We start from the raw sequence: 57,671 nt of genomic DNA on the forward strand, positions 1-57,671 counted from the left end.
TGGGGGCGTCGGGGCAACAGGATGTTGGTCACGAAGGCGTTATCACAGGACGTGATGCTTTTAGCCTTCGTTCCCCTCCCGCTTCACTCGCGTTGGCTCGCTCCAGGGTCTCGGGCCAACACGATGTTGGTCACGAAGGCTTTATCACAGGATGTGATGGTTTTAGCCTTCGTTCCTCTATCGCTGATCCCCAAGGAGTCACCCAGCCGAAACGAAGATCAACTTATACACATGACATATGTTTTAGCAAAATGTCACCTCAGATTTCGGTGATAAGCCACAAAATGCAATTTACTTCATCTTTATAAGAAAAGCTCTAGTACAATTATTTGCACTAGAGCTTTTTGTTATAGATAAAAACATTTACTAAAGAAATTAAAGAACACTTGCATGCCCTTTGTAAATAACTCCCGTTTCAGCATCCATTGTAATTTCTTGATCGTGGCGAATCAAAGTAGTGGCTTCTTTTACTCCGACGATAACAGGGATACCAAGGCTTAGTCCTACAACTGCTGCATGACTTGTAAGCCCGCCCTCTTCTGTAATAAGACCAATACAATTTTCAAGTGCTGGCATCATATCACGATCTGAACCAACCGTTACTATAATACATCCTTCTGTATCATAAGCCAGTGCCTCTGCTGCATTTTTAGCAACAACTGTTTTACCTACTACCGAAGCTTTACCGATACCTTGACCACGAGCTAATAAATCTCCGATGATGTGTACCTTCATTAAGTTAGTAGTACCCGCTTCTCCTACTGGTACACCTGCTGTAATGACAACTGCATCACCATGCGTTACAAAGCCATGTTTCAAGCTTTCATCAACAGCTAGCTCTAAAATTTCATCTGTTGTCGTAACACGTTGACAAACAACTGGGAATACACCCCAAACTAGTGTTAATGCGTGAGCTGTATTGGCCGAACCCGTTACAGCGACAATTTGTACACCAGGGCGATATTTCGCAATCATTCTAGCTGTATTACCACTTTCTGTTGGCGCAAGTACTGCCTTTACACCTAAGTTAATCGAAGTGTATGCTACTGCCTGAGAAATCGCCTCCGTCATATTTGCCTCTTTTTCACGACTACGTGTAGAGACGATGGCCTTATAGTCTAATGAATTTTCTGTACGCTGTGCGATTTTATTCATTGTTTGTACGGACTCTACTGGATAAAGCCCTGCTGCAGTTTCACCAGAAAGCATAATTGCATCTGTACCATCGATAATTGCGTTTGCTACGTCACTAGCCTCTGCTCGTGTCGGACGTGGATTACGCTGCATCGAATCTAGCATTTGTGTAGCTGTAATAACCGGTTTACCTACTTGATTACATTTTAAAATTAATTTCTTTTGTACAAGTGGTACTTCTTCCGCTGGGATTTCTACACCAAGGTCACCACGTGCTACCATTAATCCATCTGAAACTAAGATGATTTCATCGATATTATCGACACCCTCTTGATTCTCGATTTTCGGGATAATTTGAATGTGGTTACCACCATTTTGTTCAAGTAATTCTCGAATTTCGAGTACATCCTTTGCTCGACGAACGAACGAGGCTGCAATAAAATCAACACCTTGCTTAATACCGAATAAAATATCCTGCGCATCTTTTTCTGTAATTCCAGGAAGTTGTACAGAAACGCCCGGCACGTTAACACCCTTTTTATTTTTTAAAACCCCTGTATTTTCAACAATCGTATGAATAAGACCTTTTTCCATATCTTTTGCTAATACACGTAGTTGAATAAGTCCATCATCTAATAAAATAATGGAGTTTTGCTCAACATCCTCGATTAAACGATCATACGTTACAGAGAAGCTAGTTTCTGTTCCTTCAACTTCTGTCATTGAAATATCAATGACTTGCCCTGCTGCTAAATGCAATTCTCCGTTTTTCATATTGTGTGTACGAATTTCAGGACCTTTTGTGTCCAGCAAAATCCCAACTGGTTTACCTAATTTCTGTGCTACTTCGCGAATTAAGTTAATACGTACTTCATGCTCCTCATGGGAACCATGCGAAAAGTTTAAGCGGGCAACATTCATACCTGCTTCAATTAGTTTTTCTAAAATTTCTGGTGTCTCACTTGCTGGACCAATTGTACATACGATTTTTGTTTTTCTCATTTTCTGCCCACTCCGTTTTTATTCCAATTTATATTGATAGTTCTTTCATTAAAGTATATAAGCTTACATCTGCCTCATGATTTTTTTCGAAAGCCTCAGGCATATCATAGTCAATCACTTGATGATTACGGATACCTACCGCCCTGCCAGACTTTCCTTCCATTAGTAATTCAACTGCATGTGCACCGAATTGACTTGCTAGAACACGATCACGCGCAGTAGGTGAACCACCGCGTTGGATATGTCCAAGAACAGAAACACGCGTCTCTTTTCCTGTTTTTTCATATAATAGTTTTGCCAATTCATTACCAGACATGACACCTTCAGCGACAATAATAATGCTATGTTTTTTTTCACGCGCTGCACCACGATCTAAGCGTGCCACAATATCATCCAAATTATAATCTTCTTCTGGAATTAAAACTGTTTCAGCACCGGCTGCAAGACCCGCCCATAAAGCAATGTCTCCTGCATCTCGCCCCATTACCTCAACGATAAAGGAATTTTCATGGGAAGTTGCTGTATCGCGGATTTTATCAATGGATTCCACGACCGTATTTAGCGCAGTATCAAATCCTATCGTATACTCGGTTCCTGGTACGTCATTATCAATGGTTCCTGGTACGCCAACAACAGGAAAGCCTTTTTTCACTAAATCCATAGCTCCACGGTACGAACCATCTCCGCCGATAACGACTAGTCCTTCAATGCCAGCTTCACGCATATTGTCAATGCCTCGCTGCTGAACAGCGTTTTCTTTAAATTCAGGACATCTTGCAGAATTTAAATGTGTACCACCCCGTTGAATAATGCCACCTACTGAACCTAAATCAAGATTTTCCATACTTCCTTTTATTAAGCCATCATAGCCGTGCTTAATTCCGACAACATCAATTCCATGATATGCTGCCTTTCGAACGACTGCACGAATAGCTGCATTCATACCTGGCGCATCTCCACCACTTGTTAATACGGCAATTTTTTTCATTGTCGAACCTCCTGCAGATACTATTATTATTCACATTAACATGAAAAAACAAACTATGTAAGGGTTCTGGTACTACAAAAACATAACTTTTACATAAAAAATAAAAAGAATGCGCTTTCACACACTCTTTCTATTTAAAAATATCCTAAATCTAACATTTTTACGAAGTATTTGGTAATATTTTTTGCATTATTTATTCTTCCATCATTAGGTTATTTATTTATTGATGAAACAATTTTTATCTCTTTACGAGCAAATTTCCATGCCCAAAAACTTAAAAATGAATTTAAGCTTCTGTATATTGTCCAATCTTTCTGAATTTCTCATAACGGTCTTCAATTAATTGTTCACCATTTAAAGCATTCAATACTTTTAGTGTGTCGCTTATACACTCTTTTAAATAAAGTGCTTGTTTCGCTACATTGCGATGAGCTCCACCTGTTATTTCAGGGATAATTCCATCAATAACGCCAAGCTCTTTTAAGTCAGGTGCTGTTATACGCATTGCTTCTGCCGCTTGCTTTGCAAGGCTACCATCACGCCATAAAATCGACGCTGCCCCTTCCGGCGAGATAACAGAGTACGTCGAGTTCTCTAACATAAAGACACGATTTGCTACACCTAGTGCAAGTGCACCGCCACTTCCACCTTCCCCAATAACGATTGATATAACCGGTACTGTTAAGCCTGCCATTTCGACGAGGTTTCTAGCAATCGCTTCACTTTGACCGCGTTCCTCGGCTGCCTTACCTGGATAAGCACCTTTCGTATCAATAAAGCAGATAATTGGGCGCTTAAACTTTTCAGCCTGTTTCATTAAGCGTAAAGCCTTACGATATCCTTCAGGGTGTGGCATACCAAAATTTCGACGAATGTTTTCCTTTGTGGATTTTCCGCGTTGATGTCCAATAATTGTTATCGGCTGTCCCTCAAAAAAAGCAATTCCTCCAAGAATAGCCGCATCATCACCAAACGTACGATCTCCATGTAACTCAATAAAGTTTTCACATATAGCTTCTATATATTGTAAAGTTGTTGGTCGTTCTGGGTGTCTAGCAACCTGTACACGATCCCATGGCTTCATATTTGCATATATAGATTGTTCTAGCTGTGTTAGACGTGTTTCAAGCTTTTCAATTTCGCCTGTCATATCTACATCTGCCTCGGTAGCAATCGTTTTTAATTCATCAATTTTTTCACGTAATTGTACTACTGGTTCTTCAAAAGCTAAATTTTTAGACATGTTGCACGCCTCCTTTTGTATGCATTTTTACAAGCACTGCTACTTGGTTTCGTAAATCTTTTCGATGGAAGATTGCATCAAGCTGACCATGCGCTAATAAAAATTCTGCTGTTTGGAAATCATTTGGTAGTTTTTCTCTAACTGTTTCTTCGATTACACGACGACCAGCAAAGCCAATTAATGCTTGTGGTTCCGCAATATTAATATCTCCAACAGAGGCAAAGCTTGCAGAAACACCACCTGTTGTAGGATGCGTTAGTATTGAAATAAATAATAGCCCGTGATCACTATGACGTTTTAAAGCCACACTCGTTTTCGCCATTTGCATTAATGATAGTACGCCTTCTTGCATGCGCGCCCCACCACTTGCAGTAAAGATAATAAACGGTACTCCTAATTCCGTAGCTTTTTCTACGGCGCTTGTGATTTTTTCTCCGACAACGGAGCCCATTGAACCCATACGGAAATGAGAATCCATAATTGCTACAACAATTTCTACTCCATCAAGGGTTCCCAATCCTGTCAGTACAGCTTCGTTTAATCCCGTTTTTTGTTGGTCCGCTGAAATTTTTTCAACATAAGCAGGGAAATTAAGTGGATTACTTGTTTGTAAATGATCGTCCATTGAAACAAAAGAACCTTCATCTAAAAAACATGCTACACGCTCCTGTGCAGTCATTTTGAAATGATGGTCACATTTTGTACAGACTTTATGATTTTTTTCTAATTCCTTCGTTAATTGTATATGACGGCATTCTGGACATTTTGTCATAAGTCCTTCTGGAAATCCCTTTTCTTGTCCATCCTCTTTCTTTTTGCTAAATATGCTGCGTATTGCCATGTTCGTCTCCCCCTTTGTTGTCTACATGCTTTGTACAGTCTTCATCCACTGCTCGTAAGCTTGTAATGCTTCTTTTTCATAGCCAAGCTGCATCGATTTCAACATGGTTTGAATGATTATTTTTTCTTCTTCTGTTGAGTTTCGATTTAAACGGTCACCATCATAAGCTGCTAATTGAAACCAGACTTTTAGTGAAAGACGATTTCCCGCCGTGATGATTATTTCTCGTAATACATCTCGACAATTAATCGTACCTTCTATCTCTAGCTTTACAAAAAAACTGTCCCACACAGGTAGTGTTCGCAGAGTCTCTGTACAACTTATTACGCGAATGGCTTCCTTTTCATGAATTTGTCGCGTTAATTCGACATCCTTTTTTGATTTTTCATCTTCTAATATAAACATCGACAGTATTTCTACGAGCTGATGCTTATGTGTGGAAGCTAGGAACGTACCTCCCCCATGTTTCGTTTCAATAAGACCTAACAATTCTAAGCTTCGCAATGCCTCTCTCACGGAGGATCGCCCGACACCTAGACGCTCTGAAAGGACTCGTTCAGAAGGTAGTTTTTCTCCAGCCTGTATTTCTTCCATTTTAATAAGTTGTCGTAATTGTTGGACGATATCTAAAAACACTTTCTTTTGCTCCGTTTTTTTATCCATACGATCAACTCTCCTTACTATTAATTTCGCCTTGGCGTAATTACGTCCGGATTTTGAATTGTGCCCGGGCCTGCACAAGGGCCGACACGATATCGGTCATTTCGGTAATGCCACAGGACGTGGCGTTCTTAGACTGAGTTCTTCTATTTCAGTTGTGTTTGGAAAAGGAACTATATCCACTTTCGTTACAAAACTAGCAGAAATGGTGTTTTTTACTGAATGAAGATAAAAGTGGTCTGGCCACTTTTAAACATTGACTATAGCTTACAAAATAACTGTTAAAAAGTAAAGAAAAAACTGCATAAAAAATTTATGCAGTTTCTAAAATTTTCTTCAATTTCATATTCTTTTCGTCGCTTGCGCATGTTTTACTTTCACTTGAGGTCTACCAAAGCGTTTTTCAAGTGTCCCCTCAATATAAAGCAATTCATCTTCAAGTAACAGCTCTTGAACAAGATGAAAAACCTGTGGGAATAAAGTTACAGATACCGTCCCAAACTCATCCTGAAGCTGAACAAAGGCCATTTGCTCACCTTTTTTTGTGCGTATTTTTTTTACTTCTTCTATCATGCCAATCATTTTTACATATGTTCCGTCACGCGCTTGTTTTAACTCTCGGCACGTACTATTTACTTCATTCCAAAAAGTTCTTTCCTCTGTGACCGGATGGGCTGATATATAAAAACCAAGACTTTCCTTTTCATGTAGCAATTTTTCCTTTTGTGGCATCGCTTCCACTTCCATATACTTTGGCTTACCAAAGCTAAAGGTAGTAGTCGATTCAATATCAATATCCTCAGTCGGTCTTAGCAATTCTGCATGCTTCAAAGCTGCCTCCAATGTCGCTATCAGTACAGCACGATCTTTATCTAAATAATCGAGAGCCCCTGCGAAAATTAAAGACTCCATTACTTTTGGTTTAAAATGCTGTGCACTTAAAGCAACTGCCAAGTCAAATAAATTATCCAATGCTTCTGGTTTCGCTTGGCGTAAGGCGTATACTTTTTCTATAAATGTATAGGGGACACCCTTTATTCCGGATAAGCTATAGCGAATTCCATCCTTCTCAACAGTAAAATATTTTGTACTTTGTTTTAATGATGGAGGGAAAAATGAAATCCCTTTCTCTTTTGCCTCATTCTCAAGCTGCAGAATTTTTTCCACATTCCCTGTTGCATTTGATAATAACGCAGTATAAAAACTTTGCGGGAAATGTGCCTTTAAATAGGCCATTTGGTAGGAAATAACGCTATATGCGACAGCATGGCTTTTAGGGAAACCATAGTCTGCAAAGCGTACAATTAATGCATACAATTCTTCCGCCACATGGACGTCAAAGCCTTGCTTCATTGCTCCATCTACAAATGCAGTACGTTGCTCCTCTAATACTTGACGATTTTTCTTACTTACCGCTCGACGCAATAAATCCGCTTGTCCCATCGTAAATCCAGCCATCACCGAGGCAATTTGCATGATCTGTTCTTGATAAACTATGACACCAAATGTCTCTCGTAAAATGGGCTCTAATGCTGGATGAGGCATAGTAACCGATTCCCTTCCTGCTTTCCGTCTAGCATACATCGGAATAAAATCCATCGGACCAGGTCGATACAACGCATTGACTGCTACTATATCTAAAAAATGGGTTGGTTGAATATCACGTAAAGCTTGCTTCATGCCTTCCGATTCTAATTGAAAAATCCCTAATGTATCTCCCATTTGAAGAAGTTGAAATGTTTTTTCATCTTGCATCGGTATAAGCTCAAACTCTATCCAAGGACCACCGGCTTTATAAATTGACCAACGCACTTGCTCTAAAATTGTCAGGTTGCGCAATCCTAAAAAATCCATTTTGACAAGTCCACAGGCTTCTACATCTCCCATCGGCCATTGCGTACAATATATTCCATCATGCCCTTCTTCAATCGGTATCGTATTAACTAATGGTGAAGGTGACAGCACAATTCCTGCGGCATGAGTGGAAGAATTTCTTGGCACTCCTTCAAGTTTTAACGCCACCTCAAACCAACGACGATGTTTTTCATCCTCAGCTAACCAGCCTTGTAAGCCTTGCGATTCGGCAACTGCTTTTTGCAATGTTATTCCAGGTTTATTTGGAATCATTTTTGAGATTTTCTCCAACGTTTCAGCGTCAAAACCAAAAACACGCGCAACATCTCTAGCAACTGCCTTTGCAGATAAAGTGCCAAACGTAATAATTTGCGCCACATTTGCCTTTCCATATTTCTGGGCGACGTAGTGGATGACTTTTTGTCTTTTACTGTCGACAAAGTCGATATCGATATCTGGCAGTGTAACACGTTCCGGGTTTAAAAATCGTTCAAATAATAAGCCGTAAACTAATGGATCTACTTGCGTAATAGATAAGCTATAAGCTACAAGAGAACTTGCTGATGATCCACGACCAGGACCTGTTAAAATACGATTTTCTTTAGCAAAGTGCATAAAGTCTGCAACAATTAAAAAATAATCCGCAAAGCCCATTGAACAAATAATCTCAAGCTCGTATTGAAGTCGCTCCTTATAAACTTGAGGAATCTCTGCTTGCTTTAATCGTTCTGCCAATCCTGCAAAAGTCTCTTTGACAAGCAAACTTTCAGCTGTTTCACCTGTAGGCACAGGAAATTTAGGCATTTGTACGTGCATTTCAGGAATTTCCGCCGTACAACTAGCTAACATCATTGCACTAGACTCAAGCCATTCTGGATGATCCGTAAACCAATTTCGCCATTCCTCTTCTGTTGGGGCGAAATAACCTTGTAAATGAGCTGATAGCATTGTATCGGTAAGCTTTTCTCCTGAATCTATTGCTCTTGCAACCTCAAAGGCAAAATGATCTTCTGGGCGTAAAAAATAACAGCTTTGGGAGGCAACCAGCGTGATATTCATAGTTTCACACCATGCTACAAATGTTTCTTCTTTTTCAGCTATCATTCCAGCTGGTCTTGCTATACCCATAAATAAATACTTACCAAATACCCTGTTTAAAGCACTTGCTACTTCTGTCCAATCCTCAATTTCTACTAAATCATCCGAAGAAAGTAATGCCACACAACCCGCCGCATATCCTTCTAGCCATTTCCACGGAAGCGCATCATCCTCTCTAATCGAAACTGCACTACTAATCTTTAAAAGATGCTGGTAACCTTCTTGCGTCTGAGCATATAGCACAAGTGGAACCTTTCTATCTTGCCACTGTACGTTTATCGAGAGCCCTAATACAGCATGAATATTCGCTTGCTGCAATGCTTTACAAAAAGGCAAAAGCCCGTACAATTTTGAATTGACGATTGCACAGGCCTGAGTATTTTGCTCTTGTAAAAAAGGGATCAATTGTTCAAGCCGAATCGTACTTTGCAATATATCCGCACTCGTATGCATTTTCGTGTATACATGTGTCAAGTGAATCCCTCCCTTTCTAGGTATTGAAAAATGTTAATTTCAAAGCTTTATGATTATTACAGAAGAACATTCTTATTCTATTGAGTTTGCAAATAATAACCAAATATCGGATGATTACCATGATGAGTCGTTGATTTCCGTTCCGGCTAGGCGCTTTGTTGCTGACGCTTCGCTTTCGCACAGATAAAACATTTGCCGCTGACGCTTCGCTTTCGCGCAGAGCTTCCTGGGGGCGTCGGGGCAACAAATGTTTTCTGTGCGAAAGCGCAGTGCAACGTAGCGGCAGCAACAGGATGTTGGTCACGAAGGCGTTATCACAGGATGTGATGCTTTTAGCCTTCGTTCCTCAATTGCTGATCCCCAAGGAGTCGCCCAGCCGTAACGAAGATCAACTTATATATGGCATACGCTTAACAAATGTCATCCACAAATTTTAGCGAAGAGCCCAATATTCATGTTTATTGATATGATTTACAAATTTCCTGTAATCTCGTTTTAACATGGTTTGCTTCTTCCCATGAGTAAGCTGTAGCCCCTGAAGCGAGCGGATGTCCACCACCATTAAATTCCTTCGCCAAAGTGTTAATAATAGGGCCTTTTGAGCGTAAACGTACACGAATCTGATCGACCTCTTCAATGAAGACCACCCATGCACAAATACCTTTCACACTTCCAAGACAGCCAACTAACAAGGAAGCCTCTGACGGTACAACATTGAATTCTGCCAGCAATTCCTTTGTCAGCTTGATATGTGCTGCTCCGTACTCATCCATTTTGAAATTTTGATATATATAGCCCTGTAAATTTAACAGCTTTTGTTCCATTTCATACATTCCATCAAAAATTTGATTTCGATCAAAATTATATGCAATAAGCTCCCCTGCAATTTTAAACGTTTTTACGGTCGTGCTAGGGAATTGGAAACGTCCTGTATCCCCTACAATACCAGCAAATAATAATCTTGCTGAGGCATCAGGTAGCATCCAGTTTGCTACTTGTTTCCCTTCCTCAAAAAGCTCATAAATCATTTCACTACAAGAGCTCGCATTCGTATCTACCCATAGTAAATCACCATACGCATCATCATTTGGATGATGATCTATTTTAATGATCATTTTACCTTTTATATAGCGTTGATCGTCCACACGTTCTGTATTTGCCGTATCTGTCACAATAACTAAAGCATTATCGTAAATTGCATCTGTAACATCATCTGGATTTGCTAAAAATGATAATGATTCATCATGCTCACCTACAGCAAAAACCTTCTTTTCCGGATAATTTGCTAAAATAAGCTCTTTTAAGCCTTGCTGAGATCCATAAGCGTCTGGATCTGGGCGCACATGGCGATGAATAATGATTGTTTCATATGAAGCAATTGTGTCGATGATTTGTCTTTTCAAATTAATTTCCCCCAACTTGATAGTAATAACCGTTAGCATTTTTCTTCAATAATCGTTACAATAATGACTAGTTATGCTAGGAGGTTTACTATGATCAATTTAATATTTGTGTTTGCAATAATCATATCATTTGTTTTTTATTTTTATTTTAAAACAAAACAGTTCCGTTCCCCATTACCAATTGCTAAAAATTGGTACAAAAGCAAGGCTAATGTAAGTCTTGGTGTATTTATTCTTTTATTTGGTTTAAACCAGGCATATTTATTCCCTGGGTTATATACATTTATTATTGTAGCAATTCTTGTCGTTTTAGGCATCTTTGTTATTATCGAAAATACTAAGAAGGTTCGTCACTACGGTCAATTTGTTGAAGAAGAGTACCGTATTAACCAATAAAAATGAAAGGGATGGTCTAGCATTTGCCCTAGACCATCCCTTTTTCTGTTTTTTAACGTTCCAGTAGTTGGAACATCATCATTGCCTTCCCAACAAGCATTTGTTGATTAAACACTTCGAAGTCCATTTTCACAAACTTACGACTCATGTCTAATATTCGTGGCTTTACAGTAAGTGTGCTTTCCATTTGCACAGGCTTGATGAAATAAATCGTCATGTTTTCGGCAACTGCATCCCCACGTTTACGACGCTTTAAAGAGAATGAACCAACTTCCGCTAACAAAGTTGTAAATGCTCCATAAGAAATTGCCCCATATTGGTTTGTCATTTGAGGGGTTACTTTGAATTCTACGATTAATTCTTCATCGCCAAGCACCTTCATCTCATTTTTCACTAAATCATCAATCGTTTCACCATGCTGTGGTTGTCTTTGAGCAAGCTGAAGCGCCTTTAGTACATCTTGTCGACTAATTACACCTTGCAAAATATTATCATCATCGACAATTGGTAACAGGTCAATCCCTTCCCAAATCATACGATGTCCTGCAGAAGCAACACTCATTTTCATCGATCCAGCAATCGGATTTTTCGTCATAACCTTTTCAATAAGCTCGTTTTCTTCGCGACCAATAACGTCTTTTACTGTAATCATCCCAACAAGCTTATTGTTTGCTGTCACAACAGGAAATGCACCATGAGTTGTTCGTTCATTTAGCTTGTGGAAATGTTGAATTGTTTCATCATTTCGAAGAACAGAAGTATCAGTCATCGGCACAAAAATATCTTCAATAAATAAAATATCTTTTTTGATTAATTGGTCATAAATTGCGCGGTTAATCATTGTTGCCACAGTAAAGGTATCATAGCTTGTTGAAATGATCGGTAAGTCCAGGGAATCTGCAAGTAACTTGTTTTCCTCAGTTGTATCAAAGCCCCCTGTAATTAAAACAGCTGCACCCTCTCGAAGTGCATTTTCATGTGCTTTAATACGGTTACCAACGATGAGCAAGCTTCCTGCATCTGTATAACGCATCATATCTTCTAATTGCATGGCGCCAATAACAAACTTCGTTAATGTTTTATGTAGACCTGTTTTCCCACCTAAAACTTGGCCGTCTACAATATTAACGATTTCAGCGAAAGTTAATCGCTCAATATTTTCTTTCTTTTTCTTCTCAATACGAATTGTTCCAACACGTTCAATAGAGCTTACTAAACGGCGATTTTCCGCTTCTTTAATAGCACGGTATGCCGTTCCTTCACTCACCTGCATTTCCTTTGCAATTTGACGTACTGAAATTTTATCACCTACGGGTAATGATTCGATGTATTGTAAAATTCTTTCATGTTTTGTAGACAAAATATCACCTATTTCTCAATCATCAATTCTGCTCTTAGTGTACCATATTTTTTATGATAATATTTAATATAAAGTGATGAATTTGTTTTACTTTCCCCATCGTTTCAACTACGCACGTGGTGCCAACTCATATAGTACAGCAGTGTCGCTGATTAGGAACAGTTTACTTTTTCACCTGCTTTTAAAATTTGAACCTCTGCATTTTGCACTAAATCTGCAAAAATTTGTGGATCCTGCTCGATTGGAGGGAATGTATTGTAATGAACTGGAACGACAATTTTCGGCTTCAAAAATGACACTGCACAAGCCGCATCTTCTGGACCCATCGTAAAATTATCACCAATTGGTAAAAATGCAATGTCGATAGGATGGCGTTCTCCGATTAATTTCATATCACTAAACAAAGCTGTATCCCCTGCATGATAAATTGTTAATCCTTCGATAAATAATAAAATTCCAGCAGGCATTCCCATATAAATAATTTCGTTATTTTCAGTTACATACGACGAACCGTGGAAAGCTTGCGTAAATTTCACTTTACCAAAATCAAATTCCTTGGCTCCCCCGATATGCATTGGGTGAGTTTTCACTCCTTGCCAAGAAACCCAATTGGCTAGCTCATTTGGCGCAATGACAAGTGCATCTTTTTTCTTTGCAAGCTCCACTGTATCACCGACATGATCATTATGGCCATGTGTAAGTAAGATTATATCCGGTGCTTCCTCAGCAACCTTTAAATCTGTTTGCCCATTCCCATTAATGAATGGATCTATCAAGATTGTTTTCCCATTTGATTGAATTTTGACAACAGAATGTCCATGATAACTAATTTCCATCTAAGTTTCCTCCCTGCGGTACATATTGTTCTACATCATTTTTATTCGCTATCCATGCGTTTTTTCCCTTTTTTTGATATGCTTGTACAGAGAATAATAGATTCTTCCCGAACAAATCTATACCTTGTGGGGGGACAATTATTCATTCGTACAAAATTGAAGCATCGAATTAGAGTTTATAGATCGCTCAAAAGTCGAAGCCTCATCCCGGTTATGCTATTAGTTTAGCCAAGCACATGGAAATTTTTCAGTGCAATAAGAGGAGGAACTGTTTATGTCAAAGGTTAAAGAAATTCAAAGCTATTTACAACAAAACCAAATTGATGCCGCTTTCGTAACGACACCAGACAATGTTTTTTACGTTTCAGGCTTTAAAAGTGATCCACATGAGAGATTACTAGGCGTGATGATTTTTAAAGAGGCAGAACCTTTTTTAATTTGTCCAAAAATGGAGATCCCAGATGCGAAGGCTGCAGGTTGGTCTTATGAAGTCATCGGTCACCAAGATACTGAAAACTCCATGGAAGTTCTTGCACAAGCGATAAAAGCTCGTAATGTTAACCCACAAACGTTTGCTATTGAAAAAGGTCAACTTATTGTAGAGCGTTTAGAAGCCCTACAACAATCATTTCCGCAGGCAAGTTTTGTCCGTCTCGATGAAAAAATCAATGCTATGCGCGTAATTAAAGAGGAAATTGAATTAGAAAAATTACGTAAAGCTGCAGCACTAGCTGACTATGCTATTGAAATCGGCTGTAAAGAAATCGCTGAAGGCAAAACAGAAATGGAAATCTTAACAGCGATAGAAAGTGCTATTCAGGATAAAGGCTGCAAGATGTCCTTTGAGACAATGGTATTGAGCGGTCCAAAAACAGCCTCTCCACATGGTAAACCAGGTGCTCGAAAAATAGAAAAAGGCGATATGATCTTATTCGACCTTGGCGTAATTTACGATGGTTATTGTTCTGACATTACACGTACAGTTGCCTTTGGTGAACCGAGTGAGGCACAAAAGGAAATTTACAACACAGTACTATCTGCTAACACAAATGCTATTGCAGCAGTGAAACCAGGTGTTCGTGCAATGGATTTAGATAAAATCGCTCGTGATACTATTACTGAAGCAGGCTATGGCGAATATTTCACACACCGACTTGGTCATGGACTCGGCATTTCTGTACATGAATTCCCATCTGTTACAGGCGCAAATGAAATGACTATGGAAGAAGGCATGGTCTTCACAATTGAGCCAGGCATCTATAAATCCGATGTGACAGGTGTCCGTATTGAAGATGATGTAGTAGTAACAAAAGACGGGGTAGAAATACTAACAAAATTCCCAAAAGATTTGATTGTGCTGTAAGTTTATTTAAGGAAAAGGAAGCAACCAACATGGTGCTTCCTTTTTTAGTATCAACTTTTGAGTTTTATCGGAACACTTTTACGTTTTATCGCCCAACTTTTGAATTTTATCGATTAACTTTCACGTTTTATTACCCAACTTTTGAATTTTATCGACATCCACCTGCCAAAGAGCAAAAAAGGATTCATACACGAAACTGTGTGTGAATCCTTTTACTTTATTATGTCGCCCAGCCTCCACTCCAATCAACTACTTCACATAGCATGCATCTTCTGGCATGGCATTTTAATTTATAGTTATAAAAAAATACAGCAAATGTTATTTGTGCGAAAACATAGTGCTAACGTTGCGGCAGCACTAACAGTTGTACAATTACGTCCCTGTTATAAGTCGCATAGTGTTTACTTTTAAAATGAATAAAATTTATAAAAGTTCTACACTATCGCTGATTGGAGTGGAAGGCTACTCGACTCCCGTGGGAAAGCGAGACAGACGAGACCCTGAGGCCAACATGATGTTGGTCACGAAGGCATTGTCACAGGACGTGACGCATTTAGCCTTCGTTCCTTTAGCGGAGGAAGCGGCTCGACGCTCGCCCACAGGAAGCTCTGCTCTGCGCGAAAGCGAAGCGTCAGCGGCAAATGTTTTATCTGCGCGAAAGCGAAGCGTCAGCGGCAAATGTTTTATCTGTGCGAAAGCGAAGCGTCAGCAACAAAGCGAGTAGCCTGGAACGGAAATCAACCCTCATTTTGTATGAGCCTTACCTTATTTAATAGGACACCCTAATTTCATTGCCACAATAGTTATTCAACAACATAAAAGGAAGCAACCATAAACATGGTGCTTCCTTTTGTTATTTTACTTATTGAATTAATTCATCAACATTTACATATGGCAAACCTTGCGAATCTGCAACAGCCTTGTAAACAAGATGTCCATCTATAGTATTAACACCTAGTTTCAATGCAGCGTTTTCAACACATGCTTGTCTGTAACCCTTATTAGCAATTTGAAGTGCATAAGGAATTGTATTATTTGTTAAAGCAATAGTTGATGTACGTGGTACAGCCCCTGGCATATTTGCTACTGCATAATGCACAACTCCATGCTTTACATAAGTTGGATCATCATGTGTCGTCACTCGATCAGATGACTCAAAAATACCGCCTTGGTCAATAGCAATATCGACTACTACTGAGCCTGGTTGCATTGACTGAATCATTTCCTCAGAAACAAGCTTTGGTGCTTTAGCTCCAGGAATTAAAACAGCTCCCACTACTAAATCTGAGTTTTTCACTGATTCTGCAATATTATAAGGATTGGACATTAATGTTTGAACATCACGGCCAAATAAATCTTCTAATTGACGTAAACGCTCTGGGCTTAAATCAATAACCGTTACATCAGCACCCATTCCGACAGCTATTTTCGCCGCATTTGTTCCAGCTATACCGCCACCGATCACTGTAACTTTACCACGTGGCACACCTGATACGCCACCTAGTAAAATACCTTTACCTTCATGATTTTTCTCTAAGAATTGTGCACCAATTTGCGTTGCCATTTTACCAGCAACTTCACTCATTGGTGTTAAAAGCGGTAAAGAACCATTTGTTAATTGCACTGTTTCATATGCAATGCCTACAACTTTTTTATTTAAAAGTGCCTGCGTTAATTCAAGCTCTGGCGCTAAATGTAAATAAGTAAATAAGATTTGACCTTCATAGAAATAATCGTATTCTGAAGCTACAGGTTCCTTTACTTTCATGATCATTTCTTGCGCCCATGCTTCTTTTGCTGTATCCACAATATGAGCGCCTGCAGCAAGGTAGTCTGCATCTGTAAAACTTGAGCCTAAACCTGCTCTAGTTTCAATGTACACTTCATGACCTGAATTTGTTAATGTAACAACCCCTGCTGGTGTCATGGCTACACGATTTTCATTGTTTTTAATCTCTTTTGGAATACCAATCTTCATCTTCCCTATCCCCTTCCATTACCTAAAAAATAAGCACATTTTGTTCCATACACTTTGATGTATTGATGCACCCCTTGCATTTCCATATTACCAAACATAAACAAAAAATGCTTTAATTAAAATAATAATAGATAAAATTAACAATATTCTTATAATGCTAAATATGCTAATTAGTTAGGTGGCAATTTTCCAACATTTATGTTTCTTCGAAAATAAAAGGCTGAACAGTATTCTAGACGAGAACTTAAAGGAATGTGAATCACCCCATGTTCTGATGAAAAACAAAACCACTGTAAACGCCTTCATTTTTTCACATTTTTCTTCAGGAAAGTATTTCCTTTAGAAAATCATTTGGTATAATCAACATATACAAATCAGGGAGGTAATTCAAATGGCTAATAAATATAAAAGCATTGTAGTTGCAGTAGACGGTTCAAAGGAAGCTGAATACGCTTTCCGTAAATCGATTGACGTAGCAAAACGTAACGATGGTGCTGTATTAAATTTAGTAAATGTTATCGACACACGTTCTTTCGCTGCTATTGAAGCATATGACCGTTCGATTGCAGAGCGTGCTCAAGCATTCTCTGAAGAGCTATTAAATGGTTACAAAAAGCAAGCTGAAGAAGAAGGCTTAACAAATGTTAACCTTGTAATTGAATATGGCTCACCAAAAAATATCATTACAAAAGAGCTTTCTAAAATTGTAGACGCAGACTTAATCATCTGTGGTGCAACTGGTTTAAATGCAGTAGAACGCTTCCTAATCGGGTCAGTTTCTGAAGCTATTGTACGCTCAGCTAAATGTGACGTACTTGTTATCCGTACACCTGAAAATTAATTTTGTATTACATAAAAGGTATCCAATTTTGGATACCTTTTTCTTATTGTTAAAACTATTATGTCAATGGGATTAAAGAGTCGTAAGGCTAAAATTGATGGTTCCGCACCACGGAGTGAGCTGACAATCTGAAGCCAAAAAAGTACTAAAAGCTATTCAACACTCATTTAGGTTTTCAACACTTCGCTTTTGTACACGCTAAGTGAATTGGTTGATTGGAGTGGAGACTGGGCGACTCCTTGGGGATCAGCGATAGGGGAACGAAGGCTAAAAGCATCACGTCCTGTGATAACGCCTTCGTGACCAACATCGTGTTGGCCCAAACGGCTCATCGGACGCCCCCAGGAAAGCGCCCAGTCGGAACGGAAATCAACCCTCTCGTTTTTGCGGCGACTCGAAGTGAAACCAACGTTTACATTGATACTCATTATTTTATATTTATTTTCTTATCGACAAACTAAAAGGTATCCAATATTGGATACCTTCTTTACTTATTTCCCTTCTTGCCACATCTTCACTTTTTCAAAGAACATAGCTAGAGCTTGTTTATTTTGCATATTTGGTACTTTTGCTAATAGCACCTCTTTTGGAGCTTTGAAATCGTTACCTTGCTTTTGTAAAATGACAATGCTCTTTTCAAGTGCTTTATTGGCGAACATTGTATCTGGCAATTGAATAATTGCTTGAATCCAAGCATGCTTTTGAATGTATTTATGCAGTTGTTTCGACTGCTCAGATTCGAAAAGATGAGTTGGAGCTAAGAAAAATAAATAGCCTCCATCCTTTGTGTAGTTAATGGACTGCTCAATAAATAAGTGATGTGCATAACTCAATCCTTCTGAAGGACATAGTTCATAATCTAATGCGATATCTTCATTTGGATAATATCCGACTGGTAAATCACAAACAATAGCATCTGCAGGACTTACTAATAAATCTTGTAACGCATCTTGACGGTATAAAGAAACAGGCTGCTCTGTCAAATCAGCTGTAGCAGCAGCTATACGAATAAGTAGTTCATCAACCTCTACACCTGTTGCCTCTATTTTCTCGTCTAATAAATTCATAACTGTTAGGAGTAAATTCCCTGTACCTACTGCAGGATCTAAAATCGAAATTTTTTCGGTTTTTAGACGATCTGCATATAGTTGCTCTACAAAATAACCAACTAATAATCCAAGAGTATCCGGTGTCATTTGGTGATTCGGCTGAGAACCTTTTCGCATCCCCTTTAAAACAGCAATTTGAATCGCTTTGCGCACATCTTCCTTAGTAGCACCGTCTTGTGAAAAATCAACTTCCCCATCTAGCCATGCTTCTAAGCCATCTAGAATACCCTCTAGCAATGTAACATTATGTTCTTTTTCTATCTTTTCAGCATGTTCATTTAGCATACCAAACAACTTCTCGATATTTTCCATACATAACTTCCTTTCACACAGAAAAGAGCCGTGACAAAAACTTGTCACAGCCCCTTTGTCTAGTAATATCTTAGCCTAAAATCAATAAATTATGCTAGTGCTTTGACAGCTGCAATTGCCGCTTCATAGTTTGGATGGTCTGTTGCTTCAGGAACATATTCCACATATGTCACTTTGTCATTTGCATCCACAACAAATACTGCACGTGTTAGAAGACGTAGCTCTTGAATATAGACACCATATGCTTCACCAAATGACAGGTCACGGTGATCTGAAACTGTTTGAACAGCATCAATACCCGCTGCTCCACACCAACGTTTTTGAGCAAATGGAAGGTCAACAGATACTGTATAGATCACTACATTATCACCTAAGCCAGCTGCTGCTTCATTAAAACGACGTGTTTGCGCATCGCATACACCAGTATCCAATGATGGTACAACGCTAAATAAACGAATTTTTCCCTCTGAATCTTTTAATGTAACAGCTGACAGGTCATTCGCTAATATAGTGAAATCTGGTGCTTGATCTCCAACCTTTACTTCGTTCCCTATAAGTGTTACTGGACCATTTTTAAATGTTACTTGTGCCATATAAACGCCTCCTAATCTTCATATGTACATAATATTACTAAATGGAGGGAATTAATTGCAACTGAGACAGCTTATCAAAAATAGTTTTGAAAAATCTTTTCGCACCTATTCTGCCATGTTTACTTAAAGTTGCATCATTTTCCAAGTTCATCACCATAATGTAGAGTTGATTTTCGTTCCGACTGAGTGCTTTCCTGTGGGCGTCAACCTTTACTCCAATCAACTTTATACACGGATTACGTAAATGTCATCCCAACTTTTGGAGATAATCGATTTCTCAACTAACAAATCATGAATCAAAAATAAAGAGCCGTCTCTGTAATGAGACAGCTCTAGCTATTATTCTTCGTTTTTTCCCTCTAGCTTTTCAGGTTCTGATTTCTCCTCTAGAGATACAGGTTCAGTCTTTTCCTCTTTCATTGGCAAAGAAGGTTCCACAATATTTTTTTCTATATATATTTTTTCATGAACGACAGTTGTATCCGCGAAAAAATCATGTAGGCCTTGATTGTTCGGTAAAATGCCTACAAGAATATAAAGTGGCACAAAAATGCTATTGATGATACGCCCGATCCAATCACGGAATAACACATCTGACCAAGTCAGCTTCTCATGCTTTAATGAAATAACACGTAATCCAAATATCATTTTCCCTAATGTTTGCCCAAAAAATCCCGTCATTAACACGAAATAGCTGTAATAGAAAATAGCGGATATAATCGAAATGGGTGCATACCACACTGTTTCAGATAATGACCAATCCATTAAATAAAAAATTGGGTTAACGAGAATTCCACCTACTGCTGTAATAATTAATCCGTCTATTAAAAATGCCCAAAAACGGATCCAAAAGCCTGCCGTTTTTAATGCATAATTTTTATTCGTAATTGGCCTATCTATTAGGAGAGCATTCTCTATAGAGGATGACCCTTGCATAACAATTTCATTGTTTGTCATTGTACTCCCTCCTTAGTATTCGCCATATAAGTACATCATTTTAGGTGCTTTATAGTCCGCCATAATTTTCATCAGCATTTTTTCCTCTGCTGATGGACCAAATACGGATCCAATTTTCATCCCAACATATGATTGCCAGCCACCAACATCATATGAATACTCAAATAATGCTGCGTCCTCTAAACCAAAGTCTTTACGCAATGCAGTAATTGCTGCTTCTTCATCACCAATCTCATCAACTAAGCCTGCTTCAAGAGCCTTCTTACCACTAAGAATTCGACCATCAGCCACTTTTTTCACATCTGGTTCTGACATATTACGTCCTTTTGCAACAATACCAACGAATTCTTGATACGTTTCATTAATCATGTCTTGCATCATAGCACGCTCTTCTGGTGTCACTTCACGCATTGGACTAAGCATATCCTTATGTTCACCAGATTTAAACGTTTCATATTTAACACCAACTTTTTCTGCTAATGCCTGATAATTAATTGATTGCATAATGACACCAATCGAACCTGTAATTGTATCACGTTGCGCAAATATTTTATCTGCAGGTGCTGAAATGTAATAACCACCTGAAGCTGCCATCGAATCCATAGATACATAGATTGGAATTTGTCGCTCTTCTTTAATTTTCAACAGTTTTTTATATATTTCTGCTGATTCCTTGACACCGCCACCTGGTGTATTAACACTTAAGACGATACCTTCCACAGTCTCATCATATAAAATACTATCTAATTGATGTAAGAAAAATTGGTGATCATAAGAAACTGGTTGCCATAATGAACTTGAGCCAACATCTTGAATCGTACCATCAACCTTTAAGTATGCTATACGTTTATCCATATTGCCGTCTTCTTTAACCTCTTCCATTACCGTCAAGTCGTTTCCAGCCACTAAGCTATCAAAATTGCTAAAGAAATCTGATTTAAATATTGCAAAAACAGTGTTGATTCCTAATGAAAATACTAATAGCACACCTGCAATTATTAAAGCAGCCCACCTTTTACCATTCATATCTTTCCGCCTCCTCATAACGTTATACGATTGATATCCTAATTTGTTTCATACTTATTGCAATAATATGGCCTATCGCCATAACACGGGGTTGATCTCCAACACTTTGCAAAAGCTTTAACTTATCCAACCTATAATAATACATTACCTAATATAAAAAAAAAATCAAAGTTCATAAAAAAAGCAGGAACTTTGATTTTCGACATTATTTCCTAGGAAATTAATGATGAGTGATAGAATGGATTTTTTCTTGCTCTCGTAATTCGACACGACGAATTTTGCCTGATGTAGTCTTTGGTAGCTCAGTAACAAACTCAATCACACGAGGATATTTATATGGGGCTGTTAAAGTTTTTACATGGTTTTGTAGTTTTTTTATAAGTGTTTCATTACCAACTTCTCCTTCACAGAGCACAACAAACGCCTTTACGAGATTTCCACGAATCTCATCTGGACTCGCGACAACGGCAGTTTCTTTCACTGCAGGATGCTTCAATAACGCATCTTCTACCTCAAATGGGCCAATCGTATACCCAGACGATATAATGACATCATCTCCACGTCCTTCAAACCAATAATAGCCATCTTCATCTTTATATGCACGATCACCGGTAATATACCAATCGCCTCTAAATTGTAAATTTGTCCGTTCTGGATCGTTTAAATATTTTTTAAATAACGCGGGCGTTTCACAGTGTACAGCAATATCTCCAACTTCTCCGACCGCAACAGGACTTTCAAAATCATTGATAATTTCAACAGAATTACCCGGGGTAGGTTTACCCATTGAGCCCATTCTAGCCTCCATCCCTACCATTGTACCAACAAGTAATGTATTCTCTGTTTGTCCATAGCCATCTCGTACTTGTAAATTAAAAACCTCGGAAAATACTTTTATCACTTCACTATTTAAAGGTTCGCCCGCTGACACAGCCTGACGTATTGTACTTACATTGAAATCTTGTAAATTTTCAAGACTCGCCATAAATCGATATTCGGTTGGTGTGCAACACAGAATATTAATATTGAATTTTTCAATCAGTGCAAGGTAAGTACCCGCATCAAAGTGACCTTTGTAAACAAATGCTGTTGCACCACTTCCTAAAGTAGCGAGGAACGGACTCCAAATCCATTTTTGCCAGCCAGGAGCTGCTGTAGCCCATACTATGTCACCTTCTTGAACACCTAACCAATTTGGTGCAGTAGTTCGTAAGTGTGCGTAACCCCAGCTATGTGTATGTACTGCTGCCTTTGGATTGCCTGTTGTACCACTTGTATATGCTAAAAATGCAATGTCTGTACTCTTAGTTGGTGTAGAATTAAAGTAGCTTTTTGGTTGGCTTTGCATTTTTTCAAGCAATGGCTGCCAAGGTTCATGTGCATGACCAATGACAAATTGCTGTATTTCTTGTAAATTTTCAACACTATCAAATTGTTCAATATAAGGCTCAAATGCAACAACACCTTTTGCGTTAGCGTGATTGATTCGATATTCAATATCCTTAGATCTCAGCATTTCTGAACTAGGTATAATAGTTAAACCTGCCTTTAACGCCGCAATGTACACAATATACGCTTCCACTGATCTCGGTACCATAATTAAAATAACATCACCTTTTTTCAAACCTTGAGAGGTAAATACATGTGCTGCCTGATTGGCCTTTTCAAGTAAGGCTGCATATGTAATGTACTGAATTTCTCCGTTTTCGTTATAAACTAATAATGCGTTTTTGGTAGAATCCTGTGCATATTTTTCAATTTCCTCTGAAATGTTATACCATTCTGGTGCGATTAAATCTTCTCTTTTCATGGCAAATGCCCCCTTTTGTTACGCCCATTATAAAACTCAATTTTTATCATTTTCAATGGAATTCACTCTAATTCATGAAAGTCGTGACAACTATCATGCTCTGCTATATGGCATCAGTCACGTATTGCTTCTATCCATTTCAACTTGGCGTAATCGTCGCTTTCGCACAGAAAATCTGAATGAAGAAAAAAACTCCCTATTGAACACAAATGAATAATATGGTACATTTTGGTCAACTAAAAGCAAGATTGCAGGGGGACTCATTTAGAGTTGAGAAGGTAAAACCTGACCCTTTGAACCTGTTAGTTAATACTGACGTAGGGAGCAGTTCACATCGAATTACTGATGAAAGGCTCTTTTACGTGTTTTTTGCACGAAAAAGAGTCTTTTTTGCACGCTTACGTCCATCCAACGAGGAGGACTTAAATTGATATTTCAAACGATTCGTAAACAAAATCCACTTATCCATTGCATGACTAATTACGTTGTGGCTAATTTTCAAGCAAACGGCTTATTAGCAATAGGCGCTTCTCCAGTCATGGCTGATGACGGTCACGAGGTTGAAGAAATGGTCACAATCGCCTCAGGCTTATTGATCAATATCGGTACCCTAAATGAGCGAATGAAAGAATCCATGTTACTTGCAGGGAAAAAAGCAAATGCTCTTGGCATTCCCGTTATTTTAGATCCTGTTGCTGCCGGTGCAACATCTTACCGAAAACAAACGGTACAGCAATTACTGAAGGACATTAAATTTGCGGCAATACGTTGTAATATCGGAGAGCTAGCGGCAATTGCCAATGTAGACTGGCAACAAAAAGGCGTAGATAGTGGTAGTGGTTCAATTTCTGTAGAAGTTGAGGCACAGAAAGTAGCTCAACAATACAATTGTATTGTTATTGTGACCGGTGAAAAGGATTTTATTACTGATGGCACACATCAGCAATGGGTTACAGGTGGAAATGCTCAAATGACAGAAGTTACTGGAACAGGTTGCTTATTGAGTGCATTATGTTGTGCATCCTACGCCGCAGGAAATCAACCGTTTGACCAATTGCTAGAAACATTATCACTTTATAAAAAATTGGCAGAAAAAGCTGCTTCTTCTACTCGATTCATTGGCGATTTTCAAATTGCTGTATTGAATGAACTACATCGCCTTTCCAAGGGTGGTGAAGAATAGTGGATATTGTAACGACAATTGCTGGTTCAGATAGTGGCGGCGGCGCAGGCATACAGGCTGATTTAAAAACATTTCAGGAATTAAAAGTGTTTGGAACATCTGTTATTACAGCTTTAACGGCCCAAAATACACTGGGTGTATCGGGTGTATTACCAATTGAAGTGAGCTTTATTGAAAAACAACTTAGTGCGCTAATCGAGGATTTTTCAATTAGTGCTATTAAAACAGGAATGCTATTTTCCTCCGAAATCATCCAATCAATTGCACATATTTTAGCCGAAGTAAATATTCCGCTTATTGTAGATCCTGTTATGATTGCAAAAGGTGGCGAAAGTTTATTACAGCAAGAAGCAATTGAGGCATTACGAAGTGATTTGCTACCTTTAGCAACAATTGTAACGCCAAACATCCCTGAGGCCGAAACCCTTTCTGGAAGGAAAATCAATTCTTTAGCAGATATTAAAGAAGTAGCTCAGGTCTTATTACAAACAGGCGTTCAATGCGTCGTTATGAAAGGCGGTCATTTAGAGGATAAATGTTATGCTACTGATTATGTATTTTTTCAAGATGGTCGATCGTTTTCCATGCAGTCTACTCGTATTGCAACAAAAAACACGCATGGTACAGGCTGTACGTTTTCCGCAGCATTAACTGCTTTTCTTAGTCTTGGGCTACCTATAGAAGAAGCAATTGAGGAAGCTAAAAAATTTATTCAATTAGCCATAACTCATGATTTATCTATAGGTAATGGCCATGGTCCAACAAATCATTTTGCTTATCAAAACTATAAGGATTCCTGCGAGGTGATCATTCATGAAACGTGACGATCTACAGCTATATTTTATTATGGGTACAGGTAATGTTTTCAATCAGGAGCCAATAAACGTTTTAGAGAAAGCTCTCCAATCCGGAATTACAATGTTTCAATACCGTGAAAAAGGGTTAAATACACTAACTGGACAAGCATATGAAAATTTTGCTCGCAAATGTCAAAAGCTCTGTCAACAGTATCATGTTCCGTTTATCGTCAATGATAATGTAGAACTAGCTATAAAACTTAGTGCAGATGGTGTTCATATTGGCCAAGAAGATTTTCCTGTGTCGATGGTACGTGAAAAAATTGGCAATATGATTCTAGGGGTTTCTGTTCATTCACAAGCTGAATTACAAACTGCTCTACAATATGGTGCTGACTATGTAGGAATTGGTCCAATTTTTTCAACCACCTCTAAAAGCGACGCCAAACCGCCTAGTGGAACTGAATTTTTACAACAAGTTCGCAAACAATACCCGGAGCTCCCTATCGTTGCAATTGGAGGCATAAACTGCTCGAATGCACATACTGTATTTAAAGCAGGTGCAGATGGAATAGCAGTTATTTCCGCGATTTGCGAAAGTGAGGATATTTCAAATACAGTCTCTACATTTAAAGCATCTCTTATTTCTTTGCTCTCATTGAATTGAAATGGGAGGACCTGACGCTTCTCTTTCTATATAGATAAATTACTGCCCGTTAATACGGGATAAAAAATAAACAATTTAAACAAACTAAAACCAGTGCCTTTTACGGTCACTGGTTTTAATTTTAATTGCTGATTATGCAATTATTGGTTGTTTGGCATACCTTTTAATTGAGATTCTGCCATTTGTACAAGACGTTTAGTGATTTCACCGCCAACGGAACCGTTAGCACGAGCTGAAGCGTCAGCTCCTAATTGAACACCAAATTCTTGTGCAATTTCGTATTTCATTTGATCAAGTGCGTGCTCTACACCAGGTACAGCAAGCTTGTTTGAACTGCGGTTGTTGTTGTTTGTCATGTTTCTCACCTCCTTGTGAATATAGAATGTGCGTTATTAGATTTTTAATACAAAAAAATTATAGGTAAATTGTACCTCAGAAGGAAGTAGACAAAAAAAGCCGACTCAAATGGACATTTGAGTCGGTTCTTATGAAATCGCAAGTTTCTTCTATAGAAGATCCGCAAATTTATCGGCTTCTTGTTCTTTTTTCGGGAAAATATAGACTTCACGATTTTTCACTGCTCGTTCGATCAGTTCATCAAAATCCGAGAAGCTTTCGTAATGCTCAACCTTTTCAAGCTTTGGCTTTGTTTTTGGACTTGCAGGAGTAAAAATTGTACAGCAGTCTTCGAATGGCTGGATAGACGTTTCGTATGTGCCAATTTTCTCTGCAATATCGATAATTTCTAATTTATCTGATGAGATTAATGGACGTAAAATCGGTGTGTTCGTTACGGCATTAATAGCTGTAAGGCTTTCAAGAGTTTGACTCGCTACTTGTCCAAGACTTTCACCTGTAACAATAGCTAGTGCACCAATTTCTTCACGTACTTTGTCAGCAACTTTTAGCATCATACGACGAGTTGTTGTCATTGATACATTAGAAGGTACTTTTTCTTTTATAAGAACTTGAATTTCAGTGAAAGGAATAACATGTAAACGTATACTAGCTCCAAATTTCGTTAATTCATTAGCAAGTACCTTTACTTTTTCCAATGAATTTTGGCTTGTATATGGTGGGCTAAAGAAATGAATCGCTTCTAAGCGCACTCCACGTTTCATCATTAAATAACCGGCAACAGGACTATCGATACCACCTGAAAGCATTAATAAAGATTTACCATTCGAGCCTACAGGCATTCCACCTGCACCTGGAATTACTTGTGCCATCATATATGTTGCATCATGACGCACCTCTATACGAAGTTCGATATCAGGCTTCTTCACCTTTACTGATAAATTTTGATATTGTGGTAATACATAACCACCAATTTCGCGTTGAATGGCATGTGATTCTAACGGAAATGTTTTATCTGTGCGCTTTACTTCTACTTTAAAAGTAAGCTGCTCATTTTTAAATGTATCCATAATTGTTATGGCAAGTTTTTTCATGGCTTCGATATCTTTTTCACATGCTGCCACGGGACTAAATGATTGGATACCAAAAATTTTAGGTAATCCTTTTAATAGAACATCCATTTGTGCTTCATCTTGAATGGCTATAAACATTCGATCACGCTCTGTGCGAATGTGTAAATGTCCTAAATCCGAAAACGCATGACGAATGTTCTCTCGTAAACGACGAATAAAATCCATCTTGTTGCGGCCTTTTGTAGAAAGCTCTCCATATCGAATTAAAATTTCTTTCCAAATCATTTTTATAATTCTCCTTTAAGTTCAGTCAATACTTCATCTAATACTTGTTTAAACTTTTCTATATCTTCATTTGTTACATGCGCGCCAAAACTTATACGAATAACACCATTTTTAAAATGCTCATCGATATTTAGAGCTTCAACAACATGACTTGTTTTTGTCTGTTTCGATGAACATGCACTCGATGTCGATACAATTACATTACGCTTTTGCAATGCATTGATAATGACTTCACCTTTTAAGTCGCGAATACTAAAAGATAAAATATGTGCCGCTCCTTTTGGTGTTGATAGAATATGCACTACATCCCCATATCCACGTAATTGCGTACATATTTCTTCATACCATTGACGGTATTTTTTCGCACGGTCACTCATCGTCGCTATGGCTATTCGGGCTGCTTTGGATAAGGCTACAGCTTGCGGTACAGCTACTGTTCCACTACGCAAACCAAATTCCTGCCCTCCGCCAAGTGCATACGGTTGCCATTTCATCTTTTTACGGAATGCTAGTACACCCGAACCTTTAAAGCCATGAATTTTATGACCTGAAATTGAAATACAGTCTGGTCCCTCGTCATCGTTAAATGATATCGGTAACTTCCCAAAGCTTTGTATAGCGTCTACGTGAAAAGCTGCACGACTCGATTCATGAATAATTTTTGCAGCTTCAAAAATTGGTTGAATTGCACCCATTTCATTATTTACATGCATCATACTTACTAAAATGGTATCCTTACGCACTTTTGTGCGAAGCTCCTCTAAAGAAATAACTCCGTTTTCATCTACCTGCAAGTATTCTACATCAAAACCGTCTTGCTCAAGTTGCTTCACAGATTCTAGGACAGATGGATGTTCTATTTCAGTTGTTAAAATATGATTTCCTTTATGTGTGTTGCTACGTGCTAAACCAAATATAGCTGTGTTATTGGATTCAGTACCACCTGATGTAAATAGCACATTTTTTGCTTCTGTATGCAAAATATCTGCTACTTGCTCACGTGCACGCATTAATAATTCGTTTGATTCAACACCCATTGCATGAATGGAAGCAGGATTGGCATAATACTGCTCATTCACTACCATAAATGCTTGCATAACCTCTTTTAAAGGTTTTGTTGTTGCACTGTTGTCTAAATAGATTGTATTAACTTCCATTAATATTCACACACTTTCAAAACGTTGATTTAACGGTATTTATCATAACGCAATCTTCAGCAATTGACTACTAACTTTAACAATTATCCTAATTTAATCACTTATTTGTTTGCTTTTTATGTGAAAAACCACCCTTTATAGAGCGGCATCTAAAAGACTTACTATGAACGTTTCCTTAGTATAAAAAATGACTAGGATTTATTATGGTGAAATCTTCCTTCAATATGGTAATGTACCATACAAGTGATTTCACAGTTTGGGATGCTATTTTATTTAAAAAATATGTCATTTGAATAAGTTGATTGGAGTGGAGATTGGGCGACTCCTTGGGGATTAGCGATAGAGGAACGAAGGCTAAAAGCATCACATCCTGTGATAACGCCTTCGTGACCAACATCGTGTTGGCCCGAGATCCTGGAGCGAAGCGGCTCATCGGACGCCCCCAGGAAAGCGCCCAATCGGAACGGAAATCAACTCCACGCTATAATAGAGCCTAACAATGCAAAAGTCCAACCCGCTTATTTTTAACCTTTCTTCATTGTTATAAATTCAGTTGAAGCAGTGAAGTCCATAACTTTTTCAAAGCCTAATTTTTCATATAGGTGAATGGCTCTTGTATTAAAGGAAGCTACTGTTAAACGAAGAGGACCATTTTTTTCTTGTTGTAGCTCATTTAAGATAAATGAAAAAAATTCTGCACCATAACCTTTTCCTGTCAGCCCAGGCTTCATCCCTACCCCAACATCAATGCATTCTTCTGCATATGCGCCATAGTCATGTCCTTTAGGTACTTGCGCAGATGTTCCTGTACAGAAAAAACCGACTAGCTCTTCTTTATCATTGACAATAGAATAATACGGACTTTCAAGAAATTCTTTTAGCGATTCGTCGCAAAGTTCATTGTTGTAAAAATCATATGGTTCATCGTATTTCCAATTTAATATATCAGTCGCATACATTTCATTCATTTCCCGACTATAAAATTGCATTATAAACACCTCTACTTTAATCAATAATTGGGATGAGGCATCATATTTAGCCTCCCCAAAAGTCTGGAGAAGGTCTTCTATTTGGAGAAATTCCACATCATAAAAACAAAGCTGTCAAAAAAGTAATGACAATACCTTTTAGACAGCTTCTGTAATTTCTTATTATACTTGACTTGACACTGTTTCTTCTGCTACAAGTTCTTGAATTCGCTTTAAAGCACCCGGCTCCATTTCTTCAACGGCCGTTCCAGCCTCTTCTAATGCTTTGGAATAACGGAATTGATTAAAGGATTTTTCTGCTTCTTTTAAACGAGTATGTAATTTTGGATTTGTTGCACGATGACGATTACCATACTGAATAATACGTTCAATCAGCATTACATTTTCAATCAATTCATGCGCCTTCGCTTTTACATCCTCTACACAAAGTGTTGCAGCATTTAAATTATTATGAACTGTTCCCATATTGAGAGGCACCTCTTGCAGGCTTTGCATAACTACATAAATATGCTCTGCTGCCTCATCTAGACGGGCATCCATCTCTTCAGGGATACCTGGAATATTTGCCTTATTCAATAGACGATCTGTTTCTTGTAATGTTTTCTTTAAGTTTTCTACTTGCGTGCGAGCCTTGTTTTCATCAATTCGTAGCTTCTTCATCGTATTTGACAAGTGACCTTGCTCGTCATGAATCTGTTCTAGCTCATCGTTAATTTCAATCAATTCTTCCTGCAAACTTGAATATGCAGATTTTTCCTCTCTAACACGCATCGCCAATAAGTCATAGCGACGTTGTAAAGCCTCTAATTGCTTTAATGCAGCTTTTGGAATTTCTGCATCTTTTTCATTTAAGCGATAGCTTTGCTGCACAAAGGTTGCTTCATCACTTACTAATCTTGTTGAACTAATAACATTGGTGATTGAGCCTAATAAACGATCACAATTTTGGTCAACATAATTTTTAGCAATAACCTCTTTTTCAAGTAGATCGTAAAAATGATCAATCTCTTCAGTTATATCCGTAACACGTGGTTTAACAACATTTAAGTTAAGCTCTGCTAATTCATTTTTTAATGTCACAAATTCTTCATCAAATTTATTAAGCTCTTCAGTTAACTCTAAATGCTGTAAATAATAGGATTGCTCCTCCATTTCACGTTGGCCACTTCGTAATTCCTGTACCGCTCCTGGAAGCTTCACTTGCAATTCAGTCAAAATTGATGGGACATCATTGATATATTCAAATGTCTGTTGTGATTCTTGGTTTAAGCCAATAACAATTTCTCGCGCCTGCAAATAATTTCCCTCGCTCGTAAGCACATCGAATTCCTCAAACTTTTGAACAAACGTCTCCAGCTTTTTCTCCAAAGCTGGTAATGCTACCCCAAATGAATGTTGGTGTGCTAACAATGTTTTACGTGCAGAGCGATAGTATTCTTTTAATTGTTCAATTTCAATACGATTTTTTTCTTCGCTGCCAATTAATTCATTTAGTTCTTCTAAAATTTTATCTTTATCTTGTTCACACTTTTTAATGTACTCTTCTATCTCACGTTCAATTAACGTTGCTTTATTAAAACGAAGTCTATTGATTTGATCCTCTGCATCAAATAAAAGTGAATCAATTTTTGTCATATGTACGTCGATGACTTCATCCCAACTATTACGCCATCGTTCAAACATTTCTTCCGTTTCACCGTTCATGTTTAAAGATTTAACTTTTGAAATTTCCTCATTTATGGGATTGTTTTGTATTTGGGATTTTTCATTTTCAAGTTTAGCAATGATTGTTGTATGTTTTCGTCGCATCATAAATCCTACTATCGTTAAAATTAATAGTAGGATAACTGGAATGATGATATACTCCATCGTAAGCCTCCTATTTCTACAATAAACGAATTGGCTAGTTGTATTTATTATATACTATGTTATCGCCTTTTGTACTAAAATTTGCGTGTTTTTTGTGTAATTACGCCTTTAAAGAATAACAACTACTTAATTTTTGAACAATATGCGCAAATATAAGTGTTATTATCCAAAATATAAAGGAGTGGTATTTATGAAATGTGACGGCCATGTTCATAGCCCATATTGTCCACACGGTACTTCTGATTCATTTAAGCAGTATATAGAAAAAGCAATCTCTCATGATTTCACAGATATTAGCTTTACAGAACATGCACCATTGCCATTGAATTTTGTTGACCCTACACCACAGCAAGACAGTGGTATGAATCCAGAATTTTTAATGCCTTATTTTGAAGATTTACAGCGCCTTCAAAAGGAATACGCACAAGACATTCGCATTCATATAGGACTAGAGGTTGACTATATTCAAGGCTTTGAACAAGAAACTCGTCAATTTCTTGATACATATGGACACTTTTTAGATGACTCTATTTTATCTGTTCATTTTTTACAATGGCACAATACCTTTGAATGCATAGACTTTTCTCCAGAAAGTTTTATGGCTTTTTCAAAAAAAGTGGGCTCTATTGAACAAGTGTACAATTTATATTACGATACCGTCCTACAATCCATTAAAGCAGATTTAGGACAATACAAGCCTAAGCGCATTGGGCATCCTTCACTTATTCACAAATTCCAATTAGCACATAAGGTGAAAATTGATGATTCTGCACAGATTCGAAAAGTTTTAAATTTAATGAAGGAAGAAGGCTATGAGCTAGATTTAAATAGCGCTGGATTAAGTAAAACACATTGTCAGGAAACTTATCCACCTTTTTCCTTCATAGATTACAGTAAATCTATTGGGCTTCCCTTTGTTTTCGGTTCAGATGCCCATACTGTTGCTGATTTGCATCAACACTATAATGTTATATATCCAAAATAAATAACTTTCAAACGAGGTGCTTTTATGTTTACTCAAATTAATTATGAAGGGCCAATTGCTGAGCAATATAATACTTTGGCCAAACAATTAGATGCCCTACTTACAGGAGAAAGCGATCGCATTGCTAATTTAAGTAACGCCTCTGCATTACTAAATCAGTTTCTGCCGAACATTAATTGGGTTGGTTTTTATGTATTACAAGGAGAGGAACTTGTATTAGGGCCATTCCAAGGCTTACCTGCCTGCGTTAGAATACCTATTGGACGCGGTGTTTGTGGAACAGCTGTAAGTAAAGAAGAAACAATGGTGGTAAAAGACGTACACGACTTCCCAGGGCATATTGCCTGCGACGCCGCTTCCCAATCCGAAATCGTGATTCCCTTGAAAAAAGAAGGAGAGGTCATCGGTGTTCTTGATATCGATAGTCCAATCGTTAATCGCTTTTCTAAGGAAGATCAAGAGGGGTTAGAGCTATTCGTAAAAACCTTACTCTCCCATTTATAAAAAAAAAATACCCTGAAATGATTTAGTATCATTTCAGGGTATTTCATTGTGAAAAGATGCCTGACGTTTTATCTCTTGAAGTCGATTTCTGTTCTGAGCGCTTTCCTAGCGGCGTCCGATGTGCCACGATTGTTCATCCCTAATTTTAGTAGCGAACTATTAATTTATTTGATACGGTCGATCATGCATACAAAATCGATTTTTACCACTGTTTTTCGCTTCATAAAGCGCTGTATCTGCATGTAGGAAAACAGATTGAAACGCTGGACGATACAGTTCATCCCATGTTATAAGACCTGCTGAAATTGTCACCTGAGGATCTGTTGTATTTGGAATTACTGCAACGATTGCTTCTGCCAATTCGATTGCTTCTTTCTCCTCAATATTCGGGACATACACAGACATTTCCTCTCCACCCCAGCGTGCACAAATACCACGAGCTCCAATCATATCTTTTAACTTTACCGCAATTTGCATAAGAATCTTATCACCAATTTGATGACCATACGTATCATTCACACATTTGAAATTATCAATGTCAATGAGTAAGAACATCCCTGATTGATCACTTTTAAGTGACTTTTCTACATACTGGTCTAAATAACTTCTTGCATACAATTTTGTTAAATGGTCTAAATCTACCATTTCCTGAAGTTGATTTCGTAGTATTGAGTTTGCAATTGCTAAAGAAGAGTGATGGATTAATGATTGCATTAATTTAAAGCTATCAAACGAAAAGAAATATGGCTCCTTGTGTAACACAATACTAAAGCCATTAATTTTTTCTTCCATTAAAATCGGGATTGCCATAATTGAACGATATTCAATTTGATTAGGGGTTAATCGGCTGAAATCAGCGATAAATAGTGGATCATCGGTATTTTCAAAATGTTGTTCAACATGTTTTATAAATGTTTGACCCTTTTCTGTATTAAATAAGGTCGTACTAGCATCGGTCACTTCAAATGTGTCATTATGCTTAAAAGCGAAACAAACTTCCATTGGTTGAAAGGATTTCATTAACTGCTTTTGAAGGAAAAGTAACATTTCATTAATGTCTATTCTCATATTTAAACGATGTGATGTTTCATTGATGAGTTGCAAATCACTCACAAGGCGATGTGATTGATGATATAATTTTGCATTTTCGAGCGCATTTCCTGATGTTTGTGCTAGCATTCGTACAAAATCTTTTTCAGTCGTTGAAAAAAGATACGTTGTAGGTGCACTTACTTGTAAAATGCCATAAATAGCTTGTCTCCCTTTAATAGGCGCGTTTAATACTCGACAATTCAAATCGCTAGCAAGCTCAGTCGTCAGTTCTCCTGAGACAAAAGCCTCAATAGTAGCAGGCCTTTCAGATAAGTAATCAAAAAGCTTAATATCGATAGTCGTATGGCGGTCTTGATCATTCGATAGTATAAGCCCCACATTAAATTCGGGAAAATTATCCTTAATATTTTTTAAGACATTTTCTAAAATTAAATCAATATCCATAGTTGAATGAAATAAATCTGTCATATTATACAATTTTCTATATTGATCTTCATTCACTTTTACTTCATTATTTTCTCTCATCAACTGAAGAACTTTCGTAAGCGTTTCTATACTTTCTTCCCCGTAATTAGAAGTCATAAAGTCTGTCCAAGCATCTGTTGCCTCTACAAGTAGCACACCAATTGGATTTTTACCTTCTACTTGGAAAAGGACCATATCTGTCATCATCGTATAGTCTGCTTTTTCTTTTAATATATAAGGAATTTTCACCATTCTCTGTTGATAAAAACTAGCTTCAATCATTAACCATGACACAGCATTTAGTTTTGTTTCAATTGTTAAAGTAGCCATCTTTTCTATAGGAATTAAAGAATTACCTTCGAAACCGAGAAATGCCACATTTACAATTCCAAAATGCTTCTTTAGACACTGTTTCAATGGGCGAAAATACTCATTTAAACCAGTTTGTTCTTTACAACTCACCCAAATGCTCAAAACATCTGATTTTATATATTTTAGCGTTTGTAAATGGTCTGTCATGAAATCACCTTTTCTATATAACGTACAAATCAATTACTATTAACTTATTGTATATTATACATAATTTGTGTCATTTTGACTATGTTATTCTACTTTACTTTTATATTTTACATTTCACACTGTATCATTAACTATCCCAAAATTTTGCATCGTGTATAGAGAGGAAATTTTTACTATAGTTCTTTTTTGAAAATAGTTAGTGTAATAATTGACGTCTATGTAATAAGCAGTTACAATGAAGTTTGTGTAAAATAAACGCAGCAGTGGTATGAGCTTATTACTGTATTTTATTCCTCTATTTTATTTCGGTTAACTAAACAGATTCAAATAGATGGTGTATTGTGTAACCTAACGGCTGCATAGGCGAAAATACATGAAAATAAAATGCGTATAAGAATGGGTACTACTGGTTTATGTTTTACAACAAAAAAACCAAATTTAAAGGAGGAGACAACAATATGTCTCGTTATACAGGTCCATCTTGGAAATTATCACGTCGTCTTGGTATCTCACTAAGCGGTACAGGTAAAGAAATCGAAAAACGTCCTTACGCACCAGGTCAACACGGCCCAAACCAACGTAAAAAATTATCAGAATACGGTTTACAACTTCAAGAAAAACAAAAACTTCGTCACATGTACGGCATGAACGAACGTCAATTCCGTACTCTATTTGACCGCGCTGGTAAAATGAAAGGTGTACACGGTGAAAACTTCATGATCCTTCTTGAAACTCGCCTTGACAACCTAGTTTACCGTTTAGGTTTAGCTCGTACTCGTCGTGGATCTCGTCAATTAGTAAACCACGGCCACATCTTAGTAGATGGCAAACGCGTTGATATCCCTTCATACAGCGTAAAACCAGGTCAAACGATTTCTCTTCGTGAAAAATCTCAAAACCTTGCTGTAGTAACAGAAGCAATCGAAGTAAACAACTTCGTACCTGACTACTTAACATTTGATGCTGACAAAAAAGAAGGTACATTCACTCGCCTACCAGAGCGTTCTGAATTATCAGCTGAAATCAACGAAGCATTCATCGTAGAGTACTACTCTCGTTAATTAAATTACTCTGCAAAGAGTAGTTTAGAAAACCCTAGAAAACCTTTTATAACAAGGTTCTCTAGGGTTTTTGCTTTTTATCGACAATGCACAACAATGCATTAAAAACCATTGTTTCGGGGCTGAATTGTGGCTAGTTATTAATGCTTTTGTAATGGTGACAACAATATATCTAATTAATGGTTGAGAGTATTCTTCAATCTTTTTTATTTCGCCTCCCACAAAAAGCATCTGCCGTAGCAAGTGTTTTCTAAAAAAGACGGTCTAGAATTCGGCACATCTTTTCACCCAGTTATTTCTCTGATTGAAGATCTTTAGTTCAATAAGAAAAAAAGAGCTGCCTATGCAACTCAATGATCTTCAAGTAAAACACCCGTTCGTTCAATAACAAATTCATTTGCATTTTATAGTATCGTCCTGACAACCTTCCAAGGGATCTTCTATATAACACCAATCCTTATTGTTAACTCCAAGCTCTTTGCAATATTCTTCTCCTCTTCAATATTTTCAAAGCAACAATCTGCAAAGCAAGCTGTGTCTTCTATGGTGTCGTACAAAAACACATTGGTTTCATCAGTTGAAGCAAAAATCATAACTTTACATATGTTACTTCCTTCTTCTTTCAAAAAAGCATACTTCCTCATTTACCCACCCTCTCTTATAATCTCTTTCTTAACTTACCCCTTATTCAGCTAACCTGCTCCGTAGTTTAAGTAAAATTTTTCACATGATAAACTTCAAATATCCATAAAAAAACCACCTCAAAAATTAACTAAAGAGGTGATTTTTATCAAACTTTATTACAAATTATCAATCTTTATTATAAACGATCAATCTTTTTTACAAAGCTACAACTTAATCAGTCTTTTCACTTCCGAATATCGTAAGTTTAACCTAACGCCTTTAGTTTAAACGTATTTGAGTAACCCTTTAATACTATTTCACTCGATAATAACCTCTGCAAAATTCCGAGTTCTTCGGTTTAATTGCAATTAAAAATGAATTTACGATATCTGAGGAGGAAATCACCGAGTTTATCCAACTTACAAATAATATGATTGATTTGATATTTCCTGATACATAGAACGACATAATGCCAGGAACCACCGATAATACAATAAACGGCAAGCTCATAAAGACCAAAAACCTCATTTTGGAAAGGATTGCGTTTGTATTTAACCAAAAAAATATTCCGCTAAATGTTAAGCTAATATCACCTATTTTGTTTATAACTAAAATGTGTAGACATTCGTGAATGACGAAGACAAAGACACCTATTAAAATGAGAGGAAATATACTAATATGAGTGAACCCTGTTCCAAAGAAATTGGGTATCAGAAAAATGATAATCTGAAGTAGATATACAAACTTCATATAATGTTTTCGATACCAATTATTCTGTATGAAAGAAGTCCATTTTGATAAATCCATACTTTTCGGTGGTAAGTGTCGAAACCACATTATCATAAGTGTTCCCCTCGCTCATCATTTAATCTACTAACATCGATATAAAACTTCACAAATTCAATATGTTTATTTTAACATAAAATCCCAAAAAAAGCATTCTACTGCACATCATTTTTTATAAAAAAGGCTCTCCTTTTAATCAGCTTTTTGTTAGTAGCTATTTGTTAGTAACTATTTGTTAGTAGCTATTTGGTTCGGTTATGAGCAGGAGGTATTCTGACATGACACACCATTCTTTAACTGTTACTTTCATTTCCTCTCCCATTTCTAAATGTCGGTTATTTCTATTAAGCAATTTCAAAATGGAATGATAAAACTATCAAGTCACACATTTTACTTTTCAAATGAGTGACTTTGCTTAAAATGAATTTACATCCCACCAAAACAGAACACACGTTCTTTTGTGGCGATAAAAAAATAGCCATATCGGCAAATTATATATATTTGTTCATACCATAGTAAAATCTTTTATTAATGATATAAACAATTTCATCATCTTTTTCAGTATTGGAAAACAACTTTTTTTCCTCACTGTATAGCAAATGACTAATACCGTGGAAAATTTTCTCTAATGCATTTTTGCGAATAACATATATCATTTGCTGACTATAATTCATCTCCTGAGCTACCTTAACTATAGTCCAGCCTTTTAAATATCTATATTTGATAAAGGCAACTTCTTTTTCTGGCATTATGTTTAATAACTCACTAATACATATAGCTATCATTTGATTTTTGGTTAAAGTTCCGACTTTTTCTTTATATATATATGGATACAATTTCAAATATTCTTCTACTAATTTATCTAATTTGCGTCCATTCTTCTTCATTTCTATTTCCCCTTCCCCTATTTTTCTGTTCCAAATTAATTCTTAACATTAATTATATTTAATCTTCGTTCTTGATATTTGTGTTTTTAAGTCCATTTGTTCTAATCGCTATTTCTATGTTCTTCATAGCGTTGCCCAATTTAACGAGTAATACCATTGAAACTACAATCGAGAATCACAACTCGATAATAGATTTATAAAATCAACATATTTCAAAACATCCACTAAACAAAAAACATACGTTCTATTTTTAAGATTAACTATACTATAAATTCACATTGTATTACAATAAATAACGAAAATAAGGTATCATGAAGTGAAATGGATTAATTAAATAATTTTTTGAGGTGAGACATGGAATTCGACATGATTATGAATATATATTTATTTGTTTTCGGCCTTATCCTCGCTCTAAAAATAATTCTTTCTTTAATTTTCAAACAAAAAAAACGACTTATTAATTTACTTTCAAATTTGAGTATTCTCTTGTTATTAAGCATTTTTATTTTCATTATAAGAGATACTTTATTTACAAATTTCGGGTTTTTAGATTTGGTAGTAATATTAATTTTGCTTGCCTGCTATATCTTCTTTTTTTATCAACTTTATAACTATTTAAAAAAAGCACATGTTTAACATGTGCTTTTAATCTTTTATTATCGTTGATATGTCAAGTATTTTGCAGTAGTTACTTTATCTTGATAAATTGCTCCATTTTTCGCTTTATATGAAAGTGTTGTTTTAACTCCATCCGTAACAGGTTCGATTTTCGTAGTAATCTTATCTCCCACTTTTGGAGTTGGAAATGGCTCATACTTAGTGTCATGAACCCAAACATCTCTTATTGAAGCACCTACTGAAATTACCGTAGCCGTAACAGATACAACTAAAAAACTCACAAAACCTAATACTCCAAAAGTTGCTATTGAAATTGAAGCTTCTTTTTTCCACTGAAGAATATCTGCTGCTGTGAACTCATGTGTCGATGAAGTTGATTTTGATAAATGAACTTTACAGTAAGCTACGTCATACGTATTACCTTTATTTGACTTAATATGAACTTTGTATTCACCAAAATACGGGGTTTCAACCGTTAAAGAATCTTTTGCAGTCGTTTGACTATACTCTTTTGAAAAAATAATTTTTCCATCTCCTGGCCGTTGCACTTGAATTGATCCGCCGTAACCAATACCACCACTTTTACTCCAAGAAATGCTTAAACTTTTTATCCCTGTTTTAGATACCTTTAAACTGAAATCTGAATTACCATTATTAATTGCCATAAAAAACTCCTCCTTGTGTTGTTGTTTTTTGGAACAACTTAATCATAAGGTTTTTTTTAGGCTTAAAACTCTGTAAAAAATACTACGTTATTTCATGATTTATCTATTAAAACTCTATTGTGTAATCTATCATTTTCTATATAATACTAAACAAAAAAGGATACTTTAATAATAAAAATCCTAGAAGCCTTGTTAGATTAATAGCACCTAGAACTTTTATTCATTGCTAAATTTTCAAATTTTAACAATAGCTGTTGTAGTAGATTTTAATACAATTTCCCTCTCCAGCTTTTTTCGTTTAGTTCGCAATATAATCCCAACCATTAGGTAAAGCATTGTAGTAATAATACCTGCCGTTGGAGAAACAAGAAATTCTTTTCCCTGAGCAATTTTGATATATCCATCAAGAATAAGTGGATTTACAAGTGCATCTTCTGTCATATGCATAAGGACAAGTGGCCAAATACTTTTCGTCATTAAATAAATTTCTGTATACATTACTGTCCAGCAAATCATCGTCGCAATACCTATTAATGCAAATAGCCACCTATTTACAGGAAGCACATTGAGGATATCACTTTCTGATAAGAACACTAAAAAGTATGGAATATGCCAGGCTCCCCAAACACCACCTACAATAAAATACAACCAAAAATCATTTACTTTTAACGTTAAAAGTTTACTTGTCAAATAACCTCTCCAAACTGATTCCTCAAAAAAGTTTTTAACAAATTGAATCAGTAAACCACCTACAAAAACTGAAACTAATGCATCTACATTAAAATCCGAAAAATCCATCCAGCCAAATAGATAGCTTACTAACAAAACTATAGAAGTGATGACAGGATAGACTAGGAGCGAGACAATATACCATTTTATATTACCTTTCATATTAGGTAATAAGCTTATATCTCGCCAACCATCTCCTGCAAAAACACGTAACAGTATAGTTGTCAGCAGCGGAAATACTAGCCAAATCCCCATTCCAAGTGTGTCACCTCTAGGCTGTTCAGGGATGAAGCGATCTACAAAAACACCCAGCCAACCACATAGCAAAACGACAACTATAAAGATTATTAAGTTGCGTTTAGTTTTCATTTTTCAATCCGCCTCCCTGTTTTCAAGGATTGAAATAACCCACATTGCATTGGGACAAGGAGTTTCGGGATGTAGCGCAATGTATTGGGCGATTCCTTGAATAGAACACCAAAATGCTACCGCAAGCGCTTCAGCATTTCCCTGTTTAATAAATTTCACCTAGCAATTGCCCCTTCTTTATTAATGGAATACTCTTTTTTATTAATTTATCTGCTTCAGCAAGCATTACTTTTAAATCTTCCGACAAGGAATCAAGATGTTGTGCATTCTCCATTAGCACAAACATTTTTGCTGCAGACGGGTTTGTACTGATCATGTAAATCATTTCCTCAACAGTCGCTGTAAAGATTGCCAATGGTGAATCATTAATAAAATCAAAATCCATTTTAGTTCTTTCACAGCCTATGCGAATTAGCTCTTCATAAAGCTTTTCCTTAGAGTCAAAATAGTGAAAAAGCAACCCCATGCTCATATTAGCAGCTTTAGCAATATCAGCAACTTTCGTTTCACCATACCCCTTCCGAATAAACAAATCTAATGCAGATTGTAAAATTAAGGCCTTTCGTTGTTCTTTTTGTTCTTGTCTAATGGACATTTCCTCCGCCCCTTTATTGAACATATTTTCATTGAAATATTATTAAATAAAATTAAAAATATCCCTGAAAAGTGCCCAAAAAATAAAAGATTTAATAAGTTTTCATTCCAGTTTGTAAATATTAATTAATATGTATTAATGAAAAAGGAACCCTTTTATCTTTACGGAAGTCTAAATAAAAAATATTAGAAATGAGGAGGAAATAATGGGGGTTTCTGAACTTACTGTGATGGTTTTAGTTTATAGTGGCATCATGATTTTTTTCTTAGTTCCCTTTAAAAAGCATCAAAGCAAGAAAATAAAGCGGTCAATTACTTTTAAAGAAAGTCTGCTGCACATCACTTTTCATAAAAAAGCTCTACTGGCTCTCCTTTTAATCAGCTTTTTGCTAGTAGCTATTTGGTACGGTTCTGAGCAGGAGGTATATCATTTTAATGTTCACAGTGGTTATCCTCCTATAAATTCTGATTCAAAGGCAATTTTCTATATGTGTGCATTACTCGGATATACGGTCATTCTTTATTTAGTTCTCGCATTATGGATCTCCTTAAACATTTTAAAAAGAAGGATCGAGTAATTTTAAATATTCCTATTAATTATGACGATTTTATGTACTTTAAAATAGTAATTACACAAATAAAAAACAATATTTACACTACGAATATATTAAAAACAAATTATCAGTTATTTACTATTCAATACTCCTTTAAAATAGAACACATTTCCAAAAAATATATTTTACTTTCATAGGAAAACAATTTTCAAAACGTTTTCAAATCAATACTACTAGACAATTCAACCTTTCATCATATCAAATAACCATCTAACTTTTTTGTAAAATAATAACACGAGTAAAATTAACAATTTTAATAAAAATACGAGTTGAACTTTTACAAAAAATAGAATAATATGAATTTCGAAAGGTGGTTCGCCATCATTCAAGCAATAACAATTATTTTAAAGGGGTTGGAAATATGTCAGACGTTCTAAAGCAATTTGTTATGCCGAAAACAAACTTATTTGGACCTGGAGCAATTCAAGAAGTTGGTACACGCTTAAATGATTTAGAAGTGAAAAAGACATTAATCGTAACAGATGAGGGCTTACACAAATTAGGTCTCTCTGAACAAATTGCTAACATCATTATAGCTGCTGGAATAGATGTAGCAATTTTCCCGAAAGCAGAACCGAATCCAACAGATCAAAACATTGAAGACGGGATTGCAGTGTATCATGCTGAAAACTGTGATTCAATCGTTTCTCTTGGAGGGGGTAGCGCACACGATGCAGCAAAAGGTATCGGACTTATTGCTTCGAATGGTGGACGCATTCATGATTACGAGGGCGTTGACAAATCAGAAAACCCACTGGTTCCATTAATCGCTATTAACACAACTGCTGGTACAGCAAGTGAAATGACTCGCTTCACAATTATTACGGATACAGCTCGTAAAGTGAAGATGGCCATCGTGGACAAACATGTTACTCCACTACTATCGATTAATGACCCTGAACTAATGATTGGCTTACCTCCTGCTCTAACTGCGGCAACTGGTTTAGATGCATTAACACATGCAATCGAATCATTTGTGTCGACAAACGCAACACCAATTACTGATGCATGCGCAGAAAAGGTACTTCAGCTAGTTCCTGAATATTTACCACGTGCCTATGCAAACGGTGCTGATTTAGAAGCACGCGAGCAAATGGTTTACGCACAATTTTTAGCAGGCATGGCGTTTAATAATGCATCACTTGGCTATGTGCATGCAATTGCTCATCAATTAGGTGGTTTCTATAATCTACCACACGGCGTATGTAACGCTATTTTATTGCCACATGTTTGCCGCTTCAACTTAACAGCGCGTACTGAGCGTTTTGCGAGAATCGCAGAATTGTTAGGCGAAAACGTTGAAACGTTAAGTAAACGTGATGCTGCTGAGAAAGCAATTGTAGCAATTGAAAATCTTTCTAGAGATTTGAACATTCCAAGTGGCTTCCGCGAATTAGGTGCGAAGGATGAGGATATCGAGATCTTAGCGAAAAACGCAATGCTAGATGTATGCGCTGCAACAAACCCACGTAAAGCAACGTTAGAGGAAATTAAACAAATTATTACAAATGCGATGGGTCCTGTAGCGAAAAAAGAAGAATCACTTGAAGCTATCGCACTTTCTTAATAAGTAATCAAAAGGCATGTCTCTTGCAGGCATGCCTTTTTTATTGTGGCCAGCATTCAGGCATTGTATGTGCCCCCAACACTCGTTATACTTTTCTTAAAAAGAATTGGAGATAAGAAGATGCGTTTAATCTCAATTTGTCCGAGTAATACCGAGCTTGTGGCTTATTTAGACCTGACTGATCAACTTGTTGGTGTCGATGATTTTTCGGATTGGCCATTAGCAGTAAAAGACTTACCTCAGCTTGGACCAGATTTATCAATTAATATGGATGCATTAGAAGCATTACAGCCTGATCTTGTACTCGCATCCTTAAGTGTCCCCGGCATGGAAAAAAATATTGAAGCGTTACAAGCTAGAAATATTCCCCATATTGTTTTTAATGCTAATTCATTAGAGGAGATCGCTCAAGATCTCCATACTTTAGGTAAAGCCTGCGGGGTTGAAGGGCGTGCAAAAGAAATTTCTGAGGAATATTTACAATGTATCGATTGTCTTCGCACAGTTGCTCAAACGATTCCTAAAAAACCTACTCTCTATTGGGAATGGTGGCCAAATCCTATTTTTACTCCAGGTAACATTAATTGGCTAACTGAAATTAGTGCCATTGCTGGTGGACAAAATCTGTTTCAAGATGTAGAACTAGCAAGTGTGCAAACTGATTGGGCTGATGTAGTAAGACGTGACCCAGACTATATTATGATGGCTTGGGTAGGCGTTGCCTTTGAGCGTATTCAACCAGCCAATTTATTAAAACGTTCACATGCGCAGGAGCTACAAGCCGTTAAAATGAAACAGCTTCACGTAATGGAGGAATGGCTTTATTGTCGTCCATCACCACGCCTTATAGAGGGTGCATTGAAGCTTGCGAATTTGCTTCACCCCAAAGAATATGAGCACATCAAGCTTCCTAGTTTTTTAGATAACTAAAATGAAAGTATGACCATTCGCCGAAACGAAGAGTTGATTTCCGTTCCGGCTGGGCGCTTTCCTGGGGGCGTCCGATGAGCCGCTTCGCTTCGCTGCAGGGTCTCGGGCCAACACGATGTTGGTCACGAAGGCGTTATCGCAGGATGTGATGGTCTTAGCCTTCGTTCCTCTATCGCTGATCCCCAAGGAGTCGCCCAGCCTCCACTCCAATCAACTATGTCCCTTTAATTTATAATAAATCGAAGTGCACCAACAATGTTTATCTGTGCAGAAGTGTCGACGAATACAAAGCAGAGGACGTGGCTTGACGCTCGCCCACTGGAGAGCGAGTAAAAAGATTTCCTTGACCATTTTATTTTCCAACAAAAAAACATCCCCTCAAATATTGAGGGGATGTCTTGTTGTGTGAGTCTGAATTAAACAAACTTCACCATATGGTATTTTTTCTTACCACGACGAACAATGCTGAATGCATCTTCTAAACGATCTTTGCCATCGATGACATATTCTAATTCAGTGACCTTTTCACCATTCACGCTAATCGCACCATTCGTTACGTCTTCACGAGCTTGACGTTTTGAAGGAGAAATACCCGCTTCCACAAGTAATTCCACGATGTTTTTATCTTCTTTCGCCATTTCAATAGAAGGAACATCTTTAAACGCATCCTTCATTTCATCAGCAGAAAGTGCTTTTAAGTCGCCTGAGAATAAAGCAGCCGTAATACGGATTGCTTGGTCTAATGCTTCTTGACCATGAACTAAGCGAGTCATTTCTTCAGCTAGTGCTTTTTGCGCCTTACGTAAATGTGGTTCCTCATCTACAGATACTGCTAAAGCTTCAATTTCTTCACGAGAAAGGAATGTGAAGATTTTTAAGTATTTTACAACGTCAGCATCCGAAGCATTAATCCAGAATTGGTAGAACTCATATGGAGATGTTTTCTTACTATCTAACCAAACAGCACCACCTGCTGTTTTACCGAATTTCGTACCGTCTGCTTTCGTTACTAAAGGAATTGTGATACCAAAAGCTTTCGTCTCTTCCTCATGTGTTTTACGAATAACTTCTAAACCAGTTGTAATATTACCCCACTGGTCAGAGCCACCTACTTGAATACGACAGTTGTAGTGGTTGTATAAATGATTGTAATCAATACCTTGAATTAATGTATAGGCAAACTCAGTAAATGAAATACCAGTATCAAGGCGTGATGCAATCGTATCCTTTGCTAACATGTAGTTCACGTTAATTAATTTTCCGTAATCACGTAAAAACTCAATCGTATTTATATTGCCAATCCAGTCACGGTTATTAACTAACTGAGCACCATTGCCATCTTCTGCAAATTCAAAAATACGCTCTAACTGGCTACGGATACCTTGAACATTTTTATCAATTTGCTCAACTGTTTGTAATTGGCGTTCTTCTGAGCGACCAGATGGATCTCCAATCATTCCAGTTGCACCACCAACTAATAAAATTGGACGGTGGCCCGCTTTTTGGAATCGACGTAGCGTTAAAAGAGGGACAATATGTCCAATATGCATAGAATCCGCAGTTGGATCAACACCACAGTATAAAGATACAGATTGATCATCTAATAATTTGGCCATACCTTCAGCATCAGTTTGTTGGTATAACAATCCGCGCCATTCTAAGTCTTGTAATAATTCATTCGTCATTTTTATTCCTCCTTAGTGTTTAATAATTCCGTGTAGGGAGAAACAAAAAAGTCCCTACACGCAAAACATTGCATGCAGGGACGTTATAAATTAACGCGGTACCACCCAGCTTGAAGATGTCATCCATCTTCCTCTTCATTCAACCGCCTTTATCGCAGGCGCGCACGTCTAAGCTCCAAGCACGTAATTCGTCTCTATATTATGACCAGCTTTCACCAACCGCTGGCTCTCTATACAGGGAATATAGACACTACTGCAAGCTCTTCTTCGCTAGAAAACTATAAACATTATTCTAAACGATTCTTTTTCATTGTCAATAATTATGTTCGACCTAAATCAATATGTGCTATAATAGACAAGATTTTAGGAGGTCGATACATTGAAAGATTGGATTGAGAAAATCAATGCAAAGATCGATGATTTAATTCAACAAAAATGGATGAAGAAATTACGTATTTCAGGAAGTGTTGCCTGGAACTTATTTTTACTATTTTTAGTCTTTGCATTGGTAGGCACTGTATTTGCCGGTTCAGTTGGGGCTGGCTATTTTGCTTCACTTGTAAAAGAAGAGCCACTACGCTCTAAAGAAGAATTAAGAAAAGAAATTTTCAACTACGATTCAACAAGTGAAATTTATTTTGCCAACGATATTTATATCGGAAAATTACGTACGGATTTAGACCGTCGAGTAACAACATTAAACGATGTCGCACCTGATGTTGTGAATGCGGTATTAGCGACAGAGGACGAGTATTTCCGTGAACATAACGGAATAGTTCCGAAGGCCGTCATTCGTGGGCTAGTTCAAGACGTAACCAACTCTTCCACACAAACTGGTGGCTCTACATTAACACAACAGCTTATTAAAAACCAAGTATTAACAAATGAAGTATCTTATGAACGAAAAGCAAAAGAACTTTTACTTGCAATGCGTTTAGAGCACTTTATGAAAAAGGAAGAAATTTTAGAGGCATATTTAAACATAATTCCTTACGGTCGTAATGCTTCCGGTCGAAACATTGCAGGAGTAGAAACAGCTGCTGAAGGTATTTTCGATGTAAAAGCAAAGGATTTATCGCTTCCTCAAGCAGCGTATATAGCTGGTATTCCTCAATCACCTTTTGCTTACACACCTTTCACAAATACAGGTGTACTTAAAAGTAAAGAAGCTCTTCAACCGGGTATTGATCGTATGAAAACTGTACTTTATCGTATGAAGGACGCAGGTTATATTAACGAAGCTCAATATAAAGAAGCACTTACTTACGATATCACTGCTGACTTCCGTTCACCGGAAATGCGCGCAGAAGATCGCTACCCTTGGCTAACGTATGAGCTTGAAAGTCGAGCAAAAGACATTATTGCGGAAAAACTAGCAGAAGAAGATGGTATTGATCCAGAACGCTTAAAAAATGAGAAAAAATTAAAAGATAAGTATACGATCCTAGCAGATCGTAATGTCCGCTCAAAAGGTTATCGTATCTATTCAACTATTAATAAGGATATGTACGATTCGATGCAAAAAGCAGCGGAAAACTTTCAAAATTACGGTCATACTTACACCGTTAAAGACAAAGATCCTGTAACAGGTGAAGAAATTGATGTTCAAATGCCTGCACAGGTTGGCAGTATTTTAATCGAAAATACTACTGGACGTATTTTAAGCTTTGTCGGTGGTCGTGATTTTGAATTAAAAAGTTATAACTACGCTACACAGGCAAAACGCTCAAATGGCTCAACAATGAAGCCTTTACTCGTATATGCACCTGCAATAGAATACGGTGTAATCGGTGCAGGTAGCCCATTAGTCGACGTAAAATTCTCTATTGGTAAATGGAGTCCAAACAACTATAATACTAATGATGAACGAGGACTAATCCCTGCACGTGAGGCATTAGCAGATTCACAAAACTTATCAGCTTTACGTCTATATTATAGTATTCTTAACAGACGTCCTGCCGATTACTTAGTTAAGATGGGGATCACAACCTTACAGCCTAAGGACTTCACAAACATTTCAGCTGGTATCGGAGCCGTAGAAGAAGGTATTACTGTTGAAGAGAACACCAATGCCTTTGCAACTTTTGCAAATAGTGGACAATTTATAGACTCTTATATGATTGATAGAATTGAAGACCAAAATGGAAATATCATTTATAAACACGAAGTTAAACCTGAACAAGTATTTAGTCCTGAAACTTCTTATATCATTACTGATATGTTACGAGATGTGCTAACAAAAGGAACAGGTACAGTTGCAAGAAATACATTAAAATTCTCTGCTGACTTTGCCGCTAAAACAGGTACTTCACAAGGCTACAAAGATGTTTGGTTTGTTGGTTATAACCCGAATGTTTCTCTTGGTGTATGGATGGGTTATGATAAAAATGAAACACTAGATGCATTTAATAATACGTATCAACGGCCTAGTGTGCGAATTAATAAACTATGGGGAACATTAATGAATTCTGTGTATGATGTAGATCCACAATTTATTGCCCCTAAAACTAGATTTGTGCAACCGAAGAACGTTGTCACTGCATCATTCTGTGGTATTTCTGGTTTAGCGCCATCTGCAGCATGTGCTAATGCTGGTCTCGTGCGCTCTGATTTGTTTAACGCGAAAGTATTTTTACCTTCACAAGCTGATGATAGTTTAACTTCCTCAAGCGTTGTTACGATAAAAGGTAAAACTTATAATGCCCTTCCTAGCACACCTGCAGAATTCGTAAAAGCAAGCGGTGCAGGTATTAATCAGGCATTTATTAAACGAATGCTAGGCCCACTTGGCGGTGATCCGGCCAGCCTATTACCAAAAAATTCGTCATTATCGAATTCATCGGTATCAGCTGTTAATTTCCCAGCAGATCAGAGTGCGCCAGCAGCAGTATCTGCTTCAATTAATGGGAATACATTATCTTGGACAGGTTCTTCAAATGATGTAGTCGGTTATCGAATATATAAAGTAACAGATGGTGGAAAGACCCTTGTCGGATCAGTGCTTGAATCATCACAAAGTACGACGGTCGCAAGTGGTCAAGCCTATGTTGTTGTCGCTGTAGATATTACAGGTTTAACTTCAGCGCAATCCAATACCGTTTCTACCGGTGGTAGCGCAAGTGAAAAACAACCTGAAAAAGACAAGCAAGAAGAGGTCCCACCACCTACGGACGACAAAGACCCAAACCAAAATGAAAACGGCACAGAAAATGGCAATGGGTCAGATGGTAGTAACGGGAACAGCTCTAATAACGGCAATGGTTCTGGAAACACCGGGAATGGCTCTAATAACGGCAACGGTTCTGGAAACACCGGGAATGGCTCTAATAACGGCAGCGGTTCCGGAAACACTGGAAATGGCTCTAATAACGGCAGCGGTTCCGGAAACACTGGAAATGGCTCTAATAACGGCAGCGGCTCCGGAAACACTGGAAATGGCTCTAATAACGGCAACGGTTCCGGAAGCACCGGGAATGGCTCTAACGGAGGAAACAACGGAAATACAACTCCACCGCCTACCCCACCTACACAATAAAAAACAGGCATACTACATTTAAAAGTAATTGTAGTATGCCTGTTTTTTTGTCATGATAAAGAGGACTATAAATTTGAAGGGGTGGAAGTAATTGAACATTTTAGTTTTAGGAGGCACTCGCTTTTTTGGTAAAAAGCTTGTTGAGCTTTGTCTTCAAAATGGACATAACGTAACTATTTTAACACGTGGACAAAGTGGAAATCCTTTTGGTACGAAGGTGAATCAGTTAATTGTTAATCGAGATGATACCGATTCGTTGGCACAGGTACTATCAAGCACTACATGGGATATTGTCTATGATAATATTTGCTACTCTCCGAATGAAGCTCTTAAAATATGTGAAATTTTAGAAGGTAAAACGAAAAAGCTCGTTTTTACATCTACTCTATCCACCTACCAAATAGACGGCACTATCAAAACAGAAGAAGATTTTAATCCATTTAATTATGAAGTTCGAATGGGGAATCGCGAAGATTTTTCATATGGTGAAGGTAAGCGTCAAGCAGAAGCAGTACTTTTCGAAGAAGCTACGTTCCCTGTTGTCGCTGTCCGTTTCCCAATTGTTATGGGTGAGAACGACTATACACGCCGTTTACATTTCCATGTTGAACGAATTTTACAGGAACAGCCTATTTCATTACCAAATATTGAAGCAAAAATGAGCTTTATTACAGATGACGAAGCAGCTGCATTTTTGTATTTTGCTGGCATTACACCAATTGAAGGACCCTATAATGCAACAGCAGCAGGTGCAATTTCATTAAAGGATATGCTAGGTCTTATTGAAGAAACAACCGGAAAATATGCAAAAATTTCTCTTGTAGGTGGCGATGAAAAGTCGCAATCGCCATATGGGGTTCCAGCAGATTGGTATATGTCAACTACAAAGGCAGAAGCGGCAGGCTTTACATTTAGTCACCTTCATGATTGGCTCCCTACTCTAGTGAAAACATTAGTAAAAGAGCTGCGATAAAGTGAAACTTTAATCGGTGGGGTGTTCTTTACTCCACTGATTATTTGTCTTCACCAATCGGGTTTTTACGGGCAGTTACTCTCCCGCCTAAATTCGAGGCGAGAATCTTGTACCTGACGCTTCGCTTTCGGTACAGATAAATTACTGCCCGTTAATGCGGGATAAGATTTTACTTTACTACCCAAAAGCTGCGGATGGAATTTTTAAAACGTATTCTATGTAAATAAGTTGATTGTAGTGGAGGCTGGGCAACTCCTCGGGGATCAGCGATAGAGGAACGAAGGCTAAGAGCATCACATCCTGTGATAACGCCTTCGTGACCAACATCGTGTTGGCCCGAGACCCTGCAGCGAGCAACGCGAGTGAAGCGGCTCATCGGACGCCCCCAGGAAAGCGCCCAGCCGGAACGGAAATCAACCCCACGTTATGGTGATAAGCCTTTTGTATAAGCATTAAAAATCTGCTAGACTTCTTTGCAAGAAATCTAGCAGATTTTTTATCGTATTTAATTGATCAGATGCTACAGCAGTATCGTTTTTAAAATCGCAATTGCATCATCGATCTCCTCTTTCGACACGGTTAATGGAGGTAATAGACGAATAACATTTGGCCCTGCACTTACTAATAATAAGCCATTTTCCTCTGCCGCAGTTATATACGAGGCTACCTCAGTATCGCCACAGCCAATACCAAGAAGTAAGCCCTGGCCCTGTACGGTATACGTAGAAGGGAGATTCGCTTTCAACTGCTTTACAAAATAAGTAGATAGTTCCTGTACATTTTGTAAAAATGCAGGTTCAAAGACATGATCAAGCACGGTTTCAGCAACACGCATCGCAAGTGGGTTCCCACCAAATGTTGTCCCATGTGTGCCAGGACTAAATGTATCATATAGCTCGGCTGTTCCAAGCATACTACCGACTGGGAAGCCTCCACCTAATCCTTTTGCCAATGTCACAATATGTGGCTTTAAAATCGTTTGCTCAAAAGCATATTTTGTTCCTGTTCGTCCAATACCTGTTTGAACCTCATCGATCATTAGTAATATTCCTTTGTCGTCACAGGCTTTAGCTATTGCTGCTGCGAACTCTGGTGATATACTGTTAACGCCGCCCTCACCTTGAATCATCTCCAACATAATTGCTGCGACAGAATCGTCAATCGTTGCTTCAAGTGCTGCCACATCATTAAAAGGGAGAATTGTAAATTTTTCAACAAGTGGTCCGAAGCCATTATGTACCTTGCCCTGACCTGTTGCAGACATCGCTCCAAAAGTTCGCCCATGAAAGGAATTTTCGAAAGTAATCATATGATTTTTCCCTGTATGCTTACGTGCAAGCTTGATGGCCGCTTCATTTGCTTCCGCACCACTATTACAGAAAAATGCATAAGAAAAATGTGTATCAGCTATTAATTTTTGTGCAACCTTCTCCTGACCAGGAATATCAAATAAATTAGAAATATGCCATAGCTTTTTACTTTGATCTTGAATAGCCTCCACAATCGCAGGATGTGCATGTCCAAGACTCACTACAGCGATTCCACTTATAAAATCTAAATATTTTTTCCCAGCAGAATCTTCAACAACTGTTCCTTGCCCTTTGACAATTTGGGCACGGCGTTTGCCATAGTTTCCAAATAAAGCACTCATCTTATCAACTCCTACTTAAATTCATAGCTAAAAATCTGCAATCTTACTCACTATATTTGCTTCCTCTATGCCATTAGAACGGTCATTCCTACTATAATGAAGAATAACTCTCACTGATGAGGATTTATTCATCTCCCACTGATTATCGCCCTCACCAACTCCAGCTTTTACGGTCATTTAATTCAAACCGGATAAAATCGTCGTACCTACTAAGGTTTCCCCAACAATTTGGACCGATGGAATACCTGCATTTAAGCATTCGAGAGCTCCTTGAACTTTAGGTATCATCCCACCGTAAATATGCCCCTCCTCAATCCATTGATTGATGAAGGAAGGAGTTACTTTCGATTGATATTCATCGTTAATTCGAATACCACTTACATCTGTAACAAGTATTAAGCTATCTGCATCTAAAGCCAGTGCGATTTCACTTGCTACCGTATCTCCATTAATATTCAATGCCTGACCATGTTCATCTGCTCCAACGCAAGCAATAACCGGTACTATCCCCGCACTAATTAATGATTCTAGTAAAGATGTATTGACGGTCTTTACTTCACCAACAAAACCGAATACATCTTTGTCTAGATAATCCGCTTCAATCAAATGACCATCAAATCCGTTTAAACCAATTGCAGCTATGCCTGCCGTTGTTAGTTCATGAACAAGCGCTGGATTGACCTTTCCTATTAACGTTGACTGTACGATATCAATTACAGCTTCGCTCGTAATACGAATACCGTTTAAAGCATGTGATTCTATTCCACGCTCCGCAAGTTCACGGTTAATAGCTGGGCCACCACCATGAGTAATAATAAGCTCTACACCGCTCTCTTGGAGTTTTTTAAAATTCTCAAAAAACGATTCATTTAAGCCTTCTAGCGTACTACCCCCAAGCTTAATGACCATTCGTTTACGAGCGGTATGAGGCATTGATTTGAACGTAGTCATAAGTTAGATCACATCCCCATGCATGCCCCTTGCCTTCCCCAATACCAAGTGACACACTGATTTTCACTTCGTGCATTTTTAAAATTTGAATTAATTTATCCTCTGAAAATGGAATTGGCTCACCGTTTTCAACCATCGTCACACCACCGATTTGGATCGTAATTTTTTCTGGATCAACCATTGCGCCACTATAGCCTATAGCAGCAATAATACGTCCCCAGTTTGCATCACAACCGAATACTGCCGTTTTCACAAGCGGTGAACCAACAACTGTTTTTGCAATTTTACGCGCTTCTTCATCAGACATTGCCCCTTCAACTTCAACCTCAATCAGCTTCGTTGCACCCTCACCATCTTTAGCAATCATTTTCGCTAAGTCTTGAGCTACTGTTTTCAATGTAAAGTAGAAGTTTTGCCAATCTGGATGGTTAGGCGTTAAAGCTTCATTGCCCGCTAAGCCGTTTGCCATCACAACTACTGTGTCATTCGTAGATGTATCCCCATCCACAGTAATTGCATTAAAAGTCAAATTTGTTATATCAGATAATGTTGCCTGCAGGACATCTGATTCAATATTTGCATCCGTCGTAATAAAACCTAGCATCGTCGCCATATTTGGTTCAATCATACCCGAACCTTTTGCAACTCCAGCGATAATAACCTCTTGGCCATCAACGATAGTGCTGTAACTTGTGTTTTTCATAACGGTATCTGTTGTTAATATCGCTTGGGCAAAATCAATCGCACTTTCTAAATTATCCTTTGGCTCTAACTGATTAATCCCATTTGTTACAGGCTCCATATTCATAATTTCACCGATGACACCTGTTGAGCAAACACCTACTAAATTTGCCTCGATACCAAGCTTTTCCGCCACTAGGAATTGCATTGTTTGTGCATCCTTCGCTCCTTGCTTTCCTGTACATGCATTAGCATTTCCAGAGTTGACAATCATCGCCTGCATTTTTTTCGTTGTGTACACAACCTCTTTCGTTACTTTTAATGGTGCTGCCTGCACAGCATTCATTGTAAAGACTCCTGCTACACTCGCAGGTACTTCACTGACTAATACTGCTAAATCCTTTTTCTTATGCTTTAAACCACAATGTAAACCCGCAGCTTTAAAGCCCTTTGGTGAAACAATATTTTTACTTGATAATTTTTTCATAATACTTGCGGATGCTATTAATGTCATAAAATCTTTCCTCCTTCATTAATCAATTATCCTAGAAGTTAAATAAAGAATGGAACGACATCTAATCCTGTCGTTTGTGGTAAATCAAATTGAACGTTCATATTTTGAATGGCTTGCCCTGCAGCCCCTTTGACTAAATTATCGATGACGCCAACGATTGTGGCACGATTCGTACGGCTATCTACTTTCACAAAAATATCGCAATAGTTTGAACCTTTAACACGGTTTGTTCCTAAGCTATTTACATCTGTAACGATCCGTACAAACGGATGTTTTTCATAGGCATTCTGTAAACAAGTTACTAGCTGCTTCTCTGTAACACCAGGCATAACAGGTGCATATGAGGTAGATAAAATCCCTCTAGACATTGGCACTAAATGAGTATTAAAAGAAATGGTTGTATCGACCCCTGCAAACATTGAAATGGCCTGCTCAATTTCTGGAATATGCTGATGTGCATTCGTTTTATAGATTGATAAGCTTTCATTCGCCTCGCTAAAATGCGTTGTTTGCGATGGCTTATTTCCTGCTCCTGAAATCCCACTTTTCGCATCAATTACTAAAAAGTTTGAATCAATCAATCTTTCTTTTAGCAACGGTAACAATGAAAGTAAAACCGCCGTTGGGTAGCACCCTGGATTTGCGATAAGAGGAGCATTTTGAACATTTTCTGCATTCCATTCAGTTAAGCCATATACACTTTGTTGAATGATTTCCATTGGTGCCGCTTTTTTACCGTACCACGTTTCATAGCTCGCGGGATCTTGTAAACGGAAGTCACCAGACAAGTCTATTAATTTAGGACCTTTCCCTACCAATGGAGGTAGTAGCTCACTTGTCACCCCTGAAGGCGTACTTGTAAAAACAACATCAAATTTCTCTAAAGTCCCATAATCAATTTTTTGTAAAGATGTATCGGCAATATGAGCGAGATGACCAAACTTAGAAGAAAAAATGACACCTTCTTCTGAGGATGTGAATAAATCGATCCGCTCCACTGCTTTATGATTATGTAAAAATCGAATAAGCTCTAATCCACCATATCCGGTTGCACCAACAATTCCTACTTTCAATGCACTCACCCCTGAATTAAGTTAAAATTAGTATACGTCTGCATATTTATTAAGTCAACTGAATTTTTATTTATATCTGAATTTTTCGATAGCACTATTGCGTGAATGATTTTGAAAAAAGTTTGGATAACTAAATCATGTGAAACACTAGAAGATGTCATAGGAGAAACCAAAAGTTATATGACCTTTTATATCGGAGTCAGCGGAATTTAAAAAAGATGACGTCTGCACAATACAGACATTATCTTCTTCAGTTGCCTAGAGTCTTTTTTAAAATGTCCTCTACAAAGGGTACACTTTATTCTCGTTTGTCCCCTTATCACCTTCACCCCTAAAAAAAATTTTACTTTCTTTAAGTGGAACTGTCGAAAATTTGATTCAAGCTCCCATCTCAATCGGATTTGATTAATCTAGATTTTCTCCGTTGGATTCAATCACTTTCTTGAACCAATGGAAGCTCTTCTTTTTCATTCTCTTTAGCGATCCCTCGCCTTCATTATCTTTGTCAACATAAATATAGCCATACCGCTTTTTCATTTCGCCCGTAGAAGCACTGACCAGATCGATTGGTCCCCAACTTGTATACCCGATTATCTCCACGCCATCCTCGATTGCTTCAGCCATTTCCACAATGTGTTTTCTTAAGTAGTCAATCCGATAGTCGTCATTAATATCGCCTTCAGGAGTTACTATATCGACAGCACCTAGGCCATTTTCAACCACAAATAAAGGTTTTTGATAGCGATCGTATAACTGATTCGCCGTAATACGGAAACCCTTAGGATCAATCGTCCAACCCCATTCTGACTTTTCTAAATACGGATTTTCAACAGACCCAAATACATTCCCATTTGTCGTATTTTTTAATACTTCAGGATCCGTGCTTGTTACCCTGCTTGCGTAATAGCTGAACCCGATATAATCAACGGTATGATTTTTTAGAAGTTTTTCATCCTCTTTTTCCATTTCAATTGTCAAATGGTGATCTTTAAAAAAGCGCTTTGCATAGCTTGGATATTGGCCTCGTGATTGCACATCAATGAAGAAAAAGGACTCTCGGTCTTTTTCCATTGCACTCAAAACATCTTCCGGATGACATGTATATGGATAGGTAAACCCCGCAGCTAACATACAACCAATTTTTGCATTCGGTATGATTTCATGACAAGCTTTAACAGCAAGTGCAGATGCGACAAGCTGATGATGTCCCGCTTGATATTGAATTTGTTGTTTATTCTCTCCCTCTTCAAAAACAAGGCCGGCGCCTACAAACGGTAAGTGCAGAAGCATATTGATCTCATTAAATGTCATCCAGTACTTTACTTTATCTTTGTACCTAGCAAAAAGAGTTGTTGCGTACGTTTCAAAAAAATGAACCAATTTTCGATTTCGCCAACTGCCATACGTTTCGATCAAGTGGACAGGTACATCAAAATGAGCAATCGTCACAACAGGTTCAATTCCATGATTTATAAGTTCGTCGAATAAATCATCATAAAACTGCAAGCCTGCCTCATTTGGTTGCTCCTCATCACCATTTGGGAAAATTCGTGCCCAAGCCACTGAAACACGCAGCACTTTGAATCCCATTTCTGCAAACAAAGCAATATCCTCTTTAAAATGATGATAAAAATCAATCGCACCATGAGATGGGTAGTATTCTCCTTCGATTGGTTGAAAGGAATTGATTTGTCCAGTCATCACTTCCCAGCGTTTTTTGCCGGTCGGTAGCAAATCAACAATTGTTAATCCCTTTCCATCTTTAAAAGAAGCTCCTTCAACCTGATTGGCAGCAATCGCACCGCCCCATAAAAAGTCTTTAGGAAATACTAAATTAGACATACTAAAACTCCTTTACAATAGTAGTGGAAGGGAAAACGTTCACTTGTGAGTTCAACAACGCTTCCCTTCTTAATTGATAAAACAGAGATCACTTACGCCTAGATTTTAAAAGGACGTGCACTACCCCAATCCCTTCAAAAT

General features: G+C 37.6%; 49 protein-coding genes, 1 riboswitch and 1 other annotated feature. Of the genes, 15 read left to right on the forward strand and 34 right to left on the reverse strand.

All coding sequences use genetic code 11. The features are described from left to right. On the forward strand, nucleotides 1-308 hold a 308-nt coding region (locus ACQKN2_RS08715; protein ID WP_427414624.1), incomplete at its 5' end, for a hypothetical protein. Nucleotides 309-375: 67 nt separating this feature from the next. Here the strand turns inward: ACQKN2_RS08715 and pyk are convergent. The 7 genes from pyk to ACQKN2_RS08750 all read right to left on the reverse strand — a co-directional run bounded on the left by pyk (nucleotide 376) and on the right by ACQKN2_RS08750 (nucleotide 10,697). After that, the gene (pyk, locus tag ACQKN2_RS08720; protein WP_427414625.1) at nucleotides 376-2,136 is read right to left on the reverse strand and encodes a pyruvate kinase; all 1,761 of its coding nucleotides are present in this window, start codon (nucleotides 2,134-2,136) and stop codon (nucleotides 376-378) included. A 28-nt stretch (nucleotides 2,137-2,164) separates the two neighbouring features. Continuing rightward, the gene (gene pfkA, locus ACQKN2_RS08725; protein ID WP_427414626.1) at nucleotides 2,165-3,124 is read right to left on the reverse strand and encodes a 6-phosphofructokinase; all 960 of its coding nucleotides are present in this window, start codon (nucleotides 3,122-3,124) and stop codon (nucleotides 2,165-2,167) included. A gap of 286 nt (nucleotides 3,125-3,410) precedes the next feature. After that, the gene (locus tag ACQKN2_RS08730) at nucleotides 3,411-4,367 is read right to left on the reverse strand and encodes an acetyl-CoA carboxylase carboxyltransferase subunit alpha (RefSeq protein WP_427414627.1); all 957 of its coding nucleotides are present in this window, start codon (nucleotides 4,365-4,367) and stop codon (nucleotides 3,411-3,413) included. Beyond that, complete coding sequence (gene accD, locus ACQKN2_RS08735; protein ID WP_427414628.1) at nucleotides 4,360-5,208, reverse strand: acetyl-CoA carboxylase, carboxyltransferase subunit beta; 849 nt, start codon at nucleotides 5,206-5,208, stop codon at nucleotides 4,360-4,362. The genes ACQKN2_RS08730 and accD overlap by 8 nt, the downstream gene beginning before the upstream one ends. Before the next feature lie 21 nt (nucleotides 5,209-5,229). Further along, nucleotides 5,230-5,871, reverse strand: coding sequence for a FadR/GntR family transcriptional regulator (locus tag ACQKN2_RS08740; protein WP_427414629.1), 642 nt, complete (start codon nucleotides 5,869-5,871; stop codon nucleotides 5,230-5,232). A 339-nt stretch (nucleotides 5,872-6,210) separates the two neighbouring features. Beyond that, on the reverse strand, nucleotides 6,211-9,294 hold the full coding sequence (dnaE, locus tag ACQKN2_RS08745; RefSeq protein ID WP_427414630.1) for a DNA polymerase III subunit alpha: 3,084 nt from the start codon (nucleotides 9,292-9,294) through the stop codon (nucleotides 6,211-6,213). A 458-nt stretch (nucleotides 9,295-9,752) separates the two neighbouring features. Next, entirely contained in the window at nucleotides 9,753-10,697 is a 945-nt protein-coding gene (locus tag ACQKN2_RS08750) for a DHH family phosphoesterase (protein ID WP_427414631.1), read from the reverse strand. Between the two features lie 90 nt (nucleotides 10,698-10,787). Here ACQKN2_RS08750 and ACQKN2_RS08755 point away from each other — a divergent pair, with 90 nt between their 5' ends. After that, entirely contained in the window at nucleotides 10,788-11,093 is a 306-nt protein-coding gene (locus ACQKN2_RS08755) for a YtpI family protein (RefSeq protein WP_323649109.1), read from the forward strand. Between the two features lie 52 nt (nucleotides 11,094-11,145). Here the strand turns inward: ACQKN2_RS08755 and ACQKN2_RS08760 are convergent, their stop codons facing one another. Beyond that, on the reverse strand, nucleotides 11,146-12,453 hold the full coding sequence (locus ACQKN2_RS08760; protein ID WP_427414632.1) for a DRTGG domain-containing protein: 1,308 nt from the start codon (nucleotides 12,451-12,453) through the stop codon (nucleotides 11,146-11,148). A gap of 152 nt (nucleotides 12,454-12,605) precedes the next feature. After that, nucleotides 12,606-13,289 carry a metal-dependent hydrolase gene (locus tag ACQKN2_RS08765; RefSeq protein ID WP_427414633.1) on the reverse strand — a complete coding sequence of 228 codons (684 nt, stop codon included), beginning with the start codon at nucleotides 13,287-13,289 and terminating at the stop codon, nucleotides 12,606-12,608. A gap of 274 nt (nucleotides 13,290-13,563) precedes the next feature. On the opposite strand from ACQKN2_RS08765, the gene ACQKN2_RS08770 reads away from it, so the two are divergent. Then, nucleotides 13,564-14,652, forward strand: a complete 1,089-nt coding sequence (locus tag ACQKN2_RS08770; protein ID WP_427414634.1) for a M24 family metallopeptidase — start codon at nucleotides 13,564-13,566, stop codon at nucleotides 14,650-14,652. Between the two features lie 862 nt (nucleotides 14,653-15,514). Here the strand turns inward: ACQKN2_RS08770 and ald are convergent. Next, the gene (gene ald, locus ACQKN2_RS08775; protein ID WP_427414635.1) at nucleotides 15,515-16,630 is read right to left on the reverse strand and encodes an alanine dehydrogenase; all 1,116 of its coding nucleotides are present in this window, start codon (nucleotides 16,628-16,630) and stop codon (nucleotides 15,515-15,517) included. A gap of 391 nt (nucleotides 16,631-17,021) precedes the next feature. On the opposite strand from ald, the gene ACQKN2_RS08780 reads away from it, so the two are divergent. Beyond that, nucleotides 17,022-17,471, forward strand: a complete 450-nt coding sequence (locus ACQKN2_RS08780; RefSeq protein ID WP_323649118.1) for a universal stress protein — start codon at nucleotides 17,022-17,024, stop codon at nucleotides 17,469-17,471. 491 nt (nucleotides 17,472-17,962) lie between these two features. Here the strand turns inward: ACQKN2_RS08780 and ACQKN2_RS08785 are convergent, their stop codons facing one another. The 5 genes from ACQKN2_RS08785 to mbcS all read right to left on the reverse strand — a co-directional run bounded on the left by ACQKN2_RS08785 (nucleotide 17,963) and on the right by mbcS (nucleotide 23,278). Beyond that, nucleotides 17,963-18,892 carry a class I SAM-dependent methyltransferase gene (locus ACQKN2_RS08785; protein ID WP_427414636.1) on the reverse strand — a complete coding sequence of 310 codons (930 nt, stop codon included), beginning with the start codon at nucleotides 18,890-18,892 and terminating at the stop codon, nucleotides 17,963-17,965. An 89-nt stretch (nucleotides 18,893-18,981) separates the two neighbouring features. Beyond that, a complete protein-coding gene (gene tpx, locus ACQKN2_RS08790; protein WP_427414637.1) occupies nucleotides 18,982-19,485 on the reverse strand; it encodes a thiol peroxidase in 504 nt (167 codons plus the stop codon). 339 nt (nucleotides 19,486-19,824) lie between these two features. Beyond that, a complete protein-coding gene (locus tag ACQKN2_RS08795) occupies nucleotides 19,825-20,442 on the reverse strand; it encodes an RDD family protein (RefSeq protein ID WP_427414638.1) in 618 nt (205 codons plus the stop codon). Nucleotides 20,443-20,454: 12 nt separating this feature from the next. Further along, nucleotides 20,455-21,468: a signal peptide peptidase SppA gene (sppA, locus tag ACQKN2_RS08800; RefSeq protein ID WP_427414639.1), complete on the reverse strand. Its 1,014-nt coding sequence runs from the start codon at nucleotides 21,466-21,468 to the stop codon at nucleotides 20,455-20,457. Nucleotides 21,469-21,688: 220 nt separating this feature from the next. Then, complete coding sequence (gene mbcS, locus ACQKN2_RS08805) at nucleotides 21,689-23,278, reverse strand: acyl-CoA synthetase MbcS (protein WP_427414640.1); 1,590 nt, start codon at nucleotides 23,276-23,278, stop codon at nucleotides 21,689-21,691. A 242-nt stretch (nucleotides 23,279-23,520) separates the two neighbouring features. Then, nucleotides 23,521-23,619: riboswitch (TPP riboswitch) on the forward strand. 86 nt (nucleotides 23,620-23,705) lie between these two features. Between mbcS and thiM the strand changes: the two genes are divergently transcribed. The 3 genes from thiM to thiE are packed head-to-tail and all read left to right on the forward strand — an operon-like array spanning nucleotide 23,706 to nucleotide 25,925. Further along, nucleotides 23,706-24,461 (forward strand): hydroxyethylthiazole kinase, encoded by a 756-nt coding sequence (gene thiM / locus ACQKN2_RS08810; RefSeq protein ID WP_427414641.1) that lies wholly within the window; start codon nucleotides 23,706-23,708, stop codon nucleotides 24,459-24,461. Next, nucleotides 24,461-25,285: a bifunctional hydroxymethylpyrimidine kinase/phosphomethylpyrimidine kinase gene (gene thiD / locus ACQKN2_RS08815; RefSeq protein ID WP_427414642.1), complete on the forward strand. Its 825-nt coding sequence runs from the start codon at nucleotides 24,461-24,463 to the stop codon at nucleotides 25,283-25,285. Before thiM ends, thiD begins: the two co-directional genes overlap by 1 nt. Continuing rightward, entirely contained in the window at nucleotides 25,275-25,925 is a 651-nt protein-coding gene (thiE, locus tag ACQKN2_RS08820; protein WP_427414643.1) for a thiamine phosphate synthase, read from the forward strand. Before thiD ends, thiE begins: the two co-directional genes overlap by 11 nt. A gap of 140 nt (nucleotides 25,926-26,065) precedes the next feature. Here the strand turns inward: thiE and ACQKN2_RS08825 are convergent, their stop codons facing one another. The 5 genes from ACQKN2_RS08825 to ezrA all read right to left on the reverse strand — a co-directional run bounded on the left by ACQKN2_RS08825 (nucleotide 26,066) and on the right by ezrA (nucleotide 31,655). Next, complete coding sequence (locus ACQKN2_RS08825) at nucleotides 26,066-26,281, reverse strand: alpha/beta-type small acid-soluble spore protein (RefSeq protein WP_323649131.1); 216 nt, start codon at nucleotides 26,279-26,281, stop codon at nucleotides 26,066-26,068. Nucleotides 26,282-26,431: 150 nt separating this feature from the next. Then, entirely contained in the window at nucleotides 26,432-27,640 is a 1,209-nt protein-coding gene (gene thiI / locus ACQKN2_RS08830) for a tRNA uracil 4-sulfurtransferase ThiI (protein ID WP_427414644.1), read from the reverse strand. 2 nt (nucleotides 27,641-27,642) lie between these two features. Beyond that, nucleotides 27,643-28,797, reverse strand: a complete 1,155-nt coding sequence (locus ACQKN2_RS08835) for a cysteine desulfurase family protein (RefSeq protein ID WP_427414645.1) — start codon at nucleotides 28,795-28,797, stop codon at nucleotides 27,643-27,645. Between the two features lie 524 nt (nucleotides 28,798-29,321). Beyond that, nucleotides 29,322-29,786, reverse strand: coding sequence for a GNAT family N-acetyltransferase (locus ACQKN2_RS08840; protein ID WP_427414646.1), 465 nt, complete (start codon nucleotides 29,784-29,786; stop codon nucleotides 29,322-29,324). 162 nt (nucleotides 29,787-29,948) lie between these two features. Then, nucleotides 29,949-31,655, reverse strand: coding sequence for a septation ring formation regulator EzrA (gene ezrA, locus ACQKN2_RS08845; protein ID WP_427414647.1), 1,707 nt, complete (start codon nucleotides 31,653-31,655; stop codon nucleotides 29,949-29,951). 190 nt (nucleotides 31,656-31,845) lie between these two features. Between ezrA and hisJ the strand changes: the two genes are divergently transcribed. After that, the gene (hisJ, locus tag ACQKN2_RS08850; protein WP_427414648.1) at nucleotides 31,846-32,640 is read left to right on the forward strand and encodes a histidinol-phosphatase HisJ; all 795 of its coding nucleotides are present in this window, start codon (nucleotides 31,846-31,848) and stop codon (nucleotides 32,638-32,640) included. A gap of 24 nt (nucleotides 32,641-32,664) precedes the next feature. Beyond that, nucleotides 32,665-33,144 (forward strand): GAF domain-containing protein, encoded by a 480-nt coding sequence (locus ACQKN2_RS08855; protein WP_427414649.1) that lies wholly within the window; start codon nucleotides 32,665-32,667, stop codon nucleotides 33,142-33,144. Between the two features lie 159 nt (nucleotides 33,145-33,303). On the opposite strand, the gene ACQKN2_RS08860 is transcribed toward ACQKN2_RS08855, so the two are convergent. Beyond that, entirely contained in the window at nucleotides 33,304-35,181 is a 1,878-nt protein-coding gene (locus ACQKN2_RS08860; RefSeq protein WP_427414650.1) for a sensor domain-containing diguanylate cyclase, read from the reverse strand. Nucleotides 35,182-35,639: 458 nt separating this feature from the next. Between ACQKN2_RS08860 and rpsD the strand changes: the two genes are divergently transcribed. Further along, a complete protein-coding gene (gene rpsD / locus ACQKN2_RS08865) occupies nucleotides 35,640-36,242 on the forward strand; it encodes a 30S ribosomal protein S4 (protein WP_197144667.1) in 603 nt (200 codons plus the stop codon). Nucleotides 36,243-36,682: 440 nt separating this feature from the next. On the opposite strand, the gene ACQKN2_RS08870 is transcribed toward rpsD, so the two are convergent. The 7 genes from ACQKN2_RS08870 to ACQKN2_RS08900 form a co-directional block, all read right to left on the reverse strand. Beyond that, a complete protein-coding gene (locus tag ACQKN2_RS08870) occupies nucleotides 36,683-36,868 on the reverse strand; it encodes a hypothetical protein (RefSeq protein ID WP_427414651.1) in 186 nt (61 codons plus the stop codon). 310 nt (nucleotides 36,869-37,178) lie between these two features. Beyond that, a complete protein-coding gene (locus ACQKN2_RS08875; RefSeq protein WP_427414728.1) occupies nucleotides 37,179-37,673 on the reverse strand; it encodes a DUF3267 domain-containing protein in 495 nt (164 codons plus the stop codon). Nucleotides 37,674-38,143: 470 nt separating this feature from the next. Beyond that, complete coding sequence (locus ACQKN2_RS08880; RefSeq protein ID WP_427414652.1) at nucleotides 38,144-38,539, reverse strand: sigma factor-like helix-turn-helix DNA-binding protein; 396 nt, start codon at nucleotides 38,537-38,539, stop codon at nucleotides 38,144-38,146. A 656-nt stretch (nucleotides 38,540-39,195) separates the two neighbouring features. Then, a complete protein-coding gene (locus tag ACQKN2_RS08885) occupies nucleotides 39,196-39,822 on the reverse strand; it encodes a hypothetical protein (protein ID WP_427414653.1) in 627 nt (208 codons plus the stop codon). A 234-nt stretch (nucleotides 39,823-40,056) separates the two neighbouring features. Further along, complete coding sequence (locus ACQKN2_RS08890) at nucleotides 40,057-40,920, reverse strand: CPBP family glutamic-type intramembrane protease (protein WP_427414654.1); 864 nt, start codon at nucleotides 40,918-40,920, stop codon at nucleotides 40,057-40,059. A 3-nt stretch (nucleotides 40,921-40,923) separates the two neighbouring features. Then, the gene (locus tag ACQKN2_RS08895) at nucleotides 40,924-41,079 is read right to left on the reverse strand and encodes a hypothetical protein (RefSeq protein ID WP_427414655.1); all 156 of its coding nucleotides are present in this window, start codon (nucleotides 41,077-41,079) and stop codon (nucleotides 40,924-40,926) included. Then, nucleotides 41,066-41,515 (reverse strand): TetR/AcrR family transcriptional regulator, encoded by a 450-nt coding sequence (locus ACQKN2_RS08900; protein WP_427414656.1) that lies wholly within the window; start codon nucleotides 41,513-41,515, stop codon nucleotides 41,066-41,068. Before ACQKN2_RS08900 ends, ACQKN2_RS08895 begins: the two co-directional genes overlap by 14 nt. Nucleotides 41,516-41,720: 205 nt before the next feature. Here ACQKN2_RS08900 and ACQKN2_RS08905 point away from each other — a divergent pair, with 205 nt between their 5' ends. The 3 genes from ACQKN2_RS08905 (at nucleotide 41,721) to ACQKN2_RS08915 (ending at nucleotide 44,625) form a co-directional block, all read left to right on the forward strand. Further along, entirely contained in the window at nucleotides 41,721-42,092 is a 372-nt protein-coding gene (locus ACQKN2_RS08905) for a hypothetical protein (RefSeq protein ID WP_427414657.1), read from the forward strand. A gap of 397 nt (nucleotides 42,093-42,489) precedes the next feature. Continuing rightward, the gene (locus ACQKN2_RS08910; RefSeq protein WP_427414658.1) at nucleotides 42,490-43,695 is read left to right on the forward strand and encodes an iron-containing alcohol dehydrogenase; all 1,206 of its coding nucleotides are present in this window, start codon (nucleotides 42,490-42,492) and stop codon (nucleotides 43,693-43,695) included. A 120-nt stretch (nucleotides 43,696-43,815) separates the two neighbouring features. After that, nucleotides 43,816-44,625, forward strand: a complete 810-nt coding sequence (locus ACQKN2_RS08915) for a cobalamin-binding protein (protein WP_427414659.1) — start codon at nucleotides 43,816-43,818, stop codon at nucleotides 44,623-44,625. 416 nt (nucleotides 44,626-45,041) lie between these two features. Here ACQKN2_RS08915 and tyrS read toward each other — a convergent pair whose 3' ends face one another. Then, on the reverse strand, nucleotides 45,042-46,310 hold the full coding sequence (gene tyrS, locus ACQKN2_RS08920; protein ID WP_427414660.1) for a tyrosine--tRNA ligase: 1,269 nt from the start codon (nucleotides 46,308-46,310) through the stop codon (nucleotides 45,042-45,044). Nucleotides 46,311-46,383: 73 nt separating this feature from the next. Further along, nucleotides 46,384-46,587 (reverse strand) — a binding site (T-box leader). A 102-nt stretch (nucleotides 46,588-46,689) separates the two neighbouring features. Between tyrS and ACQKN2_RS08925 the strand changes: the two genes are divergently transcribed. Both ACQKN2_RS08925 and ACQKN2_RS08930 read left to right on the forward strand, forming a co-directional pair. Then, on the forward strand, nucleotides 46,690-49,845 hold the full coding sequence (locus ACQKN2_RS08925) for a transglycosylase domain-containing protein (RefSeq protein ID WP_427414661.1): 3,156 nt from the start codon (nucleotides 46,690-46,692) through the stop codon (nucleotides 49,843-49,845). 91 nt (nucleotides 49,846-49,936) lie between these two features. Next, nucleotides 49,937-50,818 carry an NAD-dependent epimerase/dehydratase family protein gene (locus tag ACQKN2_RS08930; RefSeq protein WP_427414662.1) on the forward strand — a complete coding sequence of 294 codons (882 nt, stop codon included), beginning with the start codon at nucleotides 49,937-49,939 and terminating at the stop codon, nucleotides 50,816-50,818. 520 nt (nucleotides 50,819-51,338) lie between these two features. Here ACQKN2_RS08930 and ACQKN2_RS08935 read toward each other — a convergent pair. The 5 genes from ACQKN2_RS08935 to ACQKN2_RS08955 all read right to left on the reverse strand — a co-directional run bounded on the left by ACQKN2_RS08935 (nucleotide 51,339) and on the right by ACQKN2_RS08955 (nucleotide 57,530). Beyond that, a complete protein-coding gene (locus tag ACQKN2_RS08935; protein WP_427414663.1) occupies nucleotides 51,339-52,469 on the reverse strand; it encodes an acetylornithine transaminase in 1,131 nt (376 codons plus the stop codon). 177 nt (nucleotides 52,470-52,646) lie between these two features. Next, nucleotides 52,647-53,420 carry an acetylglutamate kinase gene (gene argB, locus ACQKN2_RS08940; RefSeq protein ID WP_427414664.1) on the reverse strand — a complete coding sequence of 258 codons (774 nt, stop codon included), beginning with the start codon at nucleotides 53,418-53,420 and terminating at the stop codon, nucleotides 52,647-52,649. Next, entirely contained in the window at nucleotides 53,383-54,615 is a 1,233-nt protein-coding gene (argJ, locus tag ACQKN2_RS08945; RefSeq protein WP_427414665.1) for a bifunctional glutamate N-acetyltransferase/amino-acid acetyltransferase ArgJ, read from the reverse strand. The genes argB and argJ overlap by 38 nt, the downstream gene beginning before the upstream one ends. Nucleotides 54,616-54,653: 38 nt before the next feature. After that, on the reverse strand, nucleotides 54,654-55,688 hold the full coding sequence (gene argC, locus ACQKN2_RS08950; RefSeq protein ID WP_427414666.1) for an N-acetyl-gamma-glutamyl-phosphate reductase: 1,035 nt from the start codon (nucleotides 55,686-55,688) through the stop codon (nucleotides 54,654-54,656). A 405-nt stretch (nucleotides 55,689-56,093) separates the two neighbouring features. Next, the gene (locus ACQKN2_RS08955) at nucleotides 56,094-57,530 is read right to left on the reverse strand and encodes a 6-phospho-beta-glucosidase (protein WP_427414667.1); all 1,437 of its coding nucleotides are present in this window, start codon (nucleotides 57,528-57,530) and stop codon (nucleotides 56,094-56,096) included. Nucleotides 57,531-57,671: the final 141 nt, after the last annotated feature.

It is taken from the genome of Lysinibacillus sp. NPDC093688, assembly GCF_050280145.1.
Classification (GTDB): Bacteria; Bacillota; Bacilli; order Bacillales_A; family Planococcaceae; genus Lysinibacillus; species Lysinibacillus xylanilyticus_B.

Bases quoted from the DNA above. Each gene is read 5' to 3' on its own strand.
- ACQKN2_RS08795 (WP_427414638.1), bottom strand. From the start codon at position 20,442: ATGACAAACAATGAAATTGTTATGCAAGGGTCATCCTCTATAGAGAAT.
- ald (WP_427414635.1), bottom strand. From the start codon at position 16,630: ATGAAGATTGGTATTCCAAAAGAGATTAAAAACAATGAAAATCGTGTA.
- tpx (WP_427414637.1), bottom strand. From the start codon at position 19,485: ATGGCACAAGTAACATTTAAAAATGGTCCAGTAACACTTATAGGGAAC.
- ACQKN2_RS08730 (WP_427414627.1), bottom strand. From the start codon at position 4,367: ATGTCTAAAAATTTAGCTTTTGAAGAACCAGTAGTACAATTACGTGAA.
- rpsD (WP_197144667.1), top strand. From the start codon at position 35,640: ATGTCTCGTTATACAGGTCCATCTTGGAAATTATCACGTCGTCTTGGT.
- ACQKN2_RS08855 (WP_427414649.1), top strand. From the start codon at position 32,665: ATGTTTACTCAAATTAATTATGAAGGGCCAATTGCTGAGCAATATAAT.
- ACQKN2_RS08905 (WP_427414657.1), top strand. From the start codon at position 41,721: ATGGGGGTTTCTGAACTTACTGTGATGGTTTTAGTTTATAGTGGCATC.
- ACQKN2_RS08785 (WP_427414636.1), bottom strand. From the start codon at position 18,892: ATGGAAAATATCGAGAAGTTGTTTGGTATGCTAAATGAACATGCTGAA.
- ACQKN2_RS08840 (WP_427414646.1), bottom strand. From the start codon at position 29,786: ATGCAATTTTATAGTCGGGAAATGAATGAAATGTATGCGACTGATATA.
- ACQKN2_RS08910 (WP_427414658.1), top strand. From the start codon at position 42,490: ATGTCAGACGTTCTAAAGCAATTTGTTATGCCGAAAACAAACTTATTT.
- ACQKN2_RS08780 (WP_323649118.1), top strand. From the start codon at position 17,022: ATGGCTAATAAATATAAAAGCATTGTAGTTGCAGTAGACGGTTCAAAG.
- ACQKN2_RS08915 (WP_427414659.1), top strand. From the start codon at position 43,816: ATGCGTTTAATCTCAATTTGTCCGAGTAATACCGAGCTTGTGGCTTAT.
- ACQKN2_RS08900 (WP_427414656.1), bottom strand. From the start codon at position 41,515: ATGTCCATTAGACAAGAACAAAAAGAACAACGAAAGGCCTTAATTTTA.
- tyrS (WP_427414660.1), bottom strand. From the start codon at position 46,310: ATGACGAATGAATTATTACAAGACTTAGAATGGCGCGGATTGTTATAC.
- thiI (WP_427414644.1), bottom strand. From the start codon at position 27,640: ATGATTTGGAAAGAAATTTTAATTCGATATGGAGAGCTTTCTACAAAA.
- thiE (WP_427414643.1), top strand. From the start codon at position 25,275: ATGAAACGTGACGATCTACAGCTATATTTTATTATGGGTACAGGTAAT.
- ACQKN2_RS08955 (WP_427414667.1), bottom strand. From the start codon at position 57,530: ATGTCTAATTTAGTATTTCCTAAAGACTTTTTATGGGGCGGTGCGATT.
- ACQKN2_RS08885 (WP_427414653.1), bottom strand. From the start codon at position 39,822: ATGGCAATTAATAATGGTAATTCAGATTTCAGTTTAAAGGTATCTAAA.
- ACQKN2_RS08770 (WP_427414634.1), top strand. From the start codon at position 13,564: ATGTCAAAGGTTAAAGAAATTCAAAGCTATTTACAACAAAACCAAATT.
- ACQKN2_RS08740 (WP_427414629.1), bottom strand. From the start codon at position 5,871: ATGGATAAAAAAACGGAGCAAAAGAAAGTGTTTTTAGATATCGTCCAA.
- mbcS (WP_427414640.1), bottom strand. From the start codon at position 23,278: ATGAAAAGAGAAGATTTAATCGCACCAGAATGGTATAACATTTCAGAG.
- argB (WP_427414664.1), bottom strand. From the start codon at position 53,420: ATGACTACGTTCAAATCAATGCCTCATACCGCTCGTAAACGAATGGTC.
- ACQKN2_RS08765 (WP_427414633.1), bottom strand. From the start codon at position 13,289: ATGGAAATTAGTTATCATGGACATTCTGTTGTCAAAATTCAATCAAAT.
- ACQKN2_RS08835 (WP_427414645.1), bottom strand. From the start codon at position 28,797: ATGGAAGTTAATACAATCTATTTAGACAACAGTGCAACAACAAAACCT.
- ACQKN2_RS08860 (WP_427414650.1), bottom strand. From the start codon at position 35,181: ATGACAGACCATTTACAAACGCTAAAATATATAAAATCAGATGTTTTG.
- ACQKN2_RS08880 (WP_427414652.1), bottom strand. From the start codon at position 38,539: ATGAAGAAGAATGGACGCAAATTAGATAAATTAGTAGAAGAATATTTG.
- sppA (WP_427414639.1), bottom strand. From the start codon at position 21,468: ATGAATGGTAAAAGGTGGGCTGCTTTAATAATTGCAGGTGTGCTATTA.
- hisJ (WP_427414648.1), top strand. From the start codon at position 31,846: ATGAAATGTGACGGCCATGTTCATAGCCCATATTGTCCACACGGTACT.
- ACQKN2_RS08755 (WP_323649109.1), top strand. From the start codon at position 10,788: ATGATCAATTTAATATTTGTGTTTGCAATAATCATATCATTTGTTTTT.
- ACQKN2_RS08935 (WP_427414663.1), bottom strand. From the start codon at position 52,469: ATGAGTGCTTTATTTGGAAACTATGGCAAACGCCGTGCCCAAATTGTC.
- pyk (WP_427414625.1), bottom strand. From the start codon at position 2,136: ATGAGAAAAACAAAAATCGTATGTACAATTGGTCCAGCAAGTGAGACA.
- ezrA (WP_427414647.1), bottom strand. From the start codon at position 31,655: ATGGAGTATATCATCATTCCAGTTATCCTACTATTAATTTTAACGATA.
- accD (WP_427414628.1), bottom strand. From the start codon at position 5,208: ATGGCAATACGCAGCATATTTAGCAAAAAGAAAGAGGATGGACAAGAA.
- pfkA (WP_427414626.1), bottom strand. From the start codon at position 3,124: ATGAAAAAAATTGCCGTATTAACAAGTGGTGGAGATGCGCCAGGTATG.
- ACQKN2_RS08890 (WP_427414654.1), bottom strand. From the start codon at position 40,920: ATGAAAACTAAACGCAACTTAATAATCTTTATAGTTGTCGTTTTGCTA.
- argJ (WP_427414665.1), bottom strand. From the start codon at position 54,615: ATGACATTAATAGCATCCGCAAGTATTATGAAAAAATTATCAAGTAAA.
- ACQKN2_RS08875 (WP_427414728.1), bottom strand. From the start codon at position 37,673: ATGGATTTATCAAAATGGACTTCTTTCATACAGAATAATTGGTATCGA.
- ACQKN2_RS08825 (WP_323649131.1), bottom strand. From the start codon at position 26,281: ATGACAAACAACAACAACCGCAGTTCAAACAAGCTTGCTGTACCTGGT.